The organism is Paraburkholderia sp., assembly GCF_036488795.1.
Taxonomy (GTDB): domain Bacteria; phylum Pseudomonadota; class Gammaproteobacteria; order Burkholderiales; family Burkholderiaceae; genus Paraburkholderia.
Genome location: NZ_DASXHA010000081.1, coordinates 1 through 57,279 on the forward strand (window position 1 = coordinate 1; position 57,279 = coordinate 57,279).

Below are 57,279 nucleotides of genomic sequence, written 5' to 3' on the forward strand. Positions count from 1 at the left end.
CGTTCACGGCTACACGAGCAGACTACGTTACTCGCAGCTCACCAGCGCGTGCAGTTCCTCGATATTGAACGGCTTGGCCAGGATGGCGACGCCGATATGCTTGGCGCGCTCCAGTTCGTCCGCATAGCCGGTCATGAGCGCGATTTTTTGCGCCGGCCACGCCATGCGCACGTGTTCGGCCAGATCCACGCCGTTCAGCTTGCCCGGCATCTGGATATCGGAGAGCACCAGTTCGAAGGTCTGGCCGGCGCTCAGCACATCGAGCGCGCTGTCGGCCGTGGCTTCATGGCGGACTTCGCAGCCGAACGTCTCCAGCACCGCGGAAATGCCCGCCGCCACGTCCTCGTTGTCTTCCACCAGCAGCACCATGCCTTGCGGCGTTGCGCGCTGATCGATGGCCTCGCTTTCGACAGCCGCCGCGGCTCTCAACGGTTCGCGATAGTGCGGCAGATACAGCCGCACCGTCGTGCCGCTGCCAGGCACGCTGTCGATCTTCGCCGTGCCCCCCGACTGCTCGCACATCGCGAGCACCTGCGCCAGCCCCAGCCCGGCGCCCGAACCTTGCAGCTTGGTGGTGAACAGCGGTTCGAAGGCGCGCCGCGCGATGGTCTCGCTCATGCCTTCGCCGTCGTCGGAGCAGGAGATCATCACATACTCGCCATCGGGCAACAGCGTGTCGCTTGAAACGAGCCGCGTATTCTGGCCGCGAATCACGAAGCGGCCACCTTGCGGCATCGCGTCTCGCGCATTGACCGCGAGGTTCATCAAGGCGAATTCCAGTTCGGTCGGGTCAGCCAGCACGCGCCAGATATCTTCCACCATGCTGACCGTGACCTGCACCTTGTCGCCCGCTGCGGCATCGATCAGCATGCCGACCGCAGGCAACCATTTCGAAAGATTGATGGCCTCCTGCTTGAGCGGCTGCTTTCGCGCCACGCTCAGCAGGCGCCGCGTCAGTGCCTCGGCAGTAGACGTGGCGCGCTCCACGGCCATCACCTCGTTTGCCACGTTGTTGTAGCCCTTGCGGCGCGCGAGCTGCATGTTCGACGACACCACCATCAACAGATTGTTGAAATCGTGTGCCACGTTGGCGACCAGATTGCCGAGTGCGCCCATGCGTTGCAACTGCCGGCTCGACGCTTCGGCCGACAGACGCATCGCCACTTCGCCCTGCCAGCGCTCCCAGGCAAGCCGCTCGGCGGCAAGCTGGCGCAACGAAAAGAACACCAGCAGCCAGATCGCCACGCACGGCACGACGGTGATCGACGCAATCAGCAGAAAGTGACGCCACCACTGCGCGAAAATGGCCGAGGTCGCATAAGCGCTCATCACATACAGCGGATAATCGCCGACCCGGCGGAACGCCAGCAGCCGCTCGGTGCCATCCACGCTGGAGTTCAGGCGGACGTGGCCGAACAGTTGCTTGTCGCGCATCGCATCTGCGAACGGTGTATGCGGCGTGAGCCGCACGCCTTGCGGCCAGTCCGGATAGCGGGCCAGCAAATTGCCGTCCTGACGGTACAGACCCAGCGCAAGCGCGGGATCGCCGCCTGTCAGGTCGCTGTAAAAATTCAGGAAATACGCACTGCGTAGCGCAATGGAGACGACGCCGAGGAACCGGCCATCCGGGCTCGAGCGTGCCTGGGTGGTGTTGAGCACGTCAGTCTGCGTAACCGTGCCATGCATGGGTAGCGAGAAGTAAGGTACCGGTCTTTGGCCTCTGGCGGAAACGAAATCGTCGCGCGCAGCAATCGATAACGGCGGCGCCGGATAGACGCGGCTATTGACGAGCAGCGTACCATCCGGGCCGAACACACCAATCGCCGCAACCTGCGGAAAGTCGCCGCCTATCTCGAGCAGGCGTTGATGAAAATCGGCCTCGCGTGCGTGAATGGTTGCGTCGTCATCGGCATTGAGCATCTCGAGCACGCGCGCGGCAATCTGCTGATTCAGGTCCAGCACCTTGACGGCCTGCTCTTCGCTCACGCGCGCGAGGCGTTCGACCATGTTGTCCGCATCGGCGATCCGGCGCTGGTAATCGAAGTAGCCGTAACCCGCGAGGCAGGCGAGCGGAAACGCAATCGACACCGCGAGCACCACCAGCAGAATGCGCCGGGTCGCCGCGAAATTGCGCGACGGCAGCGGTAAATCGACGACGGCGCGCTCCGCATGTTGCACGTGACGAACTCCAATGAAGATTCGATGAATTCAGTGTAGGTCGAACTATCGCATGCGCGTAACCCGTATCCGCGGATTGAATGGCAGGCCGAACGAGCGCAAACATTGCAATTTCGCCTGACTTTACGACAGGCCGCGCCTGAACACAAACCGAGGGTGGCCTCTCGTATACGCTCACAGCGGGCCTTCGGCCTATCAGGCACACGGATTGCTCCAGCACGGCAATCTCATTCGCGCGACGCAACCCTGGCGCGAAACGTCGTTTCGCTATCACTGCAGCTGGATCTTCGCTTTCATTTCCGCCTTCATACACGGAACGAATCGTAATGTCTGACCTGACCGCTTCCTCTCACGGTGACCAGAATCAGAACCCTCCTTCCGACCAGCGCGACAATCCTCGCGACGACAACAGCAAGCATGACGGCAACGGCGACGACCAGCGCAACGACGCTGGTCAATCACACAAGGGCCCCGGCAAAAAGCCGCTGATCATCCTCGCCATCGTGGCTGTGGTGTTGCTCATCGTGGCGTTGATCTGGTGGTTCGCCACCCGCAATCAGGAGACCACCGACGACGCCTACACCGATGGCAACGCCATCACGATTGCGCCGCAGGTGTCCGGTTATGTCGTCGACCTGGCGATCAACGACAACGTGTACGTTCACAAAGGCGACCTGCTGGTCGTGATCGACAAGCGCACCTATCAGGCTCAGGTGGACGCGGCTCAGGCACAGCTGGGTCTCGCCCAGGCGCAGTTGAACGCGGCGCTGGTGCAGCTCGACATTGCCCGGGTGCAGTACCCGGCGCAATACCGCGAGGCGAAAGCGCAGAGCTCGTCGGCGCAAGCGAACTTCCGCCAGGCGCAGGCCGCCTGGGAGCGCCAGCATACGGTCGATCAGCGCGCCACCTCGCAGCAGAACATCGACACTGCCGACGCCCAGCAGCAGACCGCGCGCGCCAACGTGGAGCAGGCCCAGGCGCAATTGCAGACCGCGAGTCTCGTGCCCCAGCAGATCCGGCAAACCGTGGCGACCGTCGAAGAGCGCCGCCAGCAGGTGCAGCAGGCACAGGCACAGCTCGAACAGGCAAGACTCAACTTGTCGTACTGCGAAGTACGGGCGCCGTCGGATGGCTGGATCACGCGGCGCAACGTGCAGTACGGCAGTTTTTTGCAGGCAGGCGTGTCGCTCTTTTCCATCGTCACGCCGCAAGTGTGGGTGACGGCCAATTTCAAGGAGTCGCAACTCGACCGCATGCGTCCGGGCGACAAGGTGAAGATCGAAGTGGACGCGTATCCGAAGCTCGCCTTGCATGGTCACGTGGATAGCGTGCAACTCGGCAGCGGCTCGCGCTTCTCGGCATTTCCCGCGGAGAACGCCACCGGCAACTTCGTGAAGATCGTGCAACGGGTGCCCGTCAAGATCGTGATCGACGATGCCTTGCCGAAAGATACGCCGCTGGGGCTGGGCCTGTCCGTGTCGCCGAAGGTGTATCTGCAATGAATGCGTCCACAACGGATAACGGCAACGGGAAATCCGGCGAGGCGAACCATGCGAACTGGAAACCGGCGTCCAATCCGTGGCTGATCGCAATCGTGGTGACGCTCGCCGCATTCATGGAGGTTCTCGACACCACCATCGTCAATGTCGCGTTGCCGCACATTGCCGGCACCATGTCGGCCAGCTACGACGAAGCCACCTGGACCCTCACCTCTTACCTCGTGGCGAACGGCATCGTGCTGCCGATCTCCGGCTTTTTCGGCAGGCTGCTCGGACGCAAGCGCTATTTCCTCGTCTGCATCATCGCCTTCACGATCTGTTCGTTTCTATGCGGCGTGGCGACCAACCTGATGCAGCTGATCGTCTTCCGTATCCTGCAAGGCTTCTTTGGTGGTGGCCTGCAACCGAACCAGCAGTCGATCATTCTGGACACTTTTCCACCCGCACAGCGCGGCCGTGCGTTTTCTATTTCAGCGGTGGCGATCGTGGTCGCACCGGTGCTAGGACCGACGCTCGGCGGCTGGATCACGGACAATTTCTCGTGGCGCTGGGTGTTCCTGCTCAACGTGCCGGTCGGCATTCTGACCACGCTCGCGGTCATGCAACTGGTCGAAGATCCGCCGTGGCGCAATACCCATGGCGGCAAGGTGTCGGTCGACTATATCGGCATTGCGCTGATCGCAATCGGTCTTGGCTGCCTGCAAGTGATGCTCGATCGCGGTGAAGACGACGACTGGTTCGCGTCGCCCTTCATCCGCATCTTCGCGGCCCTGGCGGTGGCCGGCATGGTCGGCGCGGTGGTCTGGCTGCTGTATGCGAAGAAACCGGTGGTGGATCTGCGCTGCCTCAAGGACCGCAATTTTGCGCTGGGCTGCGCATCGATCGCGGCGTTTGCCACCATCCTCTATGGCAGCGCGGTGCTCGTGCCGCAACTCGCGCAGCAGCAACTCGGCTACACGGCAATGCTCGCGGGCCTCGTGCTGTCGCCAGGCGCGGTGCTGATCGTGCTCGAGATACCGCTGATCAGCCGCGTGATGCCGTACGTCCAGACGCGCTTTCTGGTGGCGACGGGTTTTCTGCTGCTAGCTTGTGCGCTCGCGTATTCGCACACGCTCGTGCCAGACATCGACTACGCGACGCTCGTGAAGATGCGCAGCGCGCAATCGCTGGCAATCGGCTTTCTGTTCGTGCCGATCACGACGCTCGCATACCTCACCGTGCCGCGCGAGCTCAATGACGATGCATCCGCGCTGTTTACGATGTTTCGCAACGTGGCGGGGTCGATCGGCATTTCACTTTCCACTGCATTGATCCGCGAACGCACTCAGGCACGCATGGCTCACCTCTCCGGTCACATGTCGACGCTTTCGCAAAACTACAACGACACGCTGCAACGCACCGCGCAGACTATTGCCGAGATGACCGGCCAGCCCTTCGCCCAGGCCATGCAGACTGCCTCCGGACGGCTCTATGAAACCTTCGTCTCGCAAGCCACCATCCTCGCGTACATCGACGTGTTCGCGATTCTCGGCGTGTTCTGCTTCATCTTCATTCCGGTGACGTTCTTCTTTTCACCGACCAAAGCGGCCGGCGGCGCGGGAGGACACTGACATGACGCACCGCATGATTTGCCCGTGTATTGCGCGAGTCGCTTCGATGGCTTCAGCGGTGCTGGGCGCAGGCGCCGTGGCGACATTGCTCGGCGCGTGCTCGGTCGGGCCGGACTTTCATGCACCGCAGGCACAGACGCCGCCGCAATGGCACGATCCGCAACAGGCCGCCAGTGCGCCGCAGACTGCCTCTGCTGTGCAAAACGCTTCGGTGCCGACCGTCGACTCCGATCCCGATCCGCGCTGGTGGCGCAGTTTTGCAGACCCGACGCTCGACGGTCTGATCGAACGCGCGGCGCGCGGCAATCTCGATCTGCAGGAAGCGGTGCTGCGCATCGTCGAAGCGCGTACCCAGGAACAGAGCGCGGCGGCGCAAGGCTTGCCGAATGTGCGTGCCACGGGCAGCTATATGCGCGAACAGTTCGGCGCCAAGGGCTTTCTCGAATCGGCCGGCGTGTACAACAAGGTCGATCAACTGGGCGCGCCGAACTCGCCCGTCAATGCCATTGCGCCGGGCGCAGGCGCCGCGTTGCAAAAGGGCGCCAACAGCGTGCTCGATCAGATCACCTCGCCGATCAACCTCTGGCAGGCCGGTTTTGATGCATCGTGGGAACTCGATCTGTTTGGCCGCGTGCGCCGTTCGGTCGAAGCGGCCCATGCGCAAACGCAGCAAGCGGTAGAGAGCCGCAACGACGCACTGGTCTCGCTCGAAGCCGAGGTCGCGCAGACCTATATGCAATTGCGCGGCGCGCAGGCGTTGCGCGACATCACTCAAAGCCTCGTCGATCAGCAGCGCGACATTCTCGCCTTGACGCAGAGTCAGTCTAAGGTCGGGCTTGCCAGCGAAGTGGATGTGAAGAGCGCGACCGCTCAGCTCGCGCAGACCGAGGCGCAGTTGCCGCAATACGATCAGCAGATTGCTCAGGCGCTAAACGGCCTTGCGTATCTGCTCGGCGAGCCGCCGGGTTCGCTCGCCGCCGAGCTGTCCGCGCCCGCTGCCGTGCCACCGGTGCCGCCCGCGGTGCCGATCGGCGTGCCGTCGACGCTGGCGCGCCGCCGCCCCGATATTCGCCGTGCCGAGGCCAGTCTGCATGCGGCTACCGCGAATGTCGGCGTGGCGGTCGCGCAGTTCTATCCGGACATCTCCTTGACCGGACAGGTCGGTACGCGTGCCACCAGCGCGAGCGGCCTGACGCACTGGTCGAGTCTGTTCTATTCGTTCGGACCGAGCATTTCGCTACCGGTTTTCCAGGGTGGGGCACTGGTGTCGAACCTGCATCTGAGCCAGGCGCAGCAGGAGGAAGCCGCCCTCGACTACCGCAAAACCGTCTTGCTGGCCCTGCGCGATGTGGATAACGCGCTCGCCGTGTATCGCACGGATCAGGCGCGGCGTGCGTCGCTGGGAGACAGCGTCAGCGCGCAGCAAACGTCGTTTGAACTGGCGCGCGACAGTTATCGCAAGGGACTGGTTTCGTTTATCAATGTGCTCGATGCCGAACGTCAGTTGAGCGATGCACGTCAGCAATATGCACAAGGCACCACTCAGGTCAGCACGGATCTGGTGGCGCTCTACAAGGCCTTGGGTGGAGGATGGGAAGCCGCTGCGCCCGTGACGGGCAATGCCGGTGTCGCGCCGGCGCAGCCTTAGAGCGCGAAGATGGGAACCTGGCGCCCGGATCAGGCGGCAATATCGTCGACGGGCTGCTCACGCGTCTCGTTCGGCGTGGCGGGTATGGTCGCCGCCATCCTGCAGCACGCGCCGAGCATGTCGCGCATCGAAGTCGCGTAGTAGTCCGCGCCGAGAGCACTCTGCAGATCGTCGCTCCACTTCTCCGTCTCGCTGCCTTCCCACAGGCCGACCACGATCGCGGCATGCGGCAAGCGCTGGCGCACGCGTTTCACGAGGTAGCGCAGATGCGAAGGAATACCGTCGATGCGCAAATAGAACAGGCAAACGATCGTGACACCGGTCGTGTCGAGGCTCTCGATGCCCGCACGCGAGGCCGCTTCATTCGGCACCGCGCGGCAATCGAGCCCGCGTTTGCCGAGCACCTGGAGAAACAGACTGGTAGCGAGCGCATCGAGCGGGCCACGACCGGCGATGCTCAGTACGCGATGCGCCGCACGATGACGAGCGCCCGGTTGCGCGTCTTCGCGAACGGCGGCGCGCGTCTTCTCATCGGCCTGAGCATCGCGAGCGCTCTTGCCGGGCTGGGTGCCCTCTTCTTCACTCGCCGGCGTGCTCGGCGCGAGGCTCGTCCAGGGATCGTCCTGCTGCGCCGGCATGGGGTCGTCGTCCGGATAACTGTCGAGACCTTCGACCAGATCGTTGGTCGTCGCTTCAATGCGCGCCAGTTGCGCGGCTGTGACGCTGCCGCGCTGCACATCGTTAGCGGCCAGTTGCAGTCCTTTCAGCGCGACCTCGTCGTAATACGCGGAGAGCGAGCGTTCGCGCAACAGCACTTCGGCCTGCGCAAGGGCTTCATCCGGGTCGCCCGCTAGCGCACGCTGATAAAAGTTTTCGATGGGCGTGAGCGCGGGTTGATCGCCCAGCAACACGTCGAGAAACTCGAGGCGCCGCACATGACGGCCCAGCACCAGCAGGCATAACGTCAAAGGCGTCGACAGGATCAGGCCGATCGGCCCCCAGATCCAGCTCCAGAAGATCGCCGCGACCACCACTGAAAACGGCGACAGCCCCGTGCTACGTCCATACAGCAGCGGCTCGACGATCTGCCCCACGATCAGCTCGACGCTCACGAACAGCGCAATGCACCAGATCGCCATCGACCATCCGGGGCTCACCGCCGCGGCCAGCGCAGTGGCGAGAGCCGCGGAAATCCAGATGCCGACATACGGCACGAGCCGCAGCAGCGCGGCCAGAATGCCCCATAAGATCGGACTCGGTACGCCGATAAAATAAAGCCCCGCGCCGATCACGAGGCCCACCCCGGCATTGAGTCCCAGTTGCGACACAAAATAGCGGCTCAACCGCCGTGCGGCTTCGTCCATCACGGTCGTGGTGCGATGCAGATCGCGCGAACCGAACAGCCGGATGGCGCGATCGCGCAGGTCGTCGCGCTGCAGCAGAATCACAATGGTTACGACGAAGACGATAAAGGCCGTCTCGAGCGGACTGATGGCCGGCGTCAAGAAACGCCGCGCGAGTTCGAACGGCGTGGGCACCGGTTCGCGCACCTCGACCGGCATGGCTGCGGGCACATGCGCTTCGGACGAGGGCGGCACGACCGCGCTGCGCGACGAGGCCGGCGCGGGCGCTTGCGGCGGCTCCGTGTTGACGCGCTGCAGCGCCTGGCCGGCCAGGCCCGCAAGCCGCTGTAGCTTGTCGACGGTGAGGTTGTGCGCCGCATCGACCTTGCGTTCGATGGTCGCCTCATAACGCGGCGCGTTGGTGACGAGTTCGGTGAGCTGCGCGCCGATTGCACTGCCTAACAGCACGATCACCGAGACCGACAGCAAAACCGCCGCGAACACCGACGCCACGTGCCCGATGCGCAAGCGCAACAGAAATTCCGCGAGCGGCGCGACCAGAAAACTCAGCAGGATCGCGAGTGTGATCGGAATCAGCACGTCGCGCGCAAAGTACAGCCCGGCCACCAGCGTCACGCCTACGGCGAGCGTGATCAAGCTCTCGATGCCTAGCGCGGTGGAAGGCGAAATGCGCGTCGCCGGTCGCGCAAGGCGCGGATCGTGAAAGTCTTTCATGCTGGAATGTGTCCGCTTGCGTGAGCTTCAGGAACGTCGGCGGCCATCTGATACATGGCAGACGCGCTGTGGTGCGCAACAGAAAATGGAAGCGGCCTATACCTTCGTGGACGGGACAGTGCCAGCAGCCGTCGCGGCAGCGATTTCAGCAACAGGGGTTTCTCTTTCGATCTCCGCGCGCGCCTGCTCCCAGTATTCCTCCGGGTCGCCCTTCGGATCGGTGGCCTGTTCCCACAAGTAGTACGCGCGGGTGCGGATCTGCTCTTCCCTGCTTGCCTGATCGAGTTCGTGTTCCATCTTGCTCTCCGGTTGGTCTGGCAGGACCGGTATCGCATCTGCGGTGTTGCATGATGCGCTGTATCGGTCCACCCTCACCCAAGGCGAGCAAGCGCTGTACCCGACACGCAGACGGCTTTCAGGCGCTACGTTCCGGGTCTTCGGTCGTCAACTGCTGTTCGAGATGGTCGAGCACCCGCTGCGTGGCACGACTCGACGCGTCGAGCGCGAACAGCAGCAGCGACCTGCCGGTGACCTGATAGGAATTGCCGGCGCGAAACGCCGGTAACTCTTCACGCACCGGCATATTGGTGTCGATCAGGCAGGTCCATTGATCACCCTCGGCAATCTCCGGCAGCGTGAAATTCACCACGTCGTGATGCGCGTTGAGCACCAGCAACAGCGTGGCGTCGGACGCCGGGCGGCGGATGCCGCTCTCTTGCGCACGGCCGTCGATCACGAGGCCGAAGCAGCGCATCTGCGCGTCGTCCCACTGCTCCTGCGTGAGGTCCGTGCCGTCGGGCGACAGCCAGCGTGTGTCCGTCACGTCCAGCTCAGGGTTGTATTCACCGGTCAGATAACGGCCGCGCCGCAACACCGGCAAACGGGTGCGCAGCGTGGTCAGGTTCTTGACGAACTCGGTCAGCGCGCGCCCTTCATCGTCGATGCCTTCCCAGTCGAGCCAGCTGATGTCGTTGTCCTGGCAATACGCATTGTTGTTGCCCTGCTGCGTGCGGCCGAATTCGTCGCCTGCGAGAATCATCGGCGTGCCTTGCGACAGCAGCAACGTCGCCAGCAAGTTGCGCTTTTGACGCTCGCGCTGATGACGGATATCGGGGTCGTCGCTCGGCCCTTCGACGCCGAAATTCCACGACTTGTTGTCCGAGTGCCCGTCGTTGTTGTCCTCGCCATTAGCCTCGTTGTGCTTGTCGTTGTAGGACACGAGATCGTTGGTGGTAAAGCCGTCGTGCGCCGCGATGAAATTCACGCTCGCCCACGGCCGCCGTCCGCGCCGGTTGAATTTGTCGCCCGAGCCCGTGAGCCGCTTCGCCAGATCCGGCACGGTGCCTTCGTCGCCCTTCCAGTAGCCGCGTACCGTGTCGCGAAAGCGATCGTTCCATTCTGCCCAGCCTGGCGGAAAGCCGCCCACCTGGTAACCGCCGGGACCGCAATCCCACGGCTCGGCCACGAGCCGCACACTCGAGAGCACCGGGTCCTGGCGGCAACTATCCAGAAAGCCGCCGCCTTCGTCGAAGCCGTGCTCCTCGCGGCCCAGAATGGTCGCGAGATCGAAACGAAAGCCATCGACTTTCATTTCACTGACCCAGTAACGCAGGCTGTCGGTCACCATTTGCAGTACGCGCGGATGCGACAGGTTCAGCGTATTGCCGGTACCGGTGTCGTTGATGTAATAGCGCTTTTCTTCGGGCATCAGGCGGTAGTACGACGCGTTGTCGATTCCCTTGAACGACAGCGTCGGTCCGCGCTCGTTGCCTTCGGCCGTGTGGTTGTAGACCACATCGAGAATCACTTCGAGGTTGGCCGCGTGAAAGCGGTCGACCATGCCCTTGAATTCGCCCACCGGTTCGCCGTCGCCGGCAAAAAAGCGCGGATCGGCGGCAAAAAAGCCAATCGTGTTGTAGCCCCAGTAGTTCGTCAGACCTTTATCCAGCAGGTAGCTGTCATTGACGAACATGTGGATCGGCAACAGCTCCACCGTCGTCACGCCGAGGCTTTTGATGTAGTCGATCACCGGCGCCTGGCCGAGTCCGGCAAATGTGCCGCGCAGATTTTCCGGCACCAGCGGATGGCGTTTCGTGAAGCCGCGCACGTGGGTCTCGTAAAAAATCACCCGTTCCCACGGCAGCGCGTTGCGCTCGGGGTGGGTCCACGAGAACGTGGTGTCGACCACCTTGCACCTGGGCACGAAGGGCGCGCTATCGCGTTCGTCGAACGACAGGTCGCCGTCCTCATGATCCAGCGTGTAGCCGAAAATCTCCGGCGCCCATTTCAGTTCGCCGATATGCGCCTTCGCATAAGGGTCGAGCAACAGCTTGTTCGGGTTGAAACGATGCCCCTCCTCCGGCGCATACGGTCCATGCACGCGATAGCCGTAGATGGCGCCCGGTTTGAGGTCGGGGACGAATACATGCCAGACTTCGTCGGTGTATTCGGGCAACTCGATGCGCTCGATCTCCTCGGTGCCGGTTTCGTCGAACAGACATAGTTCGACCTTGCTTGCATGCGCGGAAAAAAGCGCGAAGTTCACGCCGACGCCATTCCACGTTGCACCCAGCGGAAAAGGAACGCCTTCTGAAATACGTGCTGCGTAACGGGCCTCGCGAGACATGGAGTTTTCCTTTGACTTGGGATGACGGCGCACTGCAGCCGGTGCAAACATTGAATGCAAGCAAGTTGCAGACCTGAGCACTCCCACCCGCGGCACGCACGACGGGCGGCACGAGTATTGCCCTCTCGATGAGGAACAAACCCGCGCCACAGGCTCTGTCCTCGCGGGCGCCCATCAAGACGACGACATACAGGTGAAGAGATGACCCAACGAATCACGATACACCTTGCCGCGGGCTGGCTCGCGGCCATGCTGGCTTGCAGCGCCTTCGCGCAGGGCGCGCCGCAAGCGGTGACAGAAAAGCGGACCGACGTCGTGCAACTGGCGGCGGGATACCGCGCGTCGAAGCTTGCCGGCGCCTCGGTGTATAACCGCAACAAGGATGAGATCGGCACCTTCGACGATCTGATCGTCTCACCCGGCGGTGACCGTAGTGCGTACGCGGTCCTCTCGGTTGGCGGCTTTCTCGGCATGGGCAAACATCTCGTTGCCGTGCCGTTCGCCGATCTGCAGATCGACAATCGCAAGGTGATTCTGCCGGACGCGAGCAAGAAGTCTCTCGAAGCGCTGCCTGAGTTCAAATATGCGCCGGACTAGCGCGTCACAGGCATGAAGGCGACGTAATCTGCACGACAGGTCAGAAATCGGGCGGCAAGAACTGCACCGCAATGCGCATCTCTTTCAAAGCGCGCGATGCCTGCTGCTACGAAAGGGTATCGGGCCGGCTGCTGGTCGCGGCTTCGAGCACGCGCAGCAGCCGTTGCGGTGTCAACGGTTTCGCGCAATGAGCGTCGAAGCCCACTTTGCGGGCATGCGCGCGATCACCCGCTGATGAAAACGCCGTACACGCGACCAGCAGCATGTGCCGGGTAGCCGGGTCGGCGCGCAACCGCCTCGCCAGTTCGAAGCCGTCCAGTCCCGGCATCTTGATGTCGAGCACGACCGCAAACGGCTGCCACTCGCAGGCGAGTTCGCAGACTTCGTGCGGATCTTCGAGCGCGCGGCACTCGAAGCCGTCCGCGTTGAGCAGCAATTGCAATGCGTCGGCAGCTTCGCGGTAGTCGTCCACCACCAGCACGCGGCGATGTGCCGCGATGCCCGGCTCAATCGGCCGCCATACGACGACATCGTCGTTATCGTCCATCCCGTAGTCCGACGTCATTGTTTTCTCCCTTGCGCCACGAGCGGCACGGTGGACCCCGTTTGCAAGATTTGCACCCGGACGCTGCCTTGTTACGAATGCGTGCCCAGGGATTTCCCTCGCTGCGCGTCACGGTGGGCGTTAGAGCCGCTCTCGATGCGCGTGGCCCAAGCTAACAAACCTGAGCCGAAAGAAGAAGTTCGGGAAAAGCCCGAGGTCCATGCCGTGGCACGGCGTGCTTCAGGTCTCGCGGTTGTCGATGAAGCCTTTGAGCATCGCGAGCGTATCCGCATCGTCGGTATGTTTGTCGGCGCGCCAGCGCAGCATGCGCGGAAACCGCACCGCCACGCCTGATTTGTGACGCGGACTCGCCTGAATGCCTTCGAAGCCGATCTCGAACACGAGCGTCGGCGTGACGCTGCGTACCGGTCCGAATTTTTCGACCGTCGTCTTGCGCACGACGGCATCGACCTGACGCATCTCTTCATCCGTCAGGCCAGAATAAGCTTTGGCAAACGGCACCAGCGTGCGTACGCCATTGGCCTCGTCCCATACCGCGAAGGTGAAATCGGTGTAGAGGCTCGCGCGCCGTCCGTGGCCGCGTTGCGCGTAGACCAGCACGGCATCCACTGCATAGGGATCGATTTTCCATTTCCACCATGTGCCCGAGGCTTTGGTGCGGCCCACACCGTACATCGACTGACGTTCTTTCAGCATCAAGCCTTCGACGCCGCGGCTGCGGCTTTCTTCGCGTATTGCCGCAAGCGCATCCCAGTCCTGTGCTTCGACGAGCGGCGAGACACGCAACAGGTCACGCGCAAGCGTGCCATCGAGCGAGAGTGCCAGCGCTTCGAGTTGCGTACGACGGGCCGCTAGCGGCGTCATGCGCAAATCATTGCCATGCGCTTCGAGCAGATCGTATGCAAGAAAGGTAGCGGGAGAATCAGCGAGAATCTTTTTAGTCAATGTTTTGCGGGCGATGCGCGGTTGCAGACGCGCAAACGGCAGCGGTGCGGGCGCCTGCGGTTCCCACGCCAGAATTTCTCCGTCGAGCACGCAGCCGTCGGGCAACCCAACACCTAACGCGGACACTTCGGGAAAGCGGCCGGTAATCAGATCCTCGCCGCGCGACCATAGCCACACGCGGCCCGCTCGTTTGACGAGTTGTGCGCGGATGCCGTCCCATTTCCATTCGATCTGCCAGTGGCTGGGCTCGCCCAGCGTCGCCGGCCCGGCCTGTAGCGGATGGGCGAGAAAGAACGGATACGGCAGGCCCAGATCGTCGTCATGGGTTTCGGCGGCAACCTCGCCCGCGCCGTCGGCCTCCGGCGCAATCAGCCGCAGATAGCGTGCGGCGTCGGGTTGTTGCTGCGAGTCGGTCCATCCCACCATGCGTTGCGCAATGCGTTTGTGATCGACGCCCGCGACTTCAGCCAGCGCGCGCACCACCAGTTGCCGCGCTACGCCCACCCGAAAGCCGCCGCCAATCAGTTTCGTCAGCAGAAATCGGCCACCCCAGTCGAGTTCGTCCCAGTACGACACCAGACGCATGCGCAATTCGTCTGGCGATACGCCACGCAGCGTCAACACGCGTTGCTCGATCCATTGTGTGAGGCCGAGCCCGGAGGTGCGTTGCGCGGGCGGCAGAATATGCGCGATGGTTTCAGCGAGGTCGCCCACTGCCTGATACGACTCTTCGAAGAGCCACGCAGGCAAGCCAGCGTGCTCGTAGGCGATTTCGGTGAGCAGCCGTGTGGGTACCGACTGGCGCGGTTTGCCTCCCGCGAGAAAATACGAGGCCCATGCGGCGTCTTCGGGCGCGGCTGCGGCGAAATAGGTCGTCAGCGCTTCGAGCTTGTCGTGGGTCGACGTGGTGGCGTCGAGGGCGGTGTAGAGCGCGGCGAATCGCTTCATGTTGCGCTCGCTGGATCTGATGGGTCCGATGGGTCTGAGATGTTTGCCGCGTCCGACGGAATGACGCGTTCGATGACGGCTTCCGCCGCACCGGCGGCGTCCGCTTCCACCGCATCGTCGCCGTACTGTGTGCTGAAGGCGCCGGCTTGCAGGCCCTGTTCGCGCAACCAGCGCACCATCGGCTCGACCTGGCCGTGCGTAACGATGACGCGCGCGGCACCGGTTGCACCAATGGCGCTTTGCAGCCCCGGCCAGTCCGCATGATCCGACAACACGAAGCCACGATCGACACCGCGTCGGCGCCGTGTGCCGCGCAGGCGCATCCATCCCGATGCAAATGCGTCGCTATAGTCGCCAAAGCGCCGCAGCCACGCGCTGCCCTGCGCAGAGGGCGGCGCAACGATCAGCGCCTGCCGGAACACGGCCTTGTCCTTTGCGGCGACCTCGCTGACCACGCGTACCGGTGGCAACGCAACGCCGGCTTCGCGATATGCGCGGTTAAGCGGCTCCACGGCGCCGTGGCAGAAGATCGGCCCGATCGCGGCATCCACGCCCGCGAGAATGTGCTGCGCCTTGCCGAAGGAATAGCAGAACAGCACCGACGCGCGCCCTTCGGCCGCGTTATGGCGCCACCACGAATCAATACCGTCAAACACCGTTTGCGGCGGCTCCCAGCGGTAGATGGGCAGGCCAAAGGTCGACTCGGTGATGAAGGTGTCGCAACGCACCGGCTCGAACGCGTCGCAGGTCGGATCGGCATCGAGCTTGTAGTCGCCGGAGGCCACCCAGACGCGCCCCGCATGCTCGACGCGCACCTGCGCGGAACCCAGCACATGTCCCGCTGGATGCAAGGACACCTTCACGCCATGCATGTCGATCTGCTCACCGTAGGCTGCCGTTTGTAGCGCAATGCCCGGCAAACGCGAGAGCAGCACGCCGGCGCCGGGCCGCGCAGCCAGATAGTGCGTGTGCCCCGCGCGCGCGTGATCAGAATGCGCATGCGTGATGACGGCGCGCTCGACCGGTTGCCACGGGTCGATATAAAAATCGCCTGGCGGACAATACAGGCCTTCCGGACGGGCGATGATCAGATCCGCGGCATCGAGCGACGGCATGGACGAGTGAGACGATTCCGATGGGGACATCGAGAAACCAGACGGATGAGTGAATGGCACGCTAATTGTGACAGCTGCCTGAAACGCGTGCCGGAACGCGGTTCAAGCGCTCACGCAAGGTATGTTCCCGGCTCAATATAGACCGTGTGGCTGGTTTCTTGCTGGCCATTCATAGGTGACCAATACGGTTGAGTACGCGCTGGACCAACATGCGTGCACATCGTGCAAATCTCGCTCTGGAGGCACCATGCAGTTGCTCTTCGACCAGCATGCCCGAGATGTCGCTGCTCACCCCGGCGCCTTCTTCGTGCAGACGCTGAAGGCCTTTCGCGCCAACCAGGGCATGTTGCTGGCCGGCGCGGTGGCGTACTACGCGTTGCTGTCGATCGTGCCGCTTTTGATCCTGATCGTCATCGCGCTGTCTCATGTCGTCGAGCAGCGCACGCTGCTCGATGCGCTAGGGCATCTGCTGCAATGGCTGGTGCCGGGCCAGGCGAGTACCGTCGTCAAGGAACTGGCGAACTTCCTCGCGCACCGCACCGTAATAGGCTGGGTGCTGCTGGTCACGATGATTTTCTTCAGCTCGCTTGCGTTTACCGTGCTGGAAAACGCGATGTCGGTGATCTTCGTGCACCGGGTCGCGGTACGGCGACGCCATTTCCTCTGGTCCGCGTTGCTGCCGTACTGCTACATCCTTTGCCTCGGTGTGGGCCTGCTGATCGTGACCCTGGTGTCGACCGGCTTGCAGGCTATCGGCGCGTCCGGTGTGATGATTCTTGGCGCGCACATTTCGTTGCAGGGCTTGTCCCGCGTGCTGCTGTACCTGCTTGGCCTCGCGGGCGAAATTTTCGTGTTGACGTCCATCTATCTCGTGATGCCGGTCGGGCGCCCCTCGCTGCGGCACGCATTGCTTGGTGGCGTCACGGCGGCGCTCTTGTGGGAAATCACGCGCCACGTGCTGGTGTGGTATTTCGCTACGTTATCGCAAGTCAGCGTGGTTTATGGGTCGCTGACCACGGCCATCGTGATTCTGTTCAGCCTCGAATGGCTTGCGACGCTGCTGTTATTCGGCGCACAGGTAATCTCGCAGTATGAACACGGTATCGACGCGCCGGTGAAAGAGCTTCACACCGCCTAAGGCGCGATCGCGCGCTAACCCGGCCCGTGCATCATGGGTACCACGCTTCTTTTCCGGTAAGCCAGGTCACGTTCCCCTTCACCCGCTTTGTGGTGTCAGGCCATTGCAAGCTATCGACACGCCCGGCAAATGTTGCATTTGTCTGTATAAAGCGCGCGGTGCAGCGCAATCCCGGTGCAACAACAGCCGCGCGTTTATCTGCTACAGCCCCTCTGCATAAGGGCGCAGTTCGCAGCAAGGGCCGCGGGCACATCCCCTGCTAGAGCGCCTGCGACCTCACTTTCAGCTTCGTCTGCGCGCCTCCATGATGAAAACAGCTTCGGTTCTCGCGGCGCTTTGCGCGGCATGCCTGACCACTGCATGCGTACACATTGGCCCGAGCCGTTTGAGAGCCGACCAGGTGGATTACGCGAGAGCGCTCGGTGATGCGAAAAAACGGGCGATTCTTGCGGCGATTGTCGGCCTGCGCTATGGCGACGCGCCCGCGTTTCTCACCGTCAGCTCGATCATCGCCGCCTATTCGTTCGATGCCACCGCAGGCGCCACCGCTAACGTGGGTTCGGGCAGCGAGCCGAACTATGCGCTGGCGAACGGCAGCGTGTCCTATTCGAATCACCCCACCTTCACCTTCACACCGACCACGGGCGAAGCGTTCGCTTCTGCCTACATTCGCCCGCTCGCGCCGGAACTCGTGCTGCCTCTCGCGGAAGGCGGCGTGCCGATCGACCTGTTGTTGCGCATCACCGCGCAATCGATCGGCGGCTTGCAGAACGGCAATGCGCTGGGTGGTGACAATAGTGCGGGCGCGCCGGGCTTTTTCGAACTTTTGCAAGCGTTGCGACGCCTGCAGCTGGCTGGCGAACTGAATGTGGAATCGCGTCAGGAAGATGCCAAAAGCGGGACGAAGAACAGCGTCTATCTGGCGATGGGTGCGACCACCAGCGGCGACTCGCCGCAAATCGCCGTCGATCTGACGCGCGTACGTCAACTGCTGCACCTCGCACCGAACACGCGTACCTATCAGATCGTCTATGGCCCATCGTCGCAACACGGCGACCGCATTCCGATGGTCACCCGCTCGGTACTCGGCATCCTCACCGATCTGGGCGCGCAGGTTCAGGTGCCGACCGAGCAGATCAGCAACGGTTCGACCAAGCCGACGGTGGGCCTGATCGGCGGTGAAACGCGTCCGACCATCATCGTGCATTCAGGCCCCAAGCCGTCGCCCAATGCCTACGTGCTGGTCCAGTACGGCGCGTACACGTATTGGGTGGAGCGCAACGATTTCGATTCCAAATATGCCTTCACGGTCGTACAGAATCTGATGGCGCTGGCCGAAGCGGATACGACGAGCAAGGCGCCGGTGGTCACGATTCCTGCTAACTAGCCGCGTCATGTGCACCTCGCGCGCGCACGCACACAAAAACAAAAGGCATTCAGGCCGCTCACCATCGAGCGGCGCTGAACGCCTTCCAGACTGACTGTTTTGCCGGGTTGCCCGCTTTCGCTTACTTCTTCGCCACCCGTGCAATCTGCTCCTTTGCTGCCTCGTAGACATGCTCGGGCGTAAAGCCGAACTTGCGTTTCAAGTCGTTGATCGGCGCCGATGCCCCAAACGTACGCATCACGATCTGTGCGCCGAGGCGGCCTACGTAGCGGTCCCAGCCAATCGTCCCGGCCTGTTCGACACAGACGCGCGCATCCACATCGGGCGGCAACACGCTGTCCCTGTATGCCTGATCCTGCTTTTCGAAGATGTCCCACGCAGGCATGGAGACGACGCGCGCCGCAATGCCCTCGCCTTTCAGTTTCTCGTAGGCTTCGACGCATAGCGACACTTCGCTGCCGGTGGCGAGCAGCAGCACTTGCGGTGTCTTGCCGTCAGGCGCATCGGCGAGTACATAAGCGCCCTTCTGCACGCCCTCTGCCGAGCCATAGCGGCTGCGGTCGAAGGTGGGCAGCGGCTGACGTGTCAGCACGAGACATGACGGATGCCGCGGCTTCGACAAGGCCACGCGCCACGCTTGCGCCACTTCGTTTGCATCCGCCGGACGCAGCACCGTGAGTCCCGGCACGCCGCGCAGCGATGCGAGCTGTTCGACCGGCTGATGGGTCGGACCGTCCTCGCCGAGGCCGATCGAATCGTGCGTGAATACGTAGATCGCCGGCACTTCCATGATGGCCGACAGACGGATCGGCGGCTTCATGTAGTCGCTGAAAATCAGGAACGTCGAACCATAAGCACGCAGGTTCGACACCGCCAGGCCGTTCACCACGGCCCCCATGCCATGCTCGCGAATACCGAAGTGCAGATTGCGCCCGCCGTAGTTGTCAAACTCGAAGCTGCCGGCGCCTTCGAACTTCAGATTGGTCTTGGTAGAGGGCGAGAGGTCGGCCGCGCCGCCCAGCAGCCATGGCACGCGCGCCGCGATCGCGTTGAGCACCTTGCCCGATGAATCGCGCGAGGCAAGGCCCTTCGGATCGGCGTCGAAGTTCGGAATGTCGGCGTCCCAGCCATCGGGCAACTGATGCGCGTCGATCTGCGCAAATTCGCGTGCGAGGTCGGGATACTGCTTCTGATATGCGTCGAGTTTTGCCTGCCATTCCTTGCGCGCTGCTTTGCCGCGTGCACCGATGCCGTCGGCAAAACGCTGCATGACGCCATCCGGCACATAGAACTTCTTGTCCTCGGGCCAGCCGTAAAACCGCTTGGCGGCCGCCACTTCCTCGTCGCCGAGGGCTTCGCCGTGCGCGGCCGAACTGTCCTGCTTGTTCGGCGCGCCCCAGCCGATGATGCTCTTCACCACGATCAGCGTCGGCTTGTCCGTGGTGCTTTTCGCTTCGTTGAAGGCCGCTTCCAGCGCGGCGCCATCATTGGCGTCGTCGACGTGGATGGTGTGCCAGTGGTAGCCACGAAAACGCTCTTCGACGTCGTCGCTATAAGCGAGATCCGTATGACCTTCAATGGTCACCCGGTTGCTATCGTAGATCCACGTCAGATTCGACAGGCGCAGATGGCCCGCGAGCGAGGCGGCTTCATGCGAAATGCCTTCCATCATGTCGCCGTCGCCGCACAGCGTCCACACGCGGTAATCGAAGAGCGGCGCATCCGGTTTGTTGAAGTGCGCTTCATACCAGCGCGCGGCCATCGCCATGCCGACACTATTGCCCAGCCCCTGGCCGAGCGGCCCGGTGGTGGTTTCGACGCCGGTGGTCATGCGGTATTCGGGGTGGCCCGGTGTTTTGCTGTCGATCTGCCGGAACTGCTTGATGTCATCGAGCGTCAACGCGGCCGCACCCGTCGGCTTGCCCTCGTCGTCGAGCCCTTTCACGCCGGCCAGATGCAACATCGAATACAGCAGCATCGACGCGTGCCCGACCGACAGCACGAAGCGGTCGCGATTCGGCCACAGCGGCTCGTCGGGGTCGTACACCAGGTGGTTTTGCCACAAATGATAGGCAACCGGCGCCAATGCCATCGGCGTGCCGGGGTGGCCGGAATTGGCTTTCTGGACGGCGTCCATCGACAGCGTACGGATCGTGTTGATGCATAGCTGATCGAGGGAGGGATTGTTTTGCATGGGAAACTCCTGTTCGACGGGTAGCGACATCGCTGTGACGCGCTGCAATGAGCATTCCTACGGGAGACGGACCAGCGAAACGGCGCATGGGACACTGACGATGCGGGACTTTCAGAACAGCGTGCTGCTGCCAGCCCTCCGATCATGCGCCGATCCGCCGCAATATCCAACTATAGGCGGTGCAACGGCTCCGCGCTCGTCACGCAACAATGTCGCGTGCCTCGTCGCGTGGCTTTCAATGCTTGCAAGGCGTCTTTTCTTCGCGTAGCGCGATATTTTCAAGCCGCATGCAACCAGTGCTCGACCACCGGGCCCTGCTCGCCGTCGATCGGATCCCGCGGCGGAAACGGTAGCGCCTCCATCGCGGCAAGCTCATCGGGTCGCAGCGCCTCGCGGCGAATATCCCACTGCTGCCCGGCCGGGTAGCCTGCTACCACCTGAAAATGGCGCTCGAAGGATTGCAGGCAGTGGCCGGTACCCGCGGGCAGCAGCAATGCATCGCCTGCCGCGATCTTCACGACGCGCCCGCCCGGTCCGCCCACGATCACCTCCGCCGACCCGGACACGACGCCCAGCACTTCGTGGGCGGTGGCGTGGAAATGGTGGTAATCGAAGATGCTGTCACGCCATTGCGCGGGCCAGTCGCTGCGTTCGAACAGGATTTCGAACGCCGACGCCAGATCGCCGCTATCCGGGCGCAACGCGTGGCGGTAGATCACGACCGGCAGCTTGCGGTTGTTCGGCACCCAGTGGTGCGGTTCCAGCTTGAAGACCTCGTAGCGCTGCGCTGAAGCGTCCAGCGCGTGTTTTGCATCGTTGAACATGGTTTTGCTCCCGACTGTTGCCAGCAATCTCATGGATGCCGCATAAATCGCGCCCGCGTCACGACCACTATGGCCTGAGCTGGCCCGATGGGCGAGATCGCGGCAACCACGCGCGGAACAAAGCTTGCTTGCCACTATCGTTGCCGACCGCCCGTTGCCGGTCGCCTTTAAGCCCGTTCAGCACGACGCCTTCACGCCACCTCCCCATGCCTATTCTTCCCAGCGAAGTCCGTCCGCAGCAGCAACGCGCCCTTGAGGTGCGCGCAAAAACTACAAATCCCGCGAAGGATTCGCCTGAGGCGAAACATGGCAGCCATGCCCAGCATGCCGGCACGTCGCGCCTCGTGATCGGCGCACTGGGCGTGGTCTTCGGCGATATCGGCACCAGTCCGATCTACGCGCTGCGGCAAGGGGTGATCGATGCGGGCGCATCGTCCGGACTGATCGTGATGGGCGTGCTGTCCACCATCGTCTGGGCCGTCGTGATCGTCGTCATGCTGAAATATGTCTGCTACGTGATGCGCGCGGACAACGAAGGCGAAGGCGGCATCGTCGCCCTGACGGCGCTGGTGCGGGCCGGTTGCGCGGAGAGCGGCAAGCCGGCGCCGCGCGCGTTGCTGCTGGTGGGCCTGTTCGGCGCGGCCATGTTCTACGGCGATTCGATGATCACCCCGGCGGTGTCCGTGCTGTCGGCGGTCGAAGGATTGCAGCAGATCAGCGAGAAGTTCGAACCGTTCGTCGTGCCCGGCGCGGTGGCGATTCTGGTCGCGCTGTTCCTGTTTCAACGACGCGGCACCGCATCCGTCGGCCGCTGGTTCGGTCCGGTCATGACGCTGTGGTTCATCTGGCTGGCCGCGCTCGGCGGCTACCGGATTGCGCAGCATCCGCAAATAATGCAGGCGTTGTCGCCGTGGTGGGCGCTGCATCTTGCGAGCGAGCGGCCCGGCACGGCATTCGTGATTCTCGGTGCAGTGATCCTCGCATTGACCGGCGCGGAGGCCCTCTACGCGGACATCGGCCATTTTGGCCGGCGCTCGATCCGCGTCGCGTGGCTGGCCATTGTATTTCCGGCGATCATCGTCGGCTATTTCGGCCAGGGTGCGACGCTGCTCTTTCAAGCCGGTTCGTCGCGGCAGCCGTTCTTTGCTGCGGCGCCCCCGTGGGCCTTGATTCCCACTGTCGTCATTGCGGTGCTGGCCACGGTGATCGCCTCGCAGGCGGTCATTTCAGGGGCGTTTTCGATGACGAGCCAGGCCATCGAACTCGGCTTTCTGCCGCGCATGCGGGTGGTGGAGACTTCGCGCGAACAACGCGGTCAGGTGTACGTGCCGGCCGTCAACCTGATCCTGTTTGCCGCAGTGATATTTCTCGTCGTGACCTTCCGTTCGTCGTCGGCGCTAACATCCGCCTATGGCATCGCGGTGGGTCTGACGATGCTCGCCACGACCATTCAGATGCTAAGCCTGTCGCGCCGGGTCTGGCACTGGCCGCGCAGCGCGGTAGCCGCCGTCAGCGTGCCGCTGTTGATCATCGACGGCATGCTGGTGGCGGCCAACGTGCCCAAGATTCCTCAGGGCGGCTGGTTTCCGGTCGCGATCGGTATCGCGATGTTCGTGCTGATGACGACGTGGCATCGTGGGCGCGAAACGGATATGAAGCGCGCCGCGGCTGCCGCGCCATTGCGCGAATTCATCGAGCGCTCGCTCAACGACCCGCAACCGCCTGCACGAGTGCCCGGTACCGCGGTCTATCCCGGCAACCTGTCGGGCATGACGCCTGCCGCGCTGCACAGCAATGTGCGGCACAACCGCGTGCTGCATCAGACCTCGATCTTTTTTGCGAATCTGTCCGAGTCCGCGCCGCGCGTCGACGAGCAAACCCGCATAGAAACGCGCGCGCTGGGGCACGGCTGCTATGAAGTGGTGGCGCGGCACGGCTTCGTGGAGCGGCCCAATTTGCCGCAATTGCTGGCCTCACTCGAGGGGCGTCTGGGCGACTGGCGCTACGACCCCAGGCACACGACATTCTTTTTGCCGCGCGAGGAAGTGGTCAAGGGGCATCCCGGCGATGCCATGCAAGACTGGCGCAAATCACTGTTTGCGACACTGTCGTTTCATTCGGCATCGAGCGCCGAGTATTACGGTCTGGATGGTGAGGATGTAGTGGAACTGGGCGTGCAGGTGGTGCTGTGACGCGTCACAAATACAGGAAATCGCAGCAGCCCCCTCGCTGAGTCGTAAGGGCGCGCGGGCGGCGGCTGGAAATTCCTTCAAGCATGGAGCAACTTTGCTCAGATGCTCCATCGTTCAACCGCGCTTTTCGCTGCCGCTTCGGATGATGCCGCTATGACTTGTCCGATGAAACGCGCTGCGACTGACGGCCGCCGCCCCCCGGCGGCTCCGCCCGATCGCCGGTACCGAGCGGCACTTCGGCGGTCTGCCTGGGCTCCTGACGGGTGCGGCGCGGATCGGTGCGCGCCGCCTCTTCCTTCTGACTCTCGGTGCGTGTGCCGTCTTGCGACGAGGACATGTCCGGTTTGCGCATTTCCTCAGACTTTTTCTCATGCTGCATGAAAGACCTCCATCAATAAGCTCGCAATACATCCCATGCAGCAACAAGCGGACCGCCATCAGCCCTGGTGGACGAAATGGTTGCAGGAAAATCCCCAGCAACTTTGTAAAAACGGACCAGCGGATGAGACCTGAGCGGCACGCGCCGCAGCGCGCCGCACGGCACTGAGTGCCTATGTCTCCGGCGTGTGCCGGTCCGCCGCTACGATGGCGCGGCCATATTCGATCGCGGCGCGGCGCGCTTCGTCGGCGGTCTCATAGGGGCCCAGCTGCGGCGCTCCGTCGAACGGATACAGGATTCTCCTGTCAGCCTTGCGGACGACCTTTAACCCGCCGATATATCGACCGTCCCCCGTGCTGTGATAGCTCGCGAAGATTTCGAATTGATCGTCGGCCACATCGGCCTTGTGTCGCGCCATGTCTGCTCTCTATTCCTTGATTAGACGTTCTAATCGATGCGTGAAGGGGTGCAATGAGGGACTCGACTCCCGGGCCGGTTCGCGCGCCGAACGCGCAGCGCCGGGTGTGTTTGTGTAAACGTCGAGCAACAGGTGTTCCCGGCAGCATCAGGCAATCTTTATCGAGGCGCTGCGCCTCATCGAGATCCGAAGCGCGCGGACATCTCGATACTCAGGTCCGAATCTGGCCAGACCGCGGGCGGTCTTTCTTCTACAGTCGAGCTACCCCATCGACTCGACGATTTCCACACCGCCTGCCATGAACCTCCTCGAACTTCTTCTCCTCGCCGCTATCTGGGGTGCGTCTTTCCTGTTCATGCGGATCGCCGCGCCGGAATTCGGTCCGATCCCCTTGATGGCATTGCGCGTCGCCATTGCGGCACTGGTGCTGGCACCTGTATTGCGGACCGCAAGCGCACGGCAGCAATTGCGCAGCCATCTGTGGCCGCTCTGCGTGATTGGCGTGACCAACTCGGCCGTGCCGTTCTGTTTGCTCGCGTACGCGTCGCTCTCGGTGAACGCGGGTATGGATTCAGTCCTCAATGCGACCACGCCGTTGTGGGCTGCGTTGATAGCATCTATCGCTTTTCACGGCAGCATGAGCCGCTCACAAATGTTCGGTTTGCTAACCGGTTTTGCAGGTGTGATCGTACTGGTGCACGACACGCTCGTCGCAGGGACGCCCGGTGTGCCGCTCGCGATTGCCGCGGCCCTGATCGCCGCACTGTTCTATGGCTTTGCAGTCAATTATTCGAAACGCTCGCTGGCAGGCGTACAACCGTCGGTGGTGGCAGCGGGCAGCCAGTTGTTTGCTGCGCTGGCGCTGTGGCCGCTTGCCTTGACGTGCTGGCCGCGCCATCCAGTCAACCTCGCGACGTGGGGATACGTCGTTGTACTCGGCGTTGTCTGCACTGCGCTCGCTTACCTGTTGTACTTCAGACTGATCGCGCGGGCCGGCGCGACCTATGCGGCATCGGTGACTTTCCTGATCCCCGTCTTCGGCGTGCTATGGGGCGCCGTGTGTCTCGGCGAAAAACTCACCCCTTCGATGTTCGTCGGATGCGCGATCGTGTTGTCCGGCACGGCAATCGCCAGCGGCAAATTTTCCGGATTCAGGCTGCACCGGGCCTGAAAAGACTCATGCGGCCCGCATTGGGTCGGCCGTGAACTTGAACGCCGCGCCCAAGCGGGCGAGACTATTCGCCAATCCATGAGCCACGCAGTTCGCTGTCGTTCAACAGTTGCAGCAGCGTGCCGGCCGGACGGCTGAGCCGCCGCGCGGCCAGTGCGATGAACTCGACGTCAGGCAAGGCAGGCAGACTCGCGCTATTGACGGGCGGCGCGAGGCCGCGCGCCGCCAGATATTGCGGCCGCACGGTGACGCCCAGACCGCCGCGCGCGGCGGCAATGCATCCGGCATGACTGCTGCTCGTGCAGACCATCTGCCAGCTAAAGCCCGCTTCCGCCAACGCGTCCAGCACGACCGCGCGCGTCACGCTGGGCTCGGCCACCAGGATCAGCGGCAGCGGCTGCGTCAGATCCACCAGCGTGCCGGTGCGCGCAAGCCACTCCAGCCGTCCGGTGAACAACGGCACACCACGTTTGTCGCCCAGACGGCGCTTGCCGACCAGCAGGTCGATTGCGCCCGCTTCCAGCAATTCGTAGAGCTTGCCGGTCATGCCGATGGTGATTTCCAGTTCCACATCCGGATGCGCATTGCGAAAAGCGGCCAGCACCGTGGGCAGCGGGCCGAGCGCGACATCGTCCGAGGAACCGAGACGCACACGGCCTTTCAGACGCGGCGCGCGAAACTGCGACTCGGCGCGCGTAATGGCCTGCAGGATCACGCTGGCATGCGCGAGCATAGCCTCGCCGTCGTGGGTCATTGCAAGGGAATGCGTGTCGCGCACGAACAGGCGCCGGCCGACCTCATGTTCGAGGCGCCGGATATGTTCGCTTACGCTCGACTGCGTGAGCCCGAGTTGCCGCCCTGCTTCCGTGAAGCTGTGGCAGGCGGCCACGGTGGCAAAGGTCTTGAGCCAGATGGGATTGAGCATGCGCCATTGTTATCGGCATTGCCGATGACAGTCAACGCCCTGAGTGGGGTTCCCGATTGACCGATATGACAATAAGATGTCGGCATACCCCATTTTCATGCCGCCCATGCAGCCTGACGCTGCTTTCAGGGTCAATCGCCACGGCGGCGCGCCTGACGAGAAGTATCAATGACCAAGGAATCAAGCCAGACCGCGTTGCTCTGGATCGTTGCCGCCGGCTTTTTCATGCAGGCGTTGGACACGACCATCGTGAACACGGCACTGCCTTCCATCGCGCATAGCCTGAAGGAAAGTCCGCTCGCCATGCAGCCGGTGGTCGTCGCCTACACGCTGACCATGGCCATGCTGACGCCCGCGTCCGGCTGGCTCGCCGACCGCTTCGGCACGCGCCGGGTCTATTTCGCCGCGATCCTGATCTTCGTGCTCGGTTCGCTGTGCTGCGCGAGTGCACATACGCTCGGCCAGCTGATCGTCGCGCGGGTGCTGCAGGGCATCGGCGGCTCCATGCTGATGCCCATCGGACGGCTCGCCGTGCTGCGCAGCGTGTCGGGCGAGCAATATGTGTCGGCGCTCGCGCTCATCTCCGTGGCAGGACAGGTTGGGCCGATCGTCGGCCCGACGCTCGGCGGCTGGTTCGTTCAGGCCATCTCCTGGCATTGGATCTTCCTGATCAACGTGCCGATCGGCGCGGTAGGCCTCTTTGCGGTGCATCGCTACCTGCCGCGCGGCATCATCAGCAGCGCGCCACCCTTCGATCTGGCCGGCTGCGCGTTGCTCTCGCTCTGCATGATCGCGTTTTCGCTCGCGGTCGATTCCCCGGCACATACGCATCGCGCTGCGTGGGCCGCGGGCCTCTTCGTGCTGGGTCTCGCGTCGGCCTTCGCTTATGTGCCATACGCGCGGCGCCGCGCCAATCCGCTTTTCAAGCTCAAACTGTTTAGCGAACCTAACTTCAGCGTAGGGCTGATCGGCAATCTGGTGTGCCGGATCGGTTCGAGCGCGGTGCCGTTCCTGCTGCCGCTGCTCATGCAACTACAGCTCGGCTATACGCCGTTGCATTCCGGCCTGATGATGCTGCCCGCCGCGCTGGCAGGCATCGTCGCCAAGCGGTGGATCGCCGGACTCGTGCGGCGCTTCGGCTACGACGCTTTCCTGCTCGTCAACACGGTGATCGTGGGGGCGTCGATTGTTGCATTCGCACTCATTTCGCGTGGCACACCGCTCGTGCTCGAAATTGCCGTGCTGGCCATTTTCGGCGGCGCGAACTCCATGCAGTTTGCCGCCATGAACAGCGTGACGCTAAAGGGCCTGTCGCACGAAGATGCGGGCAGCGGCAATAGCCTGTTTTCGATGGTGCAGATGCTGGCGATGGGGCTCGGTGTTTCGATCGGCGGCGGACTGGTGAATCTCTTCACCGCGCAATGGGGCTCGGCGGCGCTCGGTTTCCGCCTGAGCTTCGTGTGCGTCGGCGTGATTACGCTGGTCTCGGCGCTCGTGTTCCGACGGCTCGACGAAGCGCCCGCCGCGGCGGTACCGAGGGGGCGCGTTGTGAGCGGCACGGGGCGTTGATCGTTACGGTTGGCCGCTATTCACGAGCGCAGCGTATTTCTCAGGCGTAATACCACGCGCATCGTAGAGAAACGCGGCGGTTTGCCAGAGCGTTTCGTCGGACTGGGTCTTGCCGAAACTCGGCATGGCGGTCATGTTCACGCCATGTTTGATGGTCCAGAACATCAGCTTCGGTGAGTTGCGGCGGCTCGCCGCAAGCAGCGCGGGCGCAGACGGCTCGATACCCTGCCCGATCACGCTGAGCGGTTTGCCGGGCGCGCCGTGGCACGCCGCGCAGCTGGCGTTGTAAAAACGCGCGCCGGCCTCGATATTCCTGAGCGACATCAGATCGGCAGGCGGAATGTCCTTGCCGCCGTAATGATGCAGCGACGCTTCATAGGTTCTGTGCAGCATCCACGCAACCAGCGGACTGTCTTTCGAACTGGCGGATACGTCGTACCGTCCGGACGAGCTGAACAGGAAGGCACCGAGTGAAGCGATGATGAGTGTCGCCACGACCGTGATGGAGGACGTGGCGACGACCTGACGCAATGGCATGTAAAACGCTCCAGAATCCGTATGGATGCATTGATCGAAGCAGCGCGGCGCCAGCGAAACCGCCCGAAGTTCCGTGCGGCAAGCTGGCAATGTGCAATCGAGGTTAGCCAATCACCCATTACGCGATTGAGTCGCGTTGATTACCATCCTGTCATCTAGGCGTCTAGAAAGCCTTACATCGGCGGCGCGACGCCGTCCTTTTCGACTACGACGCGTTGCGCCTCGTAAGCGCCCTGACCCGCAGGCGTTGCGACCACGAATACCTTCTTGCCGGCCGTCAGATCGGTCCGCGCTGCCGGCACGAACGTCACGATAGGCACGTTTTGCGGCACCGTCACCACGTTGTTGCCGCCCTTGTACGATAGCTTGAGGTCGCGGCCGCTCGTGCCTTGCACCACCGTGTCGACGTTTGCGTTGGTCATGCTGCTGTTGGGGCCGAGGTCCCATGCATAGTGGCCTTCGCCGGTGCCGCGCGCGGCTTCCGGAAACACCACGACTTCGGTGGCGGTGAGCTTGCCGTCCGTGCCGGTGGTGGCGGCCGTGCCAATGAAGGAGCCCTGCTTGATGTCGGAGAGCTGCATCGACTTGACCGCCGAGACGGTGACCGTCGGCTTCAGGTCGATCGTCACCGTGTCGCCGCTGCGGCGGTGGACCTTCAGCACGTCGCCGTCGAGCGAGACGACTTCGCCGCGAATCCGCGACGGTTTGGCTGCGGGAGTCTGTGCGAGTGCGACGCCGGCAAAAGCGAGCGTGGCCAGCGTGACGCCGAGTTTCATACGAATAGACATGGATGCTCCGTACAAGAGTAAAAGCTAGGTGCGTGGGTTGAAAGTTGAAACGTCGTGCTTCAGGAACCGCCAAACCAGTTGTAGCCCTGGTTCTCCCAGTAACCACCGGGGTAATCGTTCGTCACGCTGATCGCGACGATATGCTTCGGATTCTTGTAGCCGAGCTTGGTCGGCATGCGCAGCTTCATGGGAAAGCCGTATTTCGGCGGCAATACCTGGCCGTCGTAGGTCAGCGTCAGCAGCGTCTGTGCATGCAGTGCAGTCGGCATGTCGATGCTGGTCCAGTAGTTGTCGGCGCAATGCAGCGACACATATTTCGCGGTCGTGTCAGCACCCGCGCGTTTCAGAAAACTGGCGAAACGCACGCCGCCCCAGCGGCCAATCGCGCTCCATCCTTCAATACAGATATGACGCGTGATCTGGTCTTCCTGCGGCAGCGCGTGCAACTCATCGAGCGTCCAGGTGCGCTTGCCATTGGCGAGTCCGCCCACCTGCAGGCGGTATGCGGCGGCATCCACTTCGGGGACGTCGTCGATATCGTAGAAGGCGTTGAACGGGAACGGCCGCGTGATCATCGACTCGGGATAGGTCGGCGCGAGCTTGTTCGGATCGAACAGCAAGGCCTGCACGTCGTCGTTGAAGAAGGACATCTTGCGCAACATCGAGTTGATCGATCCGTCGGTTTTCAGATCGCAGCCGGACAGCATCGCAAGGCCGCCGATCGAGAGAATCCGCTTGCCGAGCAGACGGCGCGCCGGGTCCTTGAGTTCGCGCTGCGCGTCCCTGATGATCGACGCTTCGTGCGGCGTAAAGGTTTTAACGGCCTTGCGAGAGGGTTTGAACATAGTCATGTCTGTTTGGCTTTAGCGTCCGCGAATCATCACCAGCAGCGAGCGCGGCACGAGCGCGACCATGGCGACGTGCACCACGAAGAACGCCACCAGCACGCTCATCGCAAAGAAATGCACGACGCGTGCGTTGTCGTAGCCGCCCATCAATGCGCGTAGCAGCGGAAACTGCACCGACTTCCAGACGGCGAGCCCCGACAGCACCACCAGTACGATGTCGGCAATCACCACCAGATACGCGAACTTCTGTACCGCGTTGTAGTGTGCAAGATCCTCATGTTTGAGCTTGCCGCGCAGAGCGGCGCCCAGGTCGGCGATCAGCGCGCGCGGACTCAGCGGCAGCAGCTTGTGGCGCAGCCGTCCGGACGCGAGGTTCGCCGCGAGATAAACGAGGAAATTCGCCACCAGCAGCCACATGATGGCGAAGTGCCATAGCAGCGCACCACCCAGCCAGCCGCCCAGCGTGAACGCGGGCGGAAACTGCAAGGCGGGGAAGATCGGCGAGGCGTCGTAGATCTGCCAGCCGCTCATCACCATCAGCACGACAGCGAGCGCATTGATCCAATGGGTGACGCGGACCCAGACGGGTTGAAGCGTGTTTCGACTCACAGCAGTCTCATTGTGGTTGGCAGGTATGGAAGCCATGGCATGGTATGCGACCTGGCCTTCTGCACCTGTGCAAACAGCGGCACGCCCGCCGTTATTCCACTGCTTGAAAGAATTTTTTCTTTCAAAGATCTAACGGCATGAGCGCCCCACGTCATGCGCGATCGCGCAGACCGGATGGAATAAACGGCAAGGCGGGATCGTTCAGCATGCACTGACGACACACCACGGACGCGCACGTCGCGAGGCCTGCCTGGCTCAATGACATCGCGGCGGCGGATTGCGCGCGTTCAGAACAGCACCCGGTCACCGTGCGCTGCTGCGAGGCCTGTCGCACGACACCCGATGACACTTCACTGTTAATGAGGAACTGGCATGCGTACATTTGCATTCGCGCTCACGCTCGCGGGCGTCGCTGCGTTCGGTCTGATCGCGTGTGGTGGCGGCTCGAACAACAACATGTCGACGTCGATGTCGACGCCTGCTGCCTCGTCATTCAAGGCGACCATTCTGGTCTCCGACGGCAGCACCAGCGCAGCACACACTGATCCGAATCTGCAGAACAGTTGGGGTATTGCCTTCAATCCGACCGGGGTTGTCTGGGTCTCGGACAACAACACGCAGAAGTCGACGCTTTATGACGGTAACGGCGTCGTGCAATCGCTCGTCGTGACCTTGCCCGCGGCCGCCAGCGGTCAGCCTGCGAGTCCGACGGGCATCGTCTTCAACACCACGCCTGACTTCACCGTAACCGCCAACGGGTTGAGCGGCAAGGCGATTTTTCTATGGGCTACGCTAGCCGGCACGATTGCAGCATGGTCACCGACCGTGCTGCCAACGCAAGCCGTCACCGTGCACGACGATGGCGCCGGCGCTGCCGAATACACGGGCCTCGCGATCGCCAGCAACGGCGGCGCAAGCATGCTATATGCCGCCGACTTCCATAACGGTAGGGTCGACATGTTCGACAAGACCTTCACCAAGGTCATATCGGCCGGCGCGTTCACCGATCCGAATCTGCCGGCGGGCTTCAATCCGTTCGGCATTCAGGCGGTGGGTCAGACGATCTACGTGGCGTATGCGAAGCTCGGCCCGGACGGTCATCGCGATCAGAGCGGGGCAGGCAACGGCGTAGTGGACGCGTTCGACACCGCGGGCCATCTGATGATGCGCGTCGCTTCGGGCGGCGCGCTCAATTCGCCGTGGGCCATCGCGCTGGCGCCGGCCAATTTCGGCACGTTCAGCAACGAGCTGCTGATCGGCAACTTCGGTGACGGCACGATCAACGCGTTCGATCCAGCCACGGGTGCAGCGAAAGGCACCCTGCTCCAGGCAGACGGTTCGAAGCTCACGCAGCCGGGGCTGTGGGGCATGGCGTTCGGTAACAACGTCGACAGTCAGCCGTCCAACACGCTGTTCTTCGCGGCAGGACCGTCTGCCACGACGGGCATGTATGGGCGGATCGATATGACGCAGTAGCGTGCCTGCGGGCACCGGCCGGTGCAGTGATTTGCACCGGCCGGTCTATGGGCACGCCGCCGGCCCTAGCGAATGTGGTCGCCGAACAGTCCGAGCAAACCGATGATGATCAGGTAGAGCGCCACGATGAAGTTGAGCAGACGCGGCACGGCGAGAATCAGAATGCCGGCGATCAACGCCGCCAGCGGCCCCACGTTCGTCACGATATGCATGTGTTTTTCTCCTTTTTGTCGAAAGCGGAAACTGCGGCGTGCCGTAATGCACTCAGGTGTCACCTCTACCCACCGCAGCGGCGAAGGGTGCAGGCAGAGCAGCAAACCGCGTGCCTGCACCGGAGCGCGTGACGCTGCCGCGCAGCACGCCGGCACTGACGCGACAACGGCTATCCGCGTGAACGGCGCTCGCCATGAGGCTCGCCCGAGGCCTGCACGTCACAGGCCCTTCTGCTAACCTGAATTTTCCATTACCACAGCGTCCCCGGACGCGAATATTCATGCACATCCGGTCCTCCGCACTCAAGACAGCAACCCGTGCGGCGCTCGCGTCGCTACTCACGGTGCCCTGCTTCGCGTTTGCCCAGGCGCAGGGCTACGTCAACCAGCCGGCTAATCTGCTTGCCGGACCGGGCGACGACTATCCGGTCGTGGCGGGTCTTGCACCCAACCAGCCCGTCACGGTGATGGGCTGTGTCAGCGGCTATGAATGGTGCGACGTCGCGGTGGACGATCTGCGCGGCTGGGTCTACGGCGACGCGCTCAGTTATCCCTATGAAGGGAATTACGTACCGTTGATGAGCTATGGCGCGGTGATCGGCTTTCCGGTCGTGGTGTTTTCCCTCGACAACTACTGGGATCATTACTATCGCGGCCGGCCGTGGTATGGCGACCGCGATCGCTGGCGCAACGAAGGGCCGCCCCCGTATCAGCCGCGGCCCAACCCGGGGCAGCCGGTTTATCGGCCGAATACCGGTCCGCTGCCGCATGGCGGACAGCCACAGCCGCAAATGCAGCCGCAAGCCCGGCCCGAGCCCCGGCCGCAGCCAGGACAACCGGTGTACCGGCCCAACACCGGGCCGATGCCCCACGGCGGCCAGCCGCAACCGCAAGCGCCCGCGCCGGCCATGCGGCCCGCTCCCCAGGCGCAGCCGCAGCCGCAGCCGCAACCGCATCCACAGGCCCAGCCGCAAGGCCGGGGCGTGCCGAACGAGGGGCATCGGGAACCGCCGCAAAACTGATCACACGAGTGCGGGTGGCAATCTGCGCGACACCCCGGCACCTGCAGGCGCATCCGCAAGTGACCCGCACACCCCACATGCCGCGAAGATTCGGTATGCTTTCCTGTGGACCGTGAATGCGCTTTGCAAGGCATTCACCACTGACCGACATCACCGCACGGAGCCCCCCATGTCAGACGAACAGAACACACCGAAAACGCCGGCCAGCGCGGACATCGATCCGGACCTGGTCGAAGTGGCCCGCGAAGTCTTCGAACTCGCGCGCCGTGGCGATGCCTCGATGCTCGCGGCCGTGATCGACAAAGGCGTGCCGCCCAATCTGCGCAACGAGAAAGGCGACAGCCTGCTGATGCTGGCGAGCTATCACGGCCACGCGGACGCGGTGCGCACGCTGATCGAACACGGCGCGGATCCCGACCTGCGCAACAACAACGGCCAGAGCCCGATTGCCGGCGCGGCGTTCAAAGGTTTCAAGGCGGTGATCGAAACGCTGCTCGCGAACGGCGCGGACGTCGAAGGCGCATCGCCGGATGGACGCACGGCACTGATGATCGCGGCCATGTTCAATCGCACCGAGATCGTCGAGTTGCTGATCGCGCATGGCGCCAATCCGCAGGCACGCGACGCGTCGGGCGTCACCCCGCTCGACGCCGCTAACCGGATGGGTGCACCCGACACACCGGCGCAACTTACGAAGGCTCGCTCCTGAGACACGGATCGAGCATGCGATCCGCCGTGAGTTCCAGCGCCGCATCAGGCGCTGGAGTTCGCGCGGGCTTCAGGTTCGCGGCATGCGCAAGCCCTGCCGCCCAGCCCGACAGCGTGTCGCCGAAGCCGCCTCGCGCGCGGCTTGCATGCCGTGCGCTCGTGACCACGCGCGGCGCCGCGCTCCACGCAATGCGCGCCCCGGTCGCCAGCAACTGATCCACCAGCGCCACATCCTCGCTACACGCAAGCGGCGCGAAACCGCCGGCCCGCACGTAGGCATGCGCGCACACCCCGAGATTCGCGCCGTGCACGTGCCGATGTCCGTCGGCATCCATATAGGTCTCGCGGAAATAGTCGCGCACGTGCTGGGGATGCGCGGTCCAGTCTTCGACGCAAATCGAACCGCACACCGCATCCGCACCCAACGACAATTGCGCGGCGAGCCAGCCTGGCGAGACGCGGCTGTCGGCATCCGTGAAGGCCAGCCAGCGTGCGCCCGCGGCGAGCAAACGCTGCGCGCCGGCGGCGCGCGCCACGCCGACATTGCGCGCGCGCAGCATCAGCGTTTCGACGCCGAAATCGTGTGCGATTGCGCCGGAACTGTCCGTGCAGTCGTCCAGCACCACTACGACGCGCACGGCTTCGCCTGCCAGCGCAGGATCTCGCGATGCTTCAAGTATCGACGCGAGGCAACACGCGAGAACCGCCTCTTCGTTATGCGCGGGGATCACGACGCCAATCATGCGAGCCCCTCCTGTTGCGCAACCGAACGCGGATCGCGTGACCACACATCGAGCAACATGTCGGCGTCTTCGTGACGCGCGAGGTGCGTAAGTCCGCAACGCGAATCGAACATGGCGTGCACGCGGACCGCGGTTTGCTCAGCCGCATCGAACGATCGCCGCCAATGACAGGCGAGCAAGGTGCCGTCGTCGGACAACGTGGACTGGATGCATTCGGTCAGGCGCAGCAGATCGGCCGCATTCAGGTAGTAAGCCAGTTCGCTGATGACGATCAGATCGAACCGTCCTTCATGCGCTGCAGGCCACTCATGCGGCACGCCGCGGCGCTCGACGCGTACATGCGGCGCCTGTCCTAGCCGTTCGCGCGCGAGCCGCACGGCGGTCTCGTTCAGATCCGTGGCAAGCAGGCTGTCGCAACGGCTTGCGAGTTGCGCGCTCAATTCGCCGTTGGCGCAGCCCGGTTCGAATGCATGGCGATACCGTTCGCGCGGCAGCATGGCCATCGTCAGGAGGCGTTTGCGACGTTCGTACCAGCGCTCGCGCAAACCCCAAGGGTCGTCACAGGTTTCGTAGAGCGTGTCGAAATAGCGCTCAGCCGAACTCATGTCGTGTCTCTGGCTCAGGTTGGCGGACGCGTCCGGCGGGTTGTCTAAAGCGTCCATGCATCAACCTCGGTGATGGCTTCGGCCAGCACGCGTTCTGCCAGCGCGGCGAGATCGCGCTCCGCGTGGCTTTGCCGCAGAAAGACCGGCAGATCGGCCATCGCGCGGGCAAAGCGTTCATTGCGGCACAGCGGTGCGGCGCCGAGTGCGCGGCCCGCATGGTCCATCACGCAAGTCGCGGCCGCTTCGACGGCAAGACGCGCGCGCAGCGCCGCGACCTGAACATCCTCCATGGGGTGTGCATCGATCCGCGCGGCACTCGCGCGCAGCACTTCGGTGGCACCCGACAGCGCAACGTCGATCGCACCCAGATGAGCGAGACGGTGTGGGTCGGGCCGGGCCGCAACGGCAGCCGCGCTCATGCGAGCAATGCCCGCAGCGGCGCCGTACCAGCACGCCGCGATGCCCGCGCCGCCCTGCCAGAAGCCCGCACGCCTGACATAGTCGTGCGGTTTGCCGATCTGGATCGCCCGAGCGCCTTCAAAACGGACCTCGCCGCTCGCGCTCGTGCGCATGCCGACCGCTTGCCAGTGGGCTGTCGTGATCGAGATCGACGCTTGCTCCAGTTCGACGGCTGCGAGGATCGGTGCGTCGTCAAGCCATGCGGTGATGAGTGCGTGCGTCACGGACTGTGCGCCGGAACACCACGCCTTGGTGCCGTCGAGCCGCAGTTGGCCACCTTCGAGCGGCGTCGCGCTCACGCGCGCGTCGGGCGCTTCGGCCGCCCAGACACCCCAGCGGCTGCCCGCCGGCACCTGAGCCGGGTCGGCCGCGCCCAGTTCCGCGAGGATCGCGAGCGCATCCGTATGGCCTTCGAACAGTTTCACGAGGCCGAGATCGCGCGCGGCGACGGCTGCCAATGCGCGCCAACGCGACAGCGTCCGGCCGCTGCCCGGCAAAGGCAGCCGGTCGTAACCCGTTTCGACCAGCCGTGTGAACATCGCGCCGATGGCAGCGGGATCCGCTGCATCGAACGAGGACGCTTCGACGAACGCTTCGAGCGCGGCACCTGACGTTTTTACAGAGTCCTGATCATTGCCGGCCTCAGGCGCGTCGTCGCAGGCGAGACGCCTGCCGCGCGGCTTCGCTGCGTAATCCGTTGTGCGCATAGGTGTATCGAGCATCTTGCCTCCCTTGACCGCGTCGATTGCACTGCGCGGCCGTGCGGGGCATTGCAGCGCTCGCTGTGGTTGAGCAAGCCATGTGCCGCGCCTGCGGAGACCGGATGAGCGGCGGTTCTGCGAGCCTCCAGCATGCGCAGGCCTGTCAGGCGATAATGGCAAGATGCACGCGCCATGGCGTAACGAGAGCCAACCACGATGAAACATGCCCTTTCAAACGACGACGCCCTCCAGCAGGCGGTTGTCGCGGCGTTGCGCGCGATCGGGCTCGCGCCCAGCGTAATCGACGTCGCGGTGCGCGGCGCCATCGTCACGTTGCGTGGACACGTAGAGAACGCCGCGCAGAAACATGCTGCGCAGAGCGAGGCTTTGCAGGTCGATGGTGTGCTGGCACTGGTCGTTGCCGTCGAAATTCGCAACGCGGGAAGTCGCCGCATGCGTGACGATCAGATCGCGGCGGAAGTGCTCACGCGTCTCGCGTGGGACGGCGGAGTGCCGCCCGGCGCGATCCAGGTGCAGATTGAACAGGGCTGGGTGACGCTGCTCGGCGAACTCGAGCGCGGCGAGCAGAAAGCGGCCGCGCTCGAAAGCGTGAGCCGCCTGTTTGGCGTGGCAGGCGTGACGGATCTCACGACAATCAGGGTGGAGGCTGCCGAGCGTGCGGCCACGACGGCGGCTACCGTGCCCACTGTCACCACTGTCACCACTGTCACCACTGCCACCACTGCCACCACGGGGACCGATATGGCCACTGGGCCCAACCGCGACGCTGCGGGCGAGCAGGCGCCCTAGCCCTCGCCCGCAGACTCCTGCAGCAAGGCCCGGCAATGCCGCGCTATCTGCCGCTCTTCCTCGGTGTGCAGGGTGCGCACCTTGCCGGCGGGGTCCTCCGCGTTCAAGCCCAGAAACGCCAGTCCTTCGCAAATGCGCCGCCGCACTTCGGCGCTGTGTTCGCCGATCCCGCCGGCAAACACCAGCAGATCGATGCCGCCCAGCAGCGCCGCGTAGGCCCCCACATATTTGCGTACCGCGCTCGCGAAGACGTCGACCGCAAGCGAGGCGTCCGGATCGCCGCCGGCGCTGCGCGTGAGCAGCGCCTGCATGTCGCTTTCTCCCTGCGTCAATCCAGCAAGGCCGCTTTCGCGATTGAGCAGGGTTTCGAGCTTGTCCGCGTCGAGTTGCTCCGTGCGCATCAGATACAGCAGCACCCCGGGATCCAGATCGCCGCTGCGCGTGCCCATCGGCAGGCCGCCGGTGGGCGTGAGGCCCATCGAGGTATCGACCGATCTTCCATCGCGCAGCGCGCACACGCTCGAGCCGTTGCCGAGATGCGCAAACACCGCGCGCGCGGGGAGATCTGCGCCCAGCTGCCGCACCAGAGATTCATACGACAAGCCGTGAAAGCCATAACGGATCACGCCGGCCTCCGCGTAGCGACGCGGCAGAGCAAGCTGGGCGGCACGCGGCGGCAGCGTGCGGTGAAACGCGGTATCGAAGCAGGCGAAGTGCTGCGCGTCGCCGAAGATGCGCATGGCCTGATCGATCAACGCCAGCGCCGGCGGAATATGCAGCGGCGCGAAATGCACCGCGGCCTCCAGACCTTGCCTGAGTTCCGGTGTGATCCGTTGATGTTCGCGCAGATGCGGACCGCCATGCACCACGCGATGCCCCACCCCGGCCGGCGGCGTATAGCCGTGCTGCTGGCCATGCTCCGTCAGGACGTTCGCGAGTTTCTGCAACGCGTCGGTCTGCGCTTGCATGACGTGCTCGATCTGCAGCAGCACCGTGCCGTCGGCCGCTTTCATTTTCAGGCTGCCGTCGGCGCGGCCAATGCCTTGCGCGCTGCCTTCGAGCAGCAGTGTTTCGTCGTCGCTGTCCGTCTTGAAGAGACCGAACTTGAGCGACGACGAGCCGCTGTTCAGTACGAGCAGGGTCTGCGTAGCCGGCATGGCCCTAACCCGCCCATGTCCAGTTGCGGATCTCGTCCTTGTCGATGCCCTCGGCATGCGCATACGCAAGGTGCTCGATGATCTGTCCGCGCAGCCATTCCTTCACGTGATCACCCACGCCGCGCAGACCGGGCACGCGGTCGATCACGTCGATCGACAGCGAAAAACGGTCCACCTGGTTGATGATCGCGAGTTCGAGCGGCGTGTTGATGTTGCCCTTCTCGTGATAGCCATGCACGTGCAGGTTCTCGTGATTCGAGCGGCGGTACGTCAGCTTGTGAACCAGCGACGCATACGAATGGAAGTTGAAGATGACGGGCTTGCCGCGCGTGAACAGCGAATCGAAATCGCGATCGGACAGGCCATGTGGATGCCCGGTGTCCGGCATCAGGCGGAACAGGTCCACCACATTGACGAAGCGGATTTTCAGGGTGGGAAACTTCTCCTTGAGAATCTGTACCGCAGCCAGTGCCTCCATGGTCGCGATGTCGCCGGCGCAAGCCATTACGACATCCGGTTCGGCGCCCTGATCCGTCGAGGCCCAGTCCCAGATGCCGATGCCCTTCGTGCAATGCCGGACCGCCTCGTCCATGTCGAGATATTGCAGATGCGGCTGCTTGTCCGCAACGATCACGTTGACGTAGTCGCGCGAGCGCAGACAATGGTCGCCTACGCTTAGCAGGCAATTGGCATCGGGCGGCAGATAGATGCGCACGACATTCGGGCTCTTGTTGGTCACGACATCCAGAAAGCCCGGGTCCTGATGCGTGAAGCCGTTATGATCCTGCCGCCAGACGAGCGACGTGATCAGCAGGTTGATGGATGGGACGGGTTGCCGCCATCTGAGTTCGAGCTTCGATTTTTCCAGCCATTTCGCGTGCTGGTTGAACATCGAATCGATCACGTGCACGAACGCTTCGTAAGTGGCAAAGAGCCCATGACGGCCCGTCAGCACATAGCCTTCGAACCAGCCTTCGAGCGTGTGTTCGCTCAGCATCTCCATCACCCGGCCGTCGGGCGACAGTTCGCCGCCGTCCGCGTCGCCCGCCTCGGTGTCGGCGAGCCAGGTCTTCTCCGATGCCTCATAGATTGCAGTGAGCTTGTTGCTCGCCGTTTCATCAGGGCCGAACACGCGGAAGTCGCTCATATTGCGTCGCATGACGTCGCACAGGAACTTGCCGAGCACCTCGGTGGGCGATGTGTAGCTCGCCGCCGGCGCCTTGACTTCGATGCCGAACTCGCGAAACGCCGGCATATCCAGCGCCTTGCATAACAAGCCGCCGTTGGCATGCGGATTGGCGCTGATGCGCCGTTCGCCCACCGGCGCGAGTTCGCGCAACTCGGCCACGAGTCGGCCCTTTTCATCGAACAGCTCGTCCGGGCGATAGCGCTTCATCCAGCTGTCGAGCAGGTTCAGGCTCGTCTCGTTGGTAGCGGGATCGAGAATCGGCACCTGGTGCGCGCGCCACGAACCTTCCACCTTATGTCCGTCGACTTCCTTCGGCCCGGTCCAGCCCTTCGGCGAACGCAGCACGATCATCGGCCAGCGCGGCCGCTCTGCCCGACCGCTGCTGCGCGCCTGCTGCTGGATCTGGCGAATTTCCCCGATGCAATGTTCGAGCGTGGCGGCCATCGTCTGATGCATCGACTCAGGCTCGTCGCCCTCGACGAAATACGGCTTGTGCCCGTAGCCGGTCAGCAAGGCTTCCAGCTCTTCACGCGGAATGCGCGCGAGGATGGTCGGATTGGCAATCTTGTAGCCATTCAGATGCAGGACCGGTAGGACTGCGCCGTCGCGCACCGGATTGAGGAATTTGTTCGAATGCCACGAGGTGGCGAGCGGCCCTGTTTCGGCTTCGCCGTCGCCCACCATGACCGTGACGATCAGATCCGGATTGTCGAAGGCCGCGCCGTAGCCGTGCGACAGGCTGTAGCCCAATTCGCCGCCTTCGTGAATCGAGCCGGGCGTCTCCGGTGTGCAATGCGAGCCGATCCCGCCCGGAAACGAAAACTGCCGGAAAAAGCGCAGCATGCCGGCCTCGTCCTCACTTCGATCCGGATAGATCTCGGAGTAGCGGCCTTCCAGATAGCAACTGGCAAGCGTAGCCGGCGCGCCGTGCCCGGGGCCCGCAATGTAGATGACGTTGAGATCGAGCTTTTTGATCAGGCGGTTCAAATGGACCAGCAGAAAACTCTGGCCGGCGTCCGAGCCCCAATGACCCAGCAGGCGCCGCTTGATGTGTTCGGGTTTGAGCGGTTCGCGCAGCAGCGGATTCGCGCGCAGATAGATCATCCCGGCTGACAGATAGTTGCAGGCGCTCCAGTAGCGGTCCATTTTGCGCAACGTATCGGGGTCCAGCGCGGAAGAATTCGGGTCTAGTTCGGCCATCGGGTCACTCCAGAAAATGGACTGCCTGCTGAATGGACAACTGAATGCGTGACCAGCGTGGTCACTTGATGAGGTAGATACGGCGCGCCACGCCCGCCCGCCATGCAGGGGCCGCACACCGGCCAGGTGCTGGCGGACGGCCGTGTGCGCAACGTCTGCTGCAGGCTCGATCCTGGCCGATTCGGCCTGACCGGCTGCAGGGGGGCTTGCCGGTTCCGTTTGCACCTGTGACAGAAGCGCTACGGGAAGGTTCGCAGCCCGTCATGGCGAGGCCACCCCCAATCATCATACTGCTGCGCGGCTGTGCCAATGAGATGACAACGCGATACTCACCCGCCCAGTAATGCCACCAGCCGGGACGGCGTATTTAGCCCGCTATAGCGCCTAAATCCATGCTGGCCAGCTCGCCGATATGCTCGATCGTGACATCCGCCGGCGCATATTGCGCAATGTTGGCCGTATCCATCGCGTAGTGACCCTGACGGGGGAAGACCGTGGTGAGGCGCTCCTGCCAGATCCGCTTCATGGCGGCGAGGATGCGCAGCTTGTCGTCGACCATCACATAGCGGCGCGCCGGGTACTGCTGCGCGACCTCGTCGAGCATCAGCTCCTTGTGGATGTAGATCAGCACGCGCCCTTCCACCGCGTCCCACAGGCCGGACTGCTTGATCTTGCGCGGCTGGAATACCACGTCGCCGTCCGACAGAATGACCGTGGGACCGAGCGCGCGCAAACGCGCAAGCGCGTCGATCGCGCCAGCATACAGTCGGCTTGCAAACGGATAATCGATCAGGAACGACGACATCAGCAGCAAGCGCGAGTCGCTCTTGTGTTCGACACGGTAGCGTTGCAGCGCGCCCAGGTAGTCGGCGTACCCCAGTTCGCTGCGCAAGGTTTCGAAAATTTCCCAATAGCGGTCGCTACACGCAGCCCCGAACTGTTCGGTCAGATGGGCGCGTAAATCCGCCACCACATGATCGTTGTCGAGCAAGGTGTTATCGCAATCGAACAGGAATACGACATCTTCAGGCGCGCTCATACGATAGTTTCCTTCACAAAAGGTTGTGCTGGACGTGAGATCGCTTCGATCATACACACGGATTGCAAAGGATGCCGTATTCGCGGGCTACGCTGCGGCGCGGCGGCGAACCGGGCAGTTCGCGCCGAAAGCGGCGTCAGATCAGACCGACGCTAAGCTATCCGAACGAGTTGGGTTCCGGCCAGGTGAACGGGCGGTTCGTGTCGGTCGGGGTGATATCCGGCTGGATCAGTTCCATCGGTCCCTTCGGGCTACCGATATTGATCAGCTTGTTGTGTCCGCCGCAGTGGGCGCAGATGAAATGGAGCCCCCTGTCGTCGACCGCCAGGTCGGCCTCGGAGAAAACCCATAGTGTGAGGCACTTCAGACAAGCCAACATGACCGGACTGGATTCCCACAGAGGAAGAACGGGCAAAAAGATGCGCGCTCCCGTGATCAAAACTCGGGCGCGCGCAAGTCACTTACCTCACGAGAGCATCAAAAGGACCGGGGAATCCAAGACTGACGCCCTCGCCATTGCAGATTACTCGACTCGCGCGCGTACTTAAAGTAGCAACAGCGTTTCAACGCCAATTTGCGTGCAATTAGAACAAAATTGTCATTTTTTGCCGGATTGTCTTTCCGTGTGGTGGTCTGATTAAATGCACATTTTACACGTAGATGTCCGACAAATATCGAAAGATGTCGTTTGTACAATCAGATGTTTAAAACGGCGCTTAATGTAGACGAAAACCCTGGACAAATAACGCAGACAAGAAAAAGCCCGCAAGATTCACGGGCCAATACGTTCGGTGGAGAACGTTCCAGAAAGCCCTTCCAATCTAGCCTGGAAACAAAAATTGTCAAAGGGAATTGCAGAGGTCAGTTTGATTCCTGTGAATTAAAACGCGCAATTGCGTCCATTCATAAGATCCATGTTATGCCGCTATTGCATTGCATTAAGCAGGCCACATACCGCCGGCGCCAAATAAAATTACCAGCCCGATTTCGGAAAAATTGAGTTGCGCGCGAATTGAATTTCCGGTCTTTTTGCGGGCTCTCTAGCGCTTTTTCAGGTTGGTGCCTCATTCGGTTGCCCGCGTCCACCGCTCTTCGCGCGCCACCCGTTCGAGCGCCAGTTCGAACATCGCGCGTGCACGGTTGGAAATGTCCGCCAGATAGCGATGCAGCGCCGCGTCTTCCGGCGAGCGGGCCATACAGTCGTCGCTGTATTGCTCGAAAGCGGACAGCTGCATCACCAGATCTGCGAGATGGCGCGGACACTCGCACGCGATCGTCGTCGACCTGCTGGCAATCCCTGCGAGGGCTTCGTCCGAGTAACGGCGTGGGGTGCGCGCAACCCCCTCGGGCGCATCGTGCGGCGGGTGCGATGGCGACAGATCGCGCAGGATCTGCAGCGCCTGGATTTTTTCCAGCGGCTCGCGGTAGACCCGCACGCCGGCATAGCGCAGCGCGGTGATGCTGTGCTCGGCGCCGAACGCATAGACGACGCCCACTACCTGCGCGTGGCAACGCTCGCTTAACGCGAGCACCGCCTGCACCGACTCGTCCTGCAGCGAAGCCACGTGAATCAGGAGTGCGTCGGTCTTCAGTGGATGCGCCTGCGCGTCTTCGATATCGTCGAACACCGTGAAACGCGGCTGGCTCGCCGCTTGCAGGTCCGGCAAATCGCTGCGCAGACGCCGCGCGAGCGAGGTGCCCACCACCACCACGCTGGTGTCCACCGCTATTTCCAGCGGTCCGGGGGGAAACGCCGCCTCGGCATAGGTCAACGCGAGACGATCCAGTTGATCCAGTTCGAGGCGCGCGATCGAGCCAATCGCATGACCTCGCTCCACCAGCTTTTTCAGCAAGATCAGCCGGCGCACATCCTGTGATGAATATAGACGCTGCCCCGAGGCGGTTTTGGGCGGCGAGACGACGCCATAGCGCCGCTCCCAGATGCGCAACGTGGTGACGGGCATTCGGGCGAGACGCGCGGCGGCGCCGCTGCGATAGCACGGAAGGCTGGCTTTCTCTTCATCGCTGACGACCGGCATGGCTGTGACGCACTCTCTGGAAGGTAGACCAAGACCCTATAGATCGTGTGCATCTGATATGGCAATGCAGCGCATCTGAGTCGCATGCAACCCAGTATAGGCGGCCATTCGAGTGTCAATCGACGACACGCCGAATATATAGCGAGTCATTTACGTTTCATGAGAGATTCGCTTTATGCTGGACGTGTCCGTATTGCGACGCACTGCCGCGCAGCGTTCCGCTGGCACGCCTTCATGGAGTCGCGGATCGACGGCTTTCGCGGGCCTTTCAACCCGCTACGAAGTACCGGACCTCGCGCCATTCATCGGCATTTCGATACTGGGGGGTATTGGCATGATCTTCATCGACGCGCCGGCGCGTGGCCTGCCGGGCGGATCTGTCAGCCTCTGAGGGCCGTTTCTGGCGTGTGCACAATTCAGGCGAAAAGAAAGGCCCGGCGGTGGTGTGGCCGGGCCTCGAAATGTCGCCCCCGTGCAACCACGCGGGGCCGACTGGACGTCTCTGCGGACACAACGCGCACTGCGCTGCACCCGATCAACACCGACTGTAGGCGCGCTCGCTTAAAGGAGACTTAAGCTCGCCCCATGTTTGGTCCTGAGCGGCATTGTCGGGTCGGGAATGGACCAGCGGCCCTGACGGCGGCCGCTAACGGTTCGGTGGATAATGGCGCAGGCACGCGAGTACAACGCCAGACAGCCCGCCGGGCCAACACGCTAACGGAACGCGCACTCATGACTCAGACCCAGAACGGACCGTCGAACGCCACCGCCGCAAATGGCCATGCCGCCGCCAGTGTCACTCCCGCCAGACCGGCACGCGACCCGGGCTCGGCGCGTACGCTGCTGATCATTGTGCTGACGCTGCCCGTGACAATTGTGGCGCTCGTGATTGCGATCGAAATCTTCGGTTTGTTCGCCCGCCTCGTCGCGCATTGATGCCCCGACCCGCCGCGCATGAAGCGAAGGAGGCAAACACCGCCCCCGCCGCCTCGCCATGCCGCCTTCATCAGATTCAGAAGATAAAACCTGTGTTGATAAATTTCGATGTGCGCTCCGACACGATCGCATCGAGTAGCGCCTTGCTGTCGTCGGTCTGCTTCGCGGCCACCATCGAGCGAATCGAAAAGGCCCGCAACGCGTCTGTCACCGACAACGTCCCCTCGGCCGAGTCCTTGCGCCCGGCAAACGGAAACACATCCGGGCCGCGCTGACATTGGCAATTGATGTTGACCCGGCACACCTGATTGACGAGCGGGTCGACCAGCTCGCCGATCAGCACCGGGTCCGAGCCGAAGATACTAACCTGCTGGCCGTGCTCCGAGGTGACCACATAGTCGAGCGCGGTTTCGATATCTTCGAACGGCGTCACTGGAATGATCGGGCCGAACTGTTCTTCCCGATACAGCATCATGCCTTCCGTGACGGGATACACCACCGCCGGATAGAAGAGCGTCTTGCAGAACACGCCGCCGCCTTCGTTGACGACCTGCGCGCCTTTGGACTTCGCGTCGTCGATCGCCTCGGTCATATACGCGGTGCGATGCATGCCGGGCAGCGGCGTGATCGACACGCCGGCTTCCCACGGCATGCCCAGTTTGAGGCTGGCCAGCGCGGCGCAAAAGCGCTGCACGAAATCGTCGACCACGGAGCGGTGGACAATCAGCATCTTTAGCGCGGTACAGCGCTGCCCATTGAACGACAACGCGCCGAGCAGGCATTCCTTGACGGCCAGATCGAGGTCCGCATCCGGTAACACGATGGCCGCGTTCTTCGCGTCCAGACCCAGCACGGCACGCAACCGGTGCGACTTCGGATGCTGCTTCTTCAGATGGTCCGCGACCTTGCTGGAGCCGATCAGCGCCAGCACATTGACCTTGCCCGAGGCGAGCATACGCGGCACCACCACGGCGCCTGGCGCGTAAATGGTGTTGATGACGCCCTTCGGGAATGCCTCGCGGAACGCGTCGAGCAGCGGATAAAACAGCAAGGTCCCATACTGCGGCGGCTTGAACACCACCGTGTTGCCCATCAGCAGCGCCGGAATCAACGTCGCAAAAGTTTCGTTGAGCGGATAGTTGTACGGTCCCATGCACAGTACGACGCCCAACGGCGTGCGGCGAATCTGCCCAATCGTGCCTTCGGCGATCACAAAGCGGGAATTGCCGTTATCGAGTTCCTTGAGCGCGTCGATGGTCGCCAGCATGTATGTGACGGTGCGATCGAACTCTTTCTGCGAATCCGTGAGACTCTTGCCGATCTCCCACATGATCAGATTCACGATCGGCTCGCGCTGCGCGACCATGTGCCGGATGAACACCTGCATGCACGCGATCCGCTGCGCGACGGTCATGGTGGGCCACTCGCCGCGGCCGGAATCGTAGGCGGTGACGGCGGCATCGAGCGCCGCATCGCTTTCCACTTCGCCCATCACCGGATAGCTGCCAATCTCCACCTGCTGCACGTCGCCGTCGGGCTGCTGCACGCATACCGGCGACAGCACGGTCTTGCAGGCGCCGTCCCATGCCCGCAGCTCGCCATTTACCAGCGACACGCGCTGATGGATCGGCGCGGCAAGGCGCGCTGTCGCGGGAATCGCGTCGTCGCGCGGAAACAGCTGCTTGAGGCTTTCAACGGTGATCATCGGCATGGCTTTCCCTTCGGTGGACAGGCATCACATCAGGTGGACGGGATGCGCCGCCCAGCGAGGCGCGCGGCATTCCCGGTTCAGGCGCTGCGTCGTTCCAAGTCTAGCCAAACATCACGCGTGATGCGTTTTCACCGCTGCGCCCGGCAAGGCACAGGGCCGATCAGTCGCCGAACGCCATCTCGGCCTCGACCGTCTGCCCTACCGCCAGCAAGGTGCCGACGCCCGCCGCGATGATCGCGTTCTGGCCGAAGGTCAGCGCGCCATCGAGCCGTGCATTGGCCCGATACGCGCCCATCGTGTCGAGCGGCTCATTCGGCCAGTCGGGATCGTGCGCGCCGGTGGCCTGGTCGATGGTGGGAATCGGGCAGCGCGAGCACGGCTTGACCAGTTGCAGTTGCACCGCTGCGTCGCGCACCTGGATGGTGACGTTTTCCACGAAGTCTTCTTCGTAGGCATCCAGCCCGCTCACCACCAGGTTGGGCCTGAAGCGGTTCATCGGGATCGACGGCGCGCCCTTGTCGTTAAGACGCTGATTCAGATCGTCGAGCGACGCCTCACCGATCACCAGCAGCGGAAAGCCGTCGGCGAACTGCGTGACGGCCTCGAGTTCGCCGGTCCACTGCCGGTCGGCCACGCGCGCGACTGCCGGATCGAAGCGGGCAAGCCGGACCGGCTCGCCGAGGAACGCGGAGAACCAGTCTGCCGTGGCGGCGCCGGTATCGAAGGCCCGCATGGTGTCGCGCCAGACCGACGTTTCGAGCACCGTGGGATTGTGCAGCGCGCTTACCGCAAGCGGCGTGTGCAGTGCTTGCATGCCGGGTGCCGTGACGATCAGGTCGGTCTCGCCCAGCGCCACCTTCACGAGCGCGAGACGCGCGTGGCTGCGCTGCGTCAGCATGCGGCCGCACGGGTCGACGACCATCCAGTTGCGGTCGTACTCGAGGCCGGTCGGCAGCAGGCGCGCCTCGCTCAGCGCAATGCCGGCACAGGATTTGATCGGATAGACATAGAGACCGCTGATGGCTGGCATGATGGGGTGCGTGGATGAACGGGTGAACAGGAAGGCGAATGGAAGACCATTGTAAAGCGTGTGGCGTCACCAGCCCTCGAGCCGCAATGTCGCCCTGACCAGCCGTTGTTCCTCCTGCTCGATTTCGCGCAGGCTCTCGCACACGCTGCTGATATGCGCGCTCGCCGCCTTGCGCGCCTGCTCCGGCAGCTTGCCCGTGACGGCGTTGTACAGGCGTGCATGTTGACGGTCGATCATCCGTTTGTGCGGGCCGCGATGATAGAGATTGTTGACCGACGCGAACACCGAGCTCAGCAGCAGGTCGGTGAGCGAACTCAGCGTATGCACCAGCACGGGGTTGTGCGAAGCCTCGCAGATGGCCAGATGAAACGCATGATCGAGCCGCGCGTGGGTCGACGCGCTGGTCTCCTTGCCGTGCGCGGCGATCATCTCTTCATAGCGCCTCTTGATCAGCACGAAATCGGCGGGGGTGCCGCGCAAGGCGGCCAGCCGCGCCGATTCCGCTTCCAGCATGCCGCGCACCTCGAACAGGTCGTACAGCGTGCGCGGCTGCGAGCCGAGCAGATGCATCATCGGCGAGAGTGCCGGCTGGGCCGTCAGGCTCGCGACGAACGAACCCTTGCCCTGTGCGGTTTCAATGATGCCGCGGGCCCGCAAGAGCTTGAGCCCTTCCCTGAGCGCCGTGCGCGACACGCCCAGCTTTTCGGTGAGACGCCGCTCGGACGGCAGCGCCTGACCGGACTTGAGCACCCCATCCACGATCAGCCGTTCGATGCGCTCGGCCACCACGTCCGCGACCTGACGCGAGCTGTCCCTGTCTTCTGACTGACTGTCTCCTGGCATAACGTTTCTCACTGGTATGACCATCTGCAAATGCTAGCACGGGGTGACTTTCAATATCGCTCGCTTGCCCTTCTGGCACTGCCTTCAGGTGATTGCTTTCGAACCGGTCACCTTCAGAAAGTGGTATGACCAGTGCCTTGAAGTGTCGACACCGTCACTTAATGCCGGAACAATTCGCCTTTCGACAGGCTCGCGCGCACGCCCGCAACGGGAAATCGCAGCCGGAGGAGACTTACGATGAGCTATCTGTACGACGAGAAGATCGACGGCCCGCTCGCCACTCACGACAAGGCCGCCGTGGTGGCACAACTGCAGGCGCTGGTGCCGGACCTGACCATTCTGCACGCGCAGGAAGACCTGCGCCCGTTCGAATGCGACGGACTCGCCGCTTACCGCACCACGCCGATGCTGGTCGCGCTGCCCGAACGGATCGAACAGGTGCAGACGCTGCTGCGCTTTGCCTGCGCCAACCGGATTCCGGTGGTGGCGCGCGGCGCCGGCACCGGGCTGTCAGGCGGTGCACTGCCGCTCGAAAAAGGCATCCTGCTGGTGATGGCGCGCTTCAACCGCATTCTCGAAGTGGATCCGGAAGCCTGCACCGCGCGCGTACAACCGGGTGTGCGCAATCTCGCCATTTCCCAAGCGGCCGCGCCGCATGGCCTGTACTACGCTCCGGATCCTTCATCGCAGATCGCCTGTTCGATCGGCGGCAACGTCGCCGAAAACGCCGGCGGCGTGCACTGTCTGAAATACGGCCTCACGGTTCACAACATCCTGAAACTGGAGATCCTGACCATCGACGGCGAGCGTCTCACGCTCGGCTCAGAGGCACTGGACGCACCCGGCTTCGACCTGCTCGCGCTGTTCACCGGCTCCGAGGGCATGCTCGGGATCGTGGTCGAAGTCACGGTCAAGCTGCTGACCAGGCCGCAAAGCGCGAAGGTTCTGCTGGCCAGTTTCGACGACGTCGAAAAAGCCGGCGCGGCGGTGGCGCAGATCATCGGCGCGGGCGTGATTCCGGGCGGCCTGGAGATGATGGACAACCTCGCGATCCGCGCGGCCGAAGACTTCATCCACGCAGGCTACCCCGTCGATGCCGCAGCGATCCTGCTGTGCGAAGTGGACGGCGCGGAAAGCGACGTCGACGAAGACTGCGAGCGCGTCGATGCCCTGCTGCGCGCAGCGGGCGCCACCGACGTGCGCCTCGCCAAAGACGAAGCCGAACGCCAGCGCTTCTGGGCCGGCCGCAAGAACGCCTTTCCGGCCGTGGGCCGCATTTCGCCGGATTACTACTGCATGGACGGCACGATTCCGCGCCGCGAACTGCCCGGCGTGCTCAAAGGCATTGCCGATCTGTCGAACCAATACGGCCTGCAAGTCGCCAATGTCTTTCATGCCGGCGACGGCAACATGCATCCGCTGATCCTGTTCGACGCCAACGCTCCCGGCGAAACGGAGCGCGCCGAAGCAATCGGCGCGCGCATTCTGGAGCTGTGCGTGGCGGTCGGCGGCAGCATCACGGGCGAGCACGGTGTGGGGCGCGAGAAGATCAATCAGATGTGCGCGCAGTTCAACAGCGACGAACTGCGGCTTTTTCACGCGCTAAAGGCCGCCTTCGATCCCACCGCACTGCTCAATCCCGGCAAGAATGTCCCGACGCTGCACCGTTGCGCCGAATTCGGCTCGATGCACGTCCATCACGGCGCGTTGCCGTTTCCCGAACTGGAGCGTTTCTGATGCGAGCCGAACCGATGCCATGCGACGACAGCGCGCGCCTGCTCGACGAGGTTGCGCGCGCACTCGAAGACCGCGCGCCGCTGCGGATTCGCGGCGGCAACAGCAAAGCCGCGCTGGGGCGTGCCGTGATGGGGCGCGAAATCGACACGCGGTCGCATCGCGGCGTGGTGAGCTACGACCCGACTGAACTCGTGATCACGGCGCGCGCCGGCACGCCGCTCGCCGAGCTGAACGCGGTGCTCGACGAGGCAGGCCAGATGCTGCCCTGCGAGCCGCCCACCTTCGACGATGCCGCGACCCTCGGCGGCGCGGTCGCCGCGGGCCTGTCAGGTCCGCGCCGTCCGTGGGCGGGTTCGGTGCGCGACTTCGTGCTGGGCTGCCGCATGATTACCGGCGAGGCGAAACATTTGCGCTTCGGCGGCGAAGTGATGAAGAACGTGGCGGGTTACGACATGTCGCGGCTGCTGGCAGGCAGCTTCGGTTGCCTCGGGCTCATCACCGAGGTTTCGCTCAAGGTCTTGCCGAAAGCGCGGGCGCAACGCAGCGTCACGCTCGAACTGGACGCAGGCGAGGCGCTGCGCGAGCTGTCGGTGTGGCGCAAGGCGGCACTCCCGGTGAGCGGCGCGTGCTACCTCGACGGGCGGCTGCATGTACGGCTCGAAGGCGGCGTGGGCTCGGTGGCGGCGGCGGTGGATCGCATCGGCGGCGAAGACCTCGACATGCGCTTCTGGCATGCGTTGCGCGAGCAGCGGCTGGCATTTTTCCTCGAAGACCAGCGCCCGCTCTGGCGCCTGTCGCTGCCCAACGCCACTCCGTTGATCGGATTACCCGGTGCGGTGCTGATCGACTGGGGCGGCGCGCAGCGCTGGCTGAAAAGCGACGCACCGTCCGCGGCGATCCGCCAGATCGCGGCCGCGGCCGGCGGTCACGCAACCCGCTTCTCACCACTGCCGGGCCATGCGGGGAACGACGACGGCAATGGCCCGTTCGCGCCGCTGGCCGCGCCTTTGCTGCGCTTTCACCAGCAATTGAAGCAGCAGCTGGACCCGCGCGGGATCTTCAATCCTGGGCGCATGTACGCCGAGCTCTGACGACACACGGCGAATCACACAGCGAACACCCAGCGAACGATGCGGCGAACCGGAGACAACCGACACCATGCAAACCAACCTCAGCGAATCCGCCAGAACCCTGCCGCGCGCCGACGAAGCGGAGCAGATCCTGCGCTCGTGCGTGCATTGCGGCTTCTGCAATGCGACCTGCCCGACCTATCAGATTCTCGGCAACGAACTGGACGGCCCGCGTGGGCGCATCTATCTGATCAAGCAACTGCTCGAAGGCGAGCCGGTGACGCAGAAGACCCAGTTGCACCTTGACCGGTGCCTGAGCTGCCGCAACTGCGAGACGACCTGCCCGTCCGGCGTCAAATATCACGCCTTGCTGGACATTGGCCGCGCGGAACTGGAACGGCGCGTGGAACGGCCGGCCGCGCAGAAACTCCTGCGCGACGGCTTGCGCCGCGTGGTGCCGCGCCCCGCTGTGTTCGACACGCTGCTGAAGACGGGGCGTTTGTTTCGGCCGATACTTCCAGGCGCGCTTGGACGTAAAATTCCGAAGCGCAGCGTGGCCGCGAGGCCGCGGCCGGCCGCGCGGCACGAGCGCAAGGTGTTGATGCTCGAAGGCTGCGTCCAGCCGTCGCTGTCGCCGAACACCAATGCGGCTGCCGCACGGGTGCTCGACAAACTCGGCATCAGCGTGGTGGATGCAGCGCGGGCGGCCTGTTGCGGCGCAACCGATTATCATCTGAATGCGCAGGAAGCCGGGCTCACCCGCGCCCGGCGCAATATCGACGCGTGGTGGCCTGCCATCGAGGCCGGCGCGGAGGCGATCGTGCAAACGGCAAGCGGCTGTGGCGCGTTCGTCAAGGAGTACGGCCACCTGCTGCGCGACGATCCGCAATACGCTCACAAGGCGCAGCGGGTCAGCGCATTGGCGCGCGATCTGGTGGAAGTGCTCGCCGCCGAACCGCTTGAGGCACTCGAAGCGGTTCGGACACCGGGAGCGTCCGGCAAGGCGGGCGCGCAGCCGGCGCGCGTCGCGTTTCACTGTCCGTGCACCTTGCAGCATGCACAAAAGCTGGGCGGCGCGGTCGAAGGCGTGCTACAACGGCTCGGTTTCGATCTGACCGCCGTGCCCGATGCACACCTGTGCTGCGGCTCGGCGGGCACGTACTCGATCACGCAACCCGAGCTTGCGGAAACATTACGCAACAACAAGCTCGATGCATTGGAAAGCGGCAAGCCTGATCTGATCGTCACGGCCAACATTGGCTGTCAGACGCACCTTGACGGCGCAGGACGCACGAGCGTGCGCCACTGGATAGAACTTGTAGAAGATTCTTTACCATAACCGAAACAGGAAATTCATTATGCTGACGAAAGCCGTGTTGAGCGTGGCCGAAATCACCCGGATTCTCGATGCCGCGCGCGCCGAGGCCGAGCAGAACAAATGGGCGGTCACGATCGTGGTAGCCGACGACGGCGGCCACCCGCTCGGCATGCTGCGCCTCGACGGCTGCGCGCCGATCGGCGCGTATATCGCCACGGAGAAGGCCCGCACCGCCGCACTCGGGCGCCGCGAATCGAAGGTCTACGAAGACATGGTCAACGGCGGCCGCTCGGCGTTTTTGAGCGCACCGCACGCGGTTTCGCTGGAAGGCGGCGTGCCGGTGATCGTCGACGGCCAGGTGATCGGCGCGGTCGGCGTGTCAGGTGTGAAGGCGGATCAGGACGCGCAAGTCGCCAAGGCAGGCGCGAACGTGCTGGCCGCCTGAGCTTACCGGTCGCATCCGCATGCGGTAGTCCGTCGCAGCACGTCGTTGCATGCCGTGGCATCCCGTCGCACGTAGTGGCACGAAGCAGCATGTTTTAGCCGCACGGAAACATCGTAATCGAAGCATCAGGCCGGTGGCCCCACACCGGCCCAGTCAAACCAGATGGAGCAGTCGATGACTCAAATGACCAAGCGAAGCGGACTGCAGGTAGCCGCGAATCTCGACCAGTTTGTCGAACAGGAGGCCCTGCCGGGCACCGGTGTCGACAGCGCCGCCTTCTGGGCGGGCTTCGACGCGCTGGTGCACGACCTCGCACCGAAGAACCGTGCGCTGCTGGCCGAACGCGATCGCCTGCAAAGCGAGCTGGATCAATGGCACCGCGCCAACAAGGGCCCGCTGCGCGACCTGCCGGCTTACCGCAGCTTCCTCGAAAGCGTCGGCTACATCGTGCCGGTGCCTGCCCGCGTCAAGGCCACGACGGACCACGTGGACCGCGAAATCGCCGAACAGGCCGGCCCGCAACTGGTCGTGCCGTTGTCGAACCAGCGCTATGCGCTGAACGCCGCGAATGCGCGGTGGGGCAGCCTGTACGACGCGCTGTACGGCACGGATGCGATTCCCGAGACCGACGGCGCGGAAAAGAAAAGCGCCTTCAATCCGCTCCGCGGCGCGCGCGTGATCGCGCGGGCCCGGGCGTTTCTCGACGAAGCCGCGCCGCTCGCGAGCGGCTCGCATGTCGACGCTACGCTGTATAGCGTCGAGAGCGGCGAGCTGGTCGTGAAGCTGAAGAACGGCGCAACCGCGCTGAAAACGCCGGCGCAGTTCATTGGCTATCAAGGCGAGCCGGGGGCGCCGTCCGCGCTGCTGCTCAAGCACAATGGCCTGCATTTCGAAATCCAGATCGACGCCGAAGATTCGATCGGCAAGACCGACGCCGCGCACGTCAAGGACGTGCTGATGGAAGCGGCGGTGAGTACCATCATCGACTGCGAAGACTCGGTTGCGGCCGTCGATGCGGACGACAAGGTCCAGCTCTATCGCAACTGGCTCGGCCTGATGAACGGTACGCTCACCGAAGAGGTCACGAAGAACGGCAAGACCTTCACGCGCCGCCTGAACCCGGATCGCGTGTACACCGCTGCGAACGGCACCGCGCCGGTCGTGCTGCATGGCCGCTCGCTGCTGTTCATCCGCAACGTCGGGCATTTGATGACCAATCCGGCCGTGCTGACGAAAGACGGCAATGAAATTCCGGAAGGCATTCTCGACGCGGTCATGACCTCGCTGTGCGCGCTGCACGACCGCAAGCACCAGCTCAATTCGCGCACCGGCTCGATCTATATCGTGAAGCCGAAGATGCACGGCCCTGCCGAAGTGGCCTTCGCCAACGAACTGTTTGGCCGCGTCGAAGACCTGCTCGGCCTCGAGCGCAACACCATCAAGATGGGCATCATGGACGAGGAGCGCCGCACCAGCGTGAACCTCGCCGCCTGTATCAACGAAGCGTCGGCACGCGTGGCGTTCATCAACACCGGCTTCCTCGATCGCACTGGCGACGAGATGCACACGGCGATGGAAGCCGGCCCGATGCTGCGCAAGGGCGACATGAAGTCGACCCCGTGGATCAGCGCCTACGAACGCAGCAACGTGCTGGTCGGTCTCGCCGCGGGCCTGCGTGGCCGCGCGCAGATCGGCAAGGGCATGTGGGCGATGCCGGATCTGATGCACGCCATGCTCGAACAGAAGATCGCGCATCCGAAGGCCGGCGCCAACACCGCATGGGTGCCCTCGCCGACTGCCGCGACGCTGCACGCCCTGCATTATCACCAGGTCGACGTGCAGGCCGTGCAGAAAGAGCTGGAGAAGATCGATCTGGCCAGCGTGCGCGATGAACTCCTGAACGGACTCCTGACGGTTCCGGTCGTGGAAGCCGCCAAATGGAATGCCGAAGAAATCCGCCAGGAACTCGAAAACAACGCGCAAGGCATTCTCGGCTATGTGGTGCGCTGGATCGACCAGGGTGTCGGCTGCTCGAAGGTGCCGGATATTCACAACGTCGGCCTGATGGAAGACCGTGCCACGCTGCGCATCTCCAGTCAGCACATCGCCAACTGGCTGTATCACGGCGTGGTGACACGCGAACAGGTTGAAGAGACGTTCAGGCGCATGGCCAAGGTGGTCGACGAGCAGAACGCCGGCGACCCGCACTATCAGCCCATGGCACCGGGCTTCGACACGATCGCGTTCAAGGCGGCGCAGGCATTGGTGTTCGAAGGTCGTCAGCAGCCGAGCGGTTATACCGAGCCGCTGCTGCACAAGTTCCGTCTGGAAGTGAAGAAGGGCTGAGATTCAACGGCTCGGATGACTGAGCGTTGATACAACGGGCACCGCGCAATTAGCGGTGCCCGTTTTTTGTTTCGCGCGCTGTCGTCGAGGCGCTTTGAGACGCTTCTTTGAGGCACGCGGCCAACCATGGCATTGCGCCGCACAAAGCCAACGCGCGCAGCAAGTGGCACACTGTGGGCGTCACTTGCGAGCTCCGTGGCGAATCATGCAACGTCTGTTCCCTAACCGTGCCGATGCCGGCCGCAGCCTCGCCCGGCATCTGCGGGCCTATGCGAAACGTAACGATGTGATCGTGCTCGCGCTGCCGCGCGGCGGCGTGCCGGTCGGTTTTGAAGTCGCCGCGGCGCTGCACGCGCCCCTCGACGTGCTAATGGTGCGCAAATTAGGCGTGCCATGGCAGGAAGAACTGGCGATGGGCGCAATCGCCTCGGGCGATGCGCTCTATGTGGACAGAAGCATGCTGCGCGAAGCGGCCGTAACCGAGCCGCAATTCGAAGCCGCGCTCGCCGCCGCCCGACTGGAACTGGCGCGGCGTGAAGCGCTCTACCGCGATAACCGGGGCGCCGCCAACATCGCCGGCTGGACTGCGATCGTCGTGGACGACGGCATGGCCACCGGCGCGACGCTAAAAGCCGCCCTGCGCGCCTTGCGCGGCCTCGGCACGCGCGCACCGGCAAAGATCGTGGCCGCGTTGCCCGTGGCGCCCACAGACGCCGAACTCAGACTGGGCGATGCCGTCGACGAGTTCGTCTGTGTGCTGACGCCACAGGTGTTTTTCAGCGTCGGCCAGTTCTACGACGATTTTGGCGAGACCAGCGACGACGAAGTCCGCACGCTGCTCGCCGCCGCGCTCAAGCCGCCGCAGCCGTGAGGTGGAGCGGCAGATACGCCTGCAGATACTCCTCGAACTCCTCTTTCACTTCCGGATGGCGCAGTGCGAATTCCACCGTCGCCTTCAGGTAGCCGAGCTTGCTGCCGCAATCAAAGCGCGTGCCGAAGTAGCGATAGGCGAGCACCTGTTCTTCGGTGAGCAGCGATTGCACCGCGTCGGTCAGTTGCAGCTCGCCGCCCGCGCCCGGCTTCAAGGCGCGGATATGCTTGAAGATGGTCGGCATCAGCACATAGCGGCCCACTACCCCCAGGTTCGAAGGCGCATTTTCCGGCGCCGGTTTTTCGACGATGCCCGACAGCTTGATCACGTTGTCTTCCCACTCGCGGCCATCCACCACGCCGTATGAGCGGCTGTCTTCACGCGCGATGGTTTCGACGCCGATCACCGAGCTGTGATAGTGGTTGAAGGTGTCGACCAGTTGGCTCATGACCGGCTTCGAGCTGTGCAGCAGGTCGTCGGCGAGGATCACGGCGAACGGGCTGTCGCCCACCAGCTTTTCGGCGCACAGCACCGCGTGGCCGAGACCGAGGGCTTCGGCCTGACGCACGTAGAAACAGTCCACGTTGGCCGGCTTGATGCTGCGTACGAGGTCGAGCAGCTTCTGCTTGTTGCGCGCCTCGAGTTCGGCTTCGATCTCGTAGGACTTGTCGAAATGGTCTTCAATGGCACGCTTGCTGCGCCCCGTCACGAAGATCATTTCGGTGATGCCGGCGGCAATCGCCTCTTCCACTGCGTACTGGATCAGCGGCTTGTCGACGATGGGCAGCATCTCCTTGGGACTGGCCTTGGTGGCCGGCAGGAAG

The 57,279-nt window shown here is 63.3% G+C and carries 50 protein-coding genes (1 of these 50 only partly in view); 21 read left to right on the plus strand and 29 right to left on the minus strand.

All coding sequences use genetic code 11. The features are described 5' to 3' along the window. Nucleotides 1-27: 27 nt before the first annotated feature. The gene (locus tag VGH41_RS10655; protein ID WP_331597375.1) at nt 28-2,178 is read right to left on the minus strand and encodes a hybrid sensor histidine kinase/response regulator; all 2,151 of its coding nucleotides are present in this window, start codon (nt 2,176-2,178) and stop codon (nt 28-30) included. A gap of 326 nt (nt 2,179-2,504) precedes the next feature. On the opposite strand from VGH41_RS10655, the gene VGH41_RS10660 reads away from it, so the two are divergent. Genes VGH41_RS10660 through VGH41_RS10670 form a run of 3 tightly spaced genes read left to right on the plus strand, consistent with a single transcriptional unit; the run spans nt 2,505 to nt 6,935 of the window. After that, nucleotides 2,505-3,680 carry an HlyD family secretion protein gene (locus VGH41_RS10660; RefSeq protein ID WP_331597376.1) on the plus strand — a complete coding sequence of 392 codons (1,176 nt, stop codon included), beginning with the start codon at nt 2,505-2,507 and terminating at the stop codon, nt 3,678-3,680. After that, the gene (locus VGH41_RS10665; protein ID WP_331597377.1) at nt 3,677-5,287 is read left to right on the plus strand and encodes a DHA2 family efflux MFS transporter permease subunit; all 1,611 of its coding nucleotides are present in this window, start codon (nt 3,677-3,679) and stop codon (nt 5,285-5,287) included. Before VGH41_RS10660 ends, VGH41_RS10665 begins: the two co-directional genes overlap by 4 nt. A gap of 28 nt (nt 5,288-5,315) precedes the next feature. Continuing rightward, a complete protein-coding gene (locus tag VGH41_RS10670; protein ID WP_414696637.1) occupies nt 5,316-6,935 on the plus strand; it encodes an efflux transporter outer membrane subunit in 1,620 nt (539 codons plus the stop codon). Nucleotides 6,936-6,964: 29 nt separating this feature from the next. Here VGH41_RS10670 and VGH41_RS10675 read toward each other — a convergent pair whose 3' ends face one another. The 3 genes from VGH41_RS10675 to glgX form a co-directional block, all read right to left on the minus strand. Next, nucleotides 6,965-9,013, minus strand: coding sequence for an AI-2E family transporter (locus tag VGH41_RS10675; protein WP_331597378.1), 2,049 nt, complete (start codon nt 9,011-9,013; stop codon nt 6,965-6,967). Between the two features lie 96 nt (nt 9,014-9,109). Beyond that, nucleotides 9,110-9,310, minus strand: a complete 201-nt coding sequence (locus VGH41_RS10680) for a DUF2934 domain-containing protein (protein WP_331597379.1) — start codon at nt 9,308-9,310, stop codon at nt 9,110-9,112. Between the two features lie 118 nt (nt 9,311-9,428). After that, on the minus strand, nt 9,429-11,639 hold the full coding sequence (gene glgX / locus VGH41_RS10685; protein ID WP_331597380.1) for a glycogen debranching protein GlgX: 2,211 nt from the start codon (nt 11,637-11,639) through the stop codon (nt 9,429-9,431). 201 nt (nt 11,640-11,840) lie between these two features. On the opposite strand from glgX, the gene VGH41_RS10690 reads away from it, so the two are divergent. Then, nucleotides 11,841-12,236, plus strand: coding sequence for a PRC-barrel domain-containing protein (locus VGH41_RS10690; protein ID WP_331597381.1), 396 nt, complete (start codon nt 11,841-11,843; stop codon nt 12,234-12,236). A 106-nt stretch (nt 12,237-12,342) separates the two neighbouring features. Here VGH41_RS10690 and VGH41_RS10695 read toward each other — a convergent pair whose 3' ends face one another. From VGH41_RS10695 to VGH41_RS10705, 3 genes are all read right to left on the minus strand, one after another. Continuing rightward, nucleotides 12,343-12,801, minus strand: a complete 459-nt coding sequence (locus VGH41_RS10695; RefSeq protein ID WP_331597382.1) for a response regulator — start codon at nt 12,799-12,801, stop codon at nt 12,343-12,345. A 219-nt stretch (nt 12,802-13,020) separates the two neighbouring features. Further along, nucleotides 13,021-14,694 (minus strand): ATP-dependent DNA ligase, encoded by a 1,674-nt coding sequence (locus VGH41_RS10700; protein ID WP_331597383.1) that lies wholly within the window; start codon nt 14,692-14,694, stop codon nt 13,021-13,023. Then, on the minus strand, nt 14,691-15,839 hold the full coding sequence (locus VGH41_RS10705; protein ID WP_331597384.1) for a ligase-associated DNA damage response exonuclease: 1,149 nt from the start codon (nt 15,837-15,839) through the stop codon (nt 14,691-14,693). Before VGH41_RS10705 ends, VGH41_RS10700 begins: the two co-directional genes overlap by 4 nt. Before the next feature lie 217 nt (nt 15,840-16,056). Here VGH41_RS10705 and VGH41_RS10710 point away from each other — a divergent pair, with 217 nt between their 5' ends. After that, nucleotides 16,057-16,947, plus strand: a complete 891-nt coding sequence (locus VGH41_RS10710; protein ID WP_331597385.1) for a YihY/virulence factor BrkB family protein — start codon at nt 16,057-16,059, stop codon at nt 16,945-16,947. A 304-nt stretch (nt 16,948-17,251) separates the two neighbouring features. Beyond that, nucleotides 17,252-18,334, plus strand: a complete 1,083-nt coding sequence (locus tag VGH41_RS10715) for a hypothetical protein (protein ID WP_331597386.1) — start codon at nt 17,252-17,254, stop codon at nt 18,332-18,334. 121 nt (nt 18,335-18,455) lie between these two features. Here VGH41_RS10715 and tkt read toward each other — a convergent pair whose 3' ends face one another. After that, on the minus strand, nt 18,456-20,528 hold the full coding sequence (tkt, locus tag VGH41_RS10720) for a transketolase (protein ID WP_331597387.1): 2,073 nt from the start codon (nt 20,526-20,528) through the stop codon (nt 18,456-18,458). A 278-nt stretch (nt 20,529-20,806) separates the two neighbouring features. Continuing rightward, a complete protein-coding gene (locus VGH41_RS10725) occupies nt 20,807-21,352 on the minus strand; it encodes a cupin domain-containing protein (protein ID WP_331597388.1) in 546 nt (181 codons plus the stop codon). 206 nt (nt 21,353-21,558) lie between these two features. Between VGH41_RS10725 and VGH41_RS10730 the strand changes: the two genes are divergently transcribed. Next, on the plus strand, nt 21,559-23,544 hold the full coding sequence (locus tag VGH41_RS10730; protein ID WP_331597389.1) for a potassium transporter Kup: 1,986 nt from the start codon (nt 21,559-21,561) through the stop codon (nt 23,542-23,544). Nucleotides 23,545-23,695: 151 nt separating this feature from the next. On the opposite strand, the gene VGH41_RS10735 is transcribed toward VGH41_RS10730, so the two are convergent. Beyond that, on the minus strand, nt 23,696-23,923 hold the full coding sequence (locus VGH41_RS10735; RefSeq protein ID WP_331597390.1) for a hypothetical protein: 228 nt from the start codon (nt 23,921-23,923) through the stop codon (nt 23,696-23,698). Between the two features lie 172 nt (nt 23,924-24,095). Continuing rightward, entirely contained in the window at nt 24,096-24,341 is a 246-nt protein-coding gene (locus VGH41_RS10740; protein ID WP_331597391.1) for a DUF6723 family protein, read from the minus strand. Between the two features lie 298 nt (nt 24,342-24,639). Between VGH41_RS10740 and VGH41_RS10745 the strand changes: the two genes are divergently transcribed. After that, on the plus strand, nt 24,640-25,512 hold the full coding sequence (locus VGH41_RS10745; RefSeq protein WP_331597392.1) for a DMT family transporter: 873 nt from the start codon (nt 24,640-24,642) through the stop codon (nt 25,510-25,512). Between the two features lie 64 nt (nt 25,513-25,576). Here the strand turns inward: VGH41_RS10745 and VGH41_RS10750 are convergent, their stop codons facing one another. Then, nucleotides 25,577-26,437, minus strand: a complete 861-nt coding sequence (locus tag VGH41_RS10750) for a LysR family transcriptional regulator (protein ID WP_331597393.1) — start codon at nt 26,435-26,437, stop codon at nt 25,577-25,579. A gap of 168 nt (nt 26,438-26,605) precedes the next feature. Here VGH41_RS10750 and mdtD point away from each other — a divergent pair, with 168 nt between their 5' ends. Continuing rightward, nucleotides 26,606-28,006, plus strand: a complete 1,401-nt coding sequence (mdtD, locus tag VGH41_RS10755) for a multidrug transporter subunit MdtD (RefSeq protein ID WP_331597394.1) — start codon at nt 26,606-26,608, stop codon at nt 28,004-28,006. Between the two features lie 3 nt (nt 28,007-28,009). Here the strand turns inward: mdtD and VGH41_RS10760 are convergent, their stop codons facing one another. The 4 genes from VGH41_RS10760 to VGH41_RS10775 form a co-directional block, all read right to left on the minus strand. Further along, a complete protein-coding gene (locus tag VGH41_RS10760; protein WP_331597395.1) occupies nt 28,010-28,543 on the minus strand; it encodes a cytochrome c in 534 nt (177 codons plus the stop codon). 173 nt (nt 28,544-28,716) lie between these two features. Continuing rightward, nucleotides 28,717-29,331, minus strand: coding sequence for a hypothetical protein (locus tag VGH41_RS10765; protein WP_331597396.1), 615 nt, complete (start codon nt 29,329-29,331; stop codon nt 28,717-28,719). 59 nt (nt 29,332-29,390) lie between these two features. Beyond that, nucleotides 29,391-30,182 (minus strand): molybdopterin-dependent oxidoreductase, encoded by a 792-nt coding sequence (locus VGH41_RS10770; protein ID WP_331597397.1) that lies wholly within the window; start codon nt 30,180-30,182, stop codon nt 29,391-29,393. Between the two features lie 12 nt (nt 30,183-30,194). Then, nucleotides 30,195-30,824, minus strand: coding sequence for a cytochrome b/b6 domain-containing protein (locus VGH41_RS10775; RefSeq protein WP_331597398.1), 630 nt, complete (start codon nt 30,822-30,824; stop codon nt 30,195-30,197). 336 nt (nt 30,825-31,160) lie between these two features. Here VGH41_RS10775 and VGH41_RS10780 point away from each other — a divergent pair, with 336 nt between their 5' ends. Beyond that, a complete protein-coding gene (locus tag VGH41_RS10780; protein WP_331597399.1) occupies nt 31,161-32,264 on the plus strand; it encodes a TIGR03118 family protein in 1,104 nt (367 codons plus the stop codon). A gap of 65 nt (nt 32,265-32,329) precedes the next feature. Here the strand turns inward: VGH41_RS10780 and VGH41_RS10785 are convergent, their stop codons facing one another. Continuing rightward, nucleotides 32,330-32,476, minus strand: a complete 147-nt coding sequence (locus tag VGH41_RS10785; RefSeq protein ID WP_137955263.1) for a DUF3096 domain-containing protein — start codon at nt 32,474-32,476, stop codon at nt 32,330-32,332. Nucleotides 32,477-32,757: 281 nt separating this feature from the next. Here VGH41_RS10785 and VGH41_RS10790 point away from each other — a divergent pair, with 281 nt between their 5' ends. Together VGH41_RS10790 and VGH41_RS10795 are read left to right on the plus strand one after the other, a co-directional pair. Next, nucleotides 32,758-33,498 (plus strand): SH3 domain-containing protein, encoded by a 741-nt coding sequence (locus tag VGH41_RS10790; RefSeq protein WP_331597400.1) that lies wholly within the window; start codon nt 32,758-32,760, stop codon nt 33,496-33,498. A 169-nt stretch (nt 33,499-33,667) separates the two neighbouring features. After that, entirely contained in the window at nt 33,668-34,207 is a 540-nt protein-coding gene (locus VGH41_RS10795; RefSeq protein WP_331597401.1) for an ankyrin repeat domain-containing protein, read from the plus strand. Here VGH41_RS10795 and VGH41_RS10800 read toward each other — a convergent pair. The 3 genes from VGH41_RS10800 to VGH41_RS10810 are packed head-to-tail and all read right to left on the minus strand — an operon-like array spanning nt 34,188 to nt 36,735. Continuing rightward, nucleotides 34,188-34,949 (minus strand): glycosyltransferase family A protein, encoded by a 762-nt coding sequence (locus VGH41_RS10800; RefSeq protein WP_331597402.1) that lies wholly within the window; start codon nt 34,947-34,949, stop codon nt 34,188-34,190. The two genes, VGH41_RS10795 and VGH41_RS10800, sit on opposite strands and share 20 nt — an antisense overlap. Next, entirely contained in the window at nt 34,946-35,611 is a 666-nt protein-coding gene (locus VGH41_RS10805) for an SAM-dependent methyltransferase (RefSeq protein ID WP_331597403.1), read from the minus strand. The genes VGH41_RS10800 and VGH41_RS10805 overlap by 4 nt, the downstream gene beginning before the upstream one ends. After that, nucleotides 35,599-36,735 (minus strand): acyl-CoA dehydrogenase, encoded by a 1,137-nt coding sequence (locus VGH41_RS10810; RefSeq protein ID WP_414696634.1) that lies wholly within the window; start codon nt 36,733-36,735, stop codon nt 35,599-35,601. The genes VGH41_RS10805 and VGH41_RS10810 overlap by 13 nt, the downstream gene beginning before the upstream one ends. 195 nt (nt 36,736-36,930) lie before the next feature. Between VGH41_RS10810 and VGH41_RS10815 the strand changes: the two genes are divergently transcribed. Continuing rightward, entirely contained in the window at nt 36,931-37,524 is a 594-nt protein-coding gene (locus VGH41_RS10815; RefSeq protein WP_331597404.1) for a BON domain-containing protein, read from the plus strand. Here VGH41_RS10815 and VGH41_RS10820 read toward each other — a convergent pair. The 5 genes from VGH41_RS10820 to VGH41_RS10840 form a co-directional block, all read right to left on the minus strand. Beyond that, entirely contained in the window at nt 37,521-38,681 is a 1,161-nt protein-coding gene (locus tag VGH41_RS10820) for an acetate/propionate family kinase (RefSeq protein WP_331597405.1), read from the minus strand. The two genes, VGH41_RS10815 and VGH41_RS10820, sit on opposite strands and share 4 nt — an antisense overlap. 4 nt (nt 38,682-38,685) lie before the next feature. Beyond that, nucleotides 38,686-41,070 (minus strand): phosphoketolase family protein, encoded by a 2,385-nt coding sequence (locus VGH41_RS10825; protein ID WP_331597406.1) that lies wholly within the window; start codon nt 41,068-41,070, stop codon nt 38,686-38,688. Between the two features lie 367 nt (nt 41,071-41,437). Beyond that, on the minus strand, nt 41,438-42,109 hold the full coding sequence (locus tag VGH41_RS10830; RefSeq protein WP_331597407.1) for an HAD family hydrolase: 672 nt from the start codon (nt 42,107-42,109) through the stop codon (nt 41,438-41,440). A 157-nt stretch (nt 42,110-42,266) separates the two neighbouring features. Continuing rightward, nucleotides 42,267-42,488 (minus strand): hypothetical protein, encoded by a 222-nt coding sequence (locus VGH41_RS10835; protein ID WP_331597408.1) that lies wholly within the window; start codon nt 42,486-42,488, stop codon nt 42,267-42,269. A 685-nt stretch (nt 42,489-43,173) separates the two neighbouring features. Next, nucleotides 43,174-44,148, minus strand: coding sequence for a MerR family transcriptional regulator (locus tag VGH41_RS10840; RefSeq protein ID WP_331597410.1), 975 nt, complete (start codon nt 44,146-44,148; stop codon nt 43,174-43,176). A gap of 175 nt (nt 44,149-44,323) precedes the next feature. Here VGH41_RS10840 and VGH41_RS10845 point away from each other — a divergent pair, with 175 nt between their 5' ends. Continuing rightward, nucleotides 44,324-44,539, plus strand: a complete 216-nt coding sequence (locus VGH41_RS10845) for a hypothetical protein (RefSeq protein ID WP_331597411.1) — start codon at nt 44,324-44,326, stop codon at nt 44,537-44,539. 341 nt (nt 44,540-44,880) lie between these two features. Beyond that, nucleotides 44,881-45,084, plus strand: a complete 204-nt coding sequence (locus tag VGH41_RS10850) for a hypothetical protein (RefSeq protein WP_331597412.1) — start codon at nt 44,881-44,883, stop codon at nt 45,082-45,084. Nucleotides 45,085-45,160: 76 nt separating this feature from the next. On the opposite strand, the gene VGH41_RS10855 is transcribed toward VGH41_RS10850, so the two are convergent. From VGH41_RS10855 to glcC, 3 genes are all read right to left on the minus strand, one after another. Next, a complete protein-coding gene (locus VGH41_RS10855; protein ID WP_414696635.1) occupies nt 45,161-46,795 on the minus strand; it encodes an NADP-dependent glyceraldehyde-3-phosphate dehydrogenase in 1,635 nt (544 codons plus the stop codon). A 160-nt stretch (nt 46,796-46,955) separates the two neighbouring features. After that, nucleotides 46,956-47,825 carry an MOSC domain-containing protein gene (locus VGH41_RS10860; protein ID WP_331597413.1) on the minus strand — a complete coding sequence of 290 codons (870 nt, stop codon included), beginning with the start codon at nt 47,823-47,825 and terminating at the stop codon, nt 46,956-46,958. A 66-nt stretch (nt 47,826-47,891) separates the two neighbouring features. Next, complete coding sequence (glcC, locus tag VGH41_RS10865) at nt 47,892-48,668, minus strand: transcriptional regulator GlcC (protein ID WP_331597414.1); 777 nt, start codon at nt 48,666-48,668, stop codon at nt 47,892-47,894. Between the two features lie 237 nt (nt 48,669-48,905). On the opposite strand from glcC, the gene glcD reads away from it, so the two are divergent. The 6 genes from glcD (at nt 48,906) to VGH41_RS10895 (ending at nt 56,455) form a co-directional block, all read left to right on the plus strand. Further along, nucleotides 48,906-50,405, plus strand: a complete 1,500-nt coding sequence (glcD, locus tag VGH41_RS10870; RefSeq protein WP_331597415.1) for a glycolate oxidase subunit GlcD — start codon at nt 48,906-48,908, stop codon at nt 50,403-50,405. Further along, a complete protein-coding gene (gene glcE, locus VGH41_RS10875; protein ID WP_331597417.1) occupies nt 50,405-51,496 on the plus strand; it encodes a glycolate oxidase subunit GlcE in 1,092 nt (363 codons plus the stop codon). The genes glcD and glcE overlap by 1 nt, the downstream gene beginning before the upstream one ends. Nucleotides 51,497-51,563: 67 nt before the next feature. Continuing rightward, on the plus strand, nt 51,564-52,814 hold the full coding sequence (gene glcF, locus VGH41_RS10880; RefSeq protein ID WP_331597418.1) for a glycolate oxidase subunit GlcF: 1,251 nt from the start codon (nt 51,564-51,566) through the stop codon (nt 52,812-52,814). Nucleotides 52,815-52,833: 19 nt separating this feature from the next. Then, nucleotides 52,834-53,238 carry a heme-binding protein gene (locus tag VGH41_RS10885; RefSeq protein ID WP_331597419.1) on the plus strand — a complete coding sequence of 135 codons (405 nt, stop codon included), beginning with the start codon at nt 52,834-52,836 and terminating at the stop codon, nt 53,236-53,238. A 174-nt stretch (nt 53,239-53,412) separates the two neighbouring features. Continuing rightward, entirely contained in the window at nt 53,413-55,584 is a 2,172-nt protein-coding gene (locus VGH41_RS10890) for a malate synthase G (RefSeq protein ID WP_331597420.1), read from the plus strand. 205 nt (nt 55,585-55,789) lie between these two features. Next, nucleotides 55,790-56,455 (plus strand): phosphoribosyltransferase, encoded by a 666-nt coding sequence (locus tag VGH41_RS10895; protein WP_331597421.1) that lies wholly within the window; start codon nt 55,790-55,792, stop codon nt 56,453-56,455. Here VGH41_RS10895 and galU read toward each other — a convergent pair. Beyond that, a protein-coding gene (galU, locus tag VGH41_RS10900; protein WP_331597422.1) for a UTP--glucose-1-phosphate uridylyltransferase GalU crosses the window boundary here: on the minus strand, nt 56,436-57,279 show its 3' portion. It continues 50 nt past the right edge of the window; 844 of the gene's 894 nt are visible here — the last part of the coding sequence; its start codon lies beyond the right edge, outside the window; its stop codon occupies nt 56,436-56,438. The two genes, VGH41_RS10895 and galU, sit on opposite strands and share 20 nt — an antisense overlap.

Bases quoted from the DNA above. Each gene is read 5' to 3' on its own strand.
- glcE (WP_331597417.1), top strand. From the start codon at position 50,405: ATGCGAGCCGAACCGATGCCATGCGACGACAGCGCGCGCCTGCTCGAC.
- VGH41_RS10795 (WP_331597401.1), top strand. From the start codon at position 33,668: ATGTCAGACGAACAGAACACACCGAAAACGCCGGCCAGCGCGGACATC.
- VGH41_RS10890 (WP_331597420.1), top strand. From the start codon at position 53,413: ATGACTCAAATGACCAAGCGAAGCGGACTGCAGGTAGCCGCGAATCTC.
- VGH41_RS10765 (WP_331597396.1), bottom strand. From the start codon at position 29,331: ATGTCTATTCGTATGAAACTCGGCGTCACGCTGGCCACGCTCGCTTTT.
- VGH41_RS10850 (WP_331597412.1), top strand. From the start codon at position 44,881: ATGACTCAGACCCAGAACGGACCGTCGAACGCCACCGCCGCAAATGGC.
- VGH41_RS10770 (WP_331597397.1), bottom strand. From the start codon at position 30,182: ATGACTATGTTCAAACCCTCTCGCAAGGCCGTTAAAACCTTTACGCCG.
- mdtD (WP_331597394.1), top strand. From the start codon at position 26,606: ATGACCAAGGAATCAAGCCAGACCGCGTTGCTCTGGATCGTTGCCGCC.
- glcF (WP_331597418.1), top strand. From the start codon at position 51,564: ATGCAAACCAACCTCAGCGAATCCGCCAGAACCCTGCCGCGCGCCGAC.
- VGH41_RS10730 (WP_331597389.1), top strand. From the start codon at position 21,559: ATGCCTATTCTTCCCAGCGAAGTCCGTCCGCAGCAGCAACGCGCCCTT.
- VGH41_RS10845 (WP_331597411.1), top strand. From the start codon at position 44,324: ATGCTGGACGTGTCCGTATTGCGACGCACTGCCGCGCAGCGTTCCGCT.
- VGH41_RS10715 (WP_331597386.1), top strand. From the start codon at position 17,252: ATGATGAAAACAGCTTCGGTTCTCGCGGCGCTTTGCGCGGCATGCCTG.
- VGH41_RS10690 (WP_331597381.1), top strand. From the start codon at position 11,841: ATGACCCAACGAATCACGATACACCTTGCCGCGGGCTGGCTCGCGGCC.
- VGH41_RS10680 (WP_331597379.1), bottom strand. From the start codon at position 9,310: ATGGAACACGAACTCGATCAGGCAAGCAGGGAAGAGCAGATCCGCACC.
- VGH41_RS10790 (WP_331597400.1), top strand. From the start codon at position 32,758: ATGCACATCCGGTCCTCCGCACTCAAGACAGCAACCCGTGCGGCGCTC.
- VGH41_RS10815 (WP_331597404.1), top strand. From the start codon at position 36,931: ATGAAACATGCCCTTTCAAACGACGACGCCCTCCAGCAGGCGGTTGTC.
- VGH41_RS10705 (WP_331597384.1), bottom strand. From the start codon at position 15,839: ATGTCCCCATCGGAATCGTCTCACTCGTCCATGCCGTCGCTCGATGCC.
- VGH41_RS10710 (WP_331597385.1), top strand. From the start codon at position 16,057: ATGCAGTTGCTCTTCGACCAGCATGCCCGAGATGTCGCTGCTCACCCC.
- VGH41_RS10745 (WP_331597392.1), top strand. From the start codon at position 24,640: ATGAACCTCCTCGAACTTCTTCTCCTCGCCGCTATCTGGGGTGCGTCT.
- VGH41_RS10840 (WP_331597410.1), bottom strand. From the start codon at position 44,148: ATGCCGGTCGTCAGCGATGAAGAGAAAGCCAGCCTTCCGTGCTATCGC.
- glcC (WP_331597414.1), bottom strand. From the start codon at position 48,668: ATGCCAGGAGACAGTCAGTCAGAAGACAGGGACAGCTCGCGTCAGGTC.
- VGH41_RS10805 (WP_331597403.1), bottom strand. From the start codon at position 35,611: ATGGACGCTTTAGACAACCCGCCGGACGCGTCCGCCAACCTGAGCCAG.
- VGH41_RS10810 (WP_414696634.1), bottom strand. From the start codon at position 36,735: ATGCTCGATACACCTATGCGCACAACGGATTACGCAGCGAAGCCGCGC.
- glcD (WP_331597415.1), top strand. From the start codon at position 48,906: ATGAGCTATCTGTACGACGAGAAGATCGACGGCCCGCTCGCCACTCAC.
- VGH41_RS10675 (WP_331597378.1), bottom strand. From the start codon at position 9,013: ATGAAAGACTTTCACGATCCGCGCCTTGCGCGACCGGCGACGCGCATT.
- VGH41_RS10885 (WP_331597419.1), top strand. From the start codon at position 52,834: ATGCTGACGAAAGCCGTGTTGAGCGTGGCCGAAATCACCCGGATTCTC.
- VGH41_RS10895 (WP_331597421.1), top strand. From the start codon at position 55,790: ATGCAACGTCTGTTCCCTAACCGTGCCGATGCCGGCCGCAGCCTCGCC.
- VGH41_RS10800 (WP_331597402.1), bottom strand. From the start codon at position 34,949: ATGATTGGCGTCGTGATCCCCGCGCATAACGAAGAGGCGGTTCTCGCG.
- VGH41_RS10830 (WP_331597407.1), bottom strand. From the start codon at position 42,109: ATGAGCGCGCCTGAAGATGTCGTATTCCTGTTCGATTGCGATAACACC.
- VGH41_RS10785 (WP_137955263.1), bottom strand. From the start codon at position 32,476: ATGCATATCGTGACGAACGTGGGGCCGCTGGCGGCGTTGATCGCCGGC.
- glgX (WP_331597380.1), bottom strand. From the start codon at position 11,639: ATGTCTCGCGAGGCCCGTTACGCAGCACGTATTTCAGAAGGCGTTCCT.
- VGH41_RS10740 (WP_331597391.1), bottom strand. From the start codon at position 24,341: ATGGCGCGACACAAGGCCGATGTGGCCGACGATCAATTCGAAATCTTC.
- VGH41_RS10835 (WP_331597408.1), bottom strand. From the start codon at position 42,488: ATGTTGGCTTGTCTGAAGTGCCTCACACTATGGGTTTTCTCCGAGGCC.
- VGH41_RS10860 (WP_331597413.1), bottom strand. From the start codon at position 47,825: ATGCCAGCCATCAGCGGTCTCTATGTCTATCCGATCAAATCCTGTGCC.
- VGH41_RS10750 (WP_331597393.1), bottom strand. From the start codon at position 26,437: ATGCTCAATCCCATCTGGCTCAAGACCTTTGCCACCGTGGCCGCCTGC.
- VGH41_RS10760 (WP_331597395.1), bottom strand. From the start codon at position 28,543: ATGCCATTGCGTCAGGTCGTCGCCACGTCCTCCATCACGGTCGTGGCG.
- VGH41_RS10665 (WP_331597377.1), top strand. From the start codon at position 3,677: ATGAATGCGTCCACAACGGATAACGGCAACGGGAAATCCGGCGAGGCG.
- VGH41_RS10820 (WP_331597405.1), bottom strand. From the start codon at position 38,681: ATGCCGGCTACGCAGACCCTGCTCGTACTGAACAGCGGCTCGTCGTCG.
- VGH41_RS10780 (WP_331597399.1), top strand. From the start codon at position 31,161: ATGCGTACATTTGCATTCGCGCTCACGCTCGCGGGCGTCGCTGCGTTC.
- VGH41_RS10725 (WP_331597388.1), bottom strand. From the start codon at position 21,352: ATGTTCAACGATGCAAAACACGCGCTGGACGCTTCAGCGCAGCGCTAC.
- VGH41_RS10855 (WP_414696635.1), bottom strand. From the start codon at position 46,795: ATGCCGATGATCACCGTTGAAAGCCTCAAGCAGCTGTTTCCGCGCGAC.
- tkt (WP_331597387.1), bottom strand. From the start codon at position 20,528: ATGCAAAACAATCCCTCCCTCGATCAGCTATGCATCAACACGATCCGT.
- VGH41_RS10735 (WP_331597390.1), bottom strand. From the start codon at position 23,923: ATGCAGCATGAGAAAAAGTCTGAGGAAATGCGCAAACCGGACATGTCC.
- VGH41_RS10775 (WP_331597398.1), bottom strand. From the start codon at position 30,824: ATGGCTTCCATACCTGCCAACCACAATGAGACTGCTGTGAGTCGAAAC.
- VGH41_RS10700 (WP_331597383.1), bottom strand. From the start codon at position 14,694: ATGAAGCGATTCGCCGCGCTCTACACCGCCCTCGACGCCACCACGTCG.
- VGH41_RS10660 (WP_331597376.1), top strand. From the start codon at position 2,505: ATGTCTGACCTGACCGCTTCCTCTCACGGTGACCAGAATCAGAACCCT.
- VGH41_RS10825 (WP_331597406.1), bottom strand. From the start codon at position 41,070: ATGGCCGAACTAGACCCGAATTCTTCCGCGCTGGACCCCGATACGTTG.
- VGH41_RS10695 (WP_331597382.1), bottom strand. From the start codon at position 12,801: ATGACGTCGGACTACGGGATGGACGATAACGACGATGTCGTCGTATGG.